The sequence below is a fragment of the Bradyrhizobium retamae genome (genome assembly GCF_001440415.1).
Classification (GTDB): domain Bacteria; phylum Pseudomonadota; class Alphaproteobacteria; order Rhizobiales; family Xanthobacteraceae; genus Bradyrhizobium; species Bradyrhizobium retamae.
The window spans coordinates 1-55,219 of record NZ_LLYA01000158.1 but is presented as its reverse complement, the minus strand read 5'-3'; the positions used below and the strand labels follow the sequence as shown (position 1 = coordinate 55,219).

At 60.7% G+C, this 55,219-nt stretch carries 63 protein-coding genes and 2 pseudogenes (1 of these 65 cut by a window edge); 19 read left to right on the top strand and 46 right to left on the bottom strand.

Annotation, left to right across the window (positions count from 1 at the left end; all coding sequences use genetic code 11):
* Both CQ13_RS20015 and CQ13_RS20010 read left to right on the top strand, forming a co-directional pair.
* A protein-coding gene (locus CQ13_RS20015; protein ID WP_057844558.1) for an FAD-binding and (Fe-S)-binding domain-containing protein crosses the window boundary here: on the top strand, window positions 1-2,032 show its 3' portion. It extends 911 nt beyond the left edge of the window; the window shows 2,032 of its 2,943 coding nt (coding positions 912-2,943); the start codon falls outside the window, past its left edge; the stop codon is at window positions 2,030-2,032.
* A gap of 28 nt (window positions 2,033-2,060) precedes the next feature.
* Window positions 2,061-2,489, top strand: a complete 429-nt coding sequence (locus CQ13_RS20010; RefSeq protein WP_057844557.1) for a GlcG/HbpS family heme-binding protein — start codon at window positions 2,061-2,063, stop codon at window positions 2,487-2,489.
* Here CQ13_RS20010 and CQ13_RS20005 read toward each other — a convergent pair whose 3' ends face one another.
* From CQ13_RS20005 to CQ13_RS45755, 8 genes and pseudogenes are all read right to left on the bottom strand, one after another.
* Complete coding sequence (locus CQ13_RS20005; RefSeq protein ID WP_057844556.1) at window positions 2,490-3,272, bottom strand: enoyl-CoA hydratase/isomerase family protein; 783 nt, start codon at window positions 3,270-3,272, stop codon at window positions 2,490-2,492.
* Window positions 3,273-3,343: 71 nt separating this feature from the next.
* The gene (locus CQ13_RS20000; RefSeq protein ID WP_057844555.1) at window positions 3,344-5,452 is read right to left on the bottom strand and encodes a molybdopterin oxidoreductase family protein; all 2,109 of its coding nucleotides are present in this window, start codon (window positions 5,450-5,452) and stop codon (window positions 3,344-3,346) included.
* A gap of 84 nt (window positions 5,453-5,536) precedes the next feature.
* Window positions 5,537-5,746 (bottom strand): SDR family oxidoreductase, encoded by a 210-nt coding sequence (locus tag CQ13_RS46470; protein ID WP_283807513.1) that lies wholly within the window; start codon window positions 5,744-5,746, stop codon window positions 5,537-5,539.
* Window positions 5,743-6,288: an SDR family NAD(P)-dependent oxidoreductase gene (locus tag CQ13_RS19990; RefSeq protein WP_057844553.1), complete on the bottom strand. Its 546-nt coding sequence runs from the start codon at window positions 6,286-6,288 to the stop codon at window positions 5,743-5,745. The genes CQ13_RS46470 and CQ13_RS19990 overlap by 4 nt, the downstream gene beginning before the upstream one ends.
* Window positions 6,289-6,294: 6 nt before the next feature.
* A complete protein-coding gene (locus CQ13_RS19985) occupies window positions 6,295-7,254 on the bottom strand; it encodes an MmgE/PrpD family protein (protein ID WP_197427374.1) in 960 nt (319 codons plus the stop codon).
* Window positions 7,255-7,289: 35 nt separating this feature from the next.
* Window positions 7,290-7,667 (bottom strand): annotated as a pseudogene (locus CQ13_RS47175) (MmgE/PrpD family protein); the annotation flags it as partial.
* A gap of 79 nt (window positions 7,668-7,746) precedes the next feature.
* Complete coding sequence (locus CQ13_RS45760) at window positions 7,747-8,175, bottom strand: type 2 periplasmic-binding domain-containing protein (RefSeq protein WP_245309245.1); 429 nt, start codon at window positions 8,173-8,175, stop codon at window positions 7,747-7,749.
* The gene (locus CQ13_RS45755) at window positions 8,136-8,723 is read right to left on the bottom strand and encodes a type 2 periplasmic-binding domain-containing protein (RefSeq protein ID WP_245309239.1); all 588 of its coding nucleotides are present in this window, start codon (window positions 8,721-8,723) and stop codon (window positions 8,136-8,138) included. The genes CQ13_RS45760 and CQ13_RS45755 overlap by 40 nt, the downstream gene beginning before the upstream one ends.
* Before the next feature lie 192 nt (window positions 8,724-8,915).
* Here CQ13_RS45755 and CQ13_RS19975 point away from each other — a divergent pair, with 192 nt between their 5' ends.
* The 9 genes from CQ13_RS19975 to CQ13_RS19935 all read left to right on the top strand — a co-directional run bounded on the left by CQ13_RS19975 (window position 8,916) and on the right by CQ13_RS19935 (window position 17,787).
* Window positions 8,916-9,893, top strand: a complete 978-nt coding sequence (locus tag CQ13_RS19975) for a Bug family tripartite tricarboxylate transporter substrate binding protein (RefSeq protein ID WP_057844552.1) — start codon at window positions 8,916-8,918, stop codon at window positions 9,891-9,893.
* A gap of 28 nt (window positions 9,894-9,921) precedes the next feature.
* Complete coding sequence (locus CQ13_RS19970) at window positions 9,922-10,392, top strand: (2Fe-2S)-binding protein (RefSeq protein WP_057844591.1); 471 nt, start codon at window positions 9,922-9,924, stop codon at window positions 10,390-10,392.
* Window positions 10,389-12,530, top strand: coding sequence for a xanthine dehydrogenase family protein molybdopterin-binding subunit (locus CQ13_RS19965; RefSeq protein WP_057844551.1), 2,142 nt, complete (start codon window positions 10,389-10,391; stop codon window positions 12,528-12,530). Before CQ13_RS19970 ends, CQ13_RS19965 begins: the two co-directional genes overlap by 4 nt.
* Window positions 12,527-13,234 (top strand): molybdate ABC transporter substrate-binding protein, encoded by a 708-nt coding sequence (locus CQ13_RS19960; protein ID WP_057844550.1) that lies wholly within the window; start codon window positions 12,527-12,529, stop codon window positions 13,232-13,234. Before CQ13_RS19965 ends, CQ13_RS19960 begins: the two co-directional genes overlap by 4 nt.
* Window positions 13,235-13,359: 125 nt before the next feature.
* Window positions 13,360-14,103 carry a GntR family transcriptional regulator gene (locus tag CQ13_RS19955; RefSeq protein ID WP_057844549.1) on the top strand — a complete coding sequence of 248 codons (744 nt, stop codon included), beginning with the start codon at window positions 13,360-13,362 and terminating at the stop codon, window positions 14,101-14,103.
* A gap of 47 nt (window positions 14,104-14,150) precedes the next feature.
* Complete coding sequence (gene dctP, locus CQ13_RS19950) at window positions 14,151-15,152, top strand: TRAP transporter substrate-binding protein DctP (RefSeq protein WP_057844548.1); 1,002 nt, start codon at window positions 14,151-14,153, stop codon at window positions 15,150-15,152.
* 99 nt (window positions 15,153-15,251) lie between these two features.
* Entirely contained in the window at window positions 15,252-15,773 is a 522-nt protein-coding gene (locus CQ13_RS19945) for a TRAP transporter small permease (protein WP_057844547.1), read from the top strand.
* Between the two features lie 5 nt (window positions 15,774-15,778).
* Window positions 15,779-17,068 carry a TRAP transporter large permease gene (locus CQ13_RS19940; RefSeq protein WP_057844546.1) on the top strand — a complete coding sequence of 430 codons (1,290 nt, stop codon included), beginning with the start codon at window positions 15,779-15,781 and terminating at the stop codon, window positions 17,066-17,068.
* A gap of 32 nt (window positions 17,069-17,100) precedes the next feature.
* A complete protein-coding gene (locus CQ13_RS19935) occupies window positions 17,101-17,787 on the top strand; it encodes a cyclase family protein (protein WP_057844545.1) in 687 nt (228 codons plus the stop codon).
* Between the two features lie 15 nt (window positions 17,788-17,802).
* Here the strand turns inward: CQ13_RS19935 and CQ13_RS19930 are convergent, their stop codons facing one another.
* The 9 genes from CQ13_RS19930 to CQ13_RS19885 all read right to left on the bottom strand — a co-directional run bounded on the left by CQ13_RS19930 (window position 17,803) and on the right by CQ13_RS19885 (window position 27,340).
* On the bottom strand, window positions 17,803-18,537 hold the full coding sequence (locus tag CQ13_RS19930; protein ID WP_057844544.1) for a Crp/Fnr family transcriptional regulator: 735 nt from the start codon (window positions 18,535-18,537) through the stop codon (window positions 17,803-17,805).
* Between the two features lie 321 nt (window positions 18,538-18,858).
* On the bottom strand, window positions 18,859-19,689 hold the full coding sequence (locus tag CQ13_RS19920; protein WP_430649700.1) for a phosphodiesterase: 831 nt from the start codon (window positions 19,687-19,689) through the stop codon (window positions 18,859-18,861).
* A gap of 17 nt (window positions 19,690-19,706) precedes the next feature.
* Window positions 19,707-20,768: an ABC transporter ATP-binding protein gene (locus CQ13_RS19915; protein WP_057844541.1), complete on the bottom strand. Its 1,062-nt coding sequence runs from the start codon at window positions 20,766-20,768 to the stop codon at window positions 19,707-19,709.
* Window positions 20,765-21,550, bottom strand: a complete 786-nt coding sequence (locus tag CQ13_RS19910) for an ABC transporter permease (protein ID WP_057844590.1) — start codon at window positions 21,548-21,550, stop codon at window positions 20,765-20,767. Before CQ13_RS19910 ends, CQ13_RS19915 begins: the two co-directional genes overlap by 4 nt.
* 4 nt (window positions 21,551-21,554) lie before the next feature.
* A complete protein-coding gene (locus CQ13_RS19905) occupies window positions 21,555-22,370 on the bottom strand; it encodes an ABC transporter permease (RefSeq protein WP_057844540.1) in 816 nt (271 codons plus the stop codon).
* Window positions 22,371-22,407: 37 nt separating this feature from the next.
* A complete protein-coding gene (locus CQ13_RS19900; protein WP_057844539.1) occupies window positions 22,408-23,415 on the bottom strand; it encodes an ABC transporter substrate-binding protein in 1,008 nt (335 codons plus the stop codon).
* A gap of 171 nt (window positions 23,416-23,586) precedes the next feature.
* Complete coding sequence (locus CQ13_RS19895) at window positions 23,587-25,980, bottom strand: xanthine dehydrogenase family protein molybdopterin-binding subunit (protein ID WP_057844589.1); 2,394 nt, start codon at window positions 25,978-25,980, stop codon at window positions 23,587-23,589.
* Window positions 25,977-26,462, bottom strand: a complete 486-nt coding sequence (locus CQ13_RS19890; RefSeq protein ID WP_057844538.1) for a (2Fe-2S)-binding protein — start codon at window positions 26,460-26,462, stop codon at window positions 25,977-25,979. The genes CQ13_RS19895 and CQ13_RS19890 overlap by 4 nt, the downstream gene beginning before the upstream one ends.
* Window positions 26,459-27,340, bottom strand: coding sequence for an FAD binding domain-containing protein (locus CQ13_RS19885; protein ID WP_057844537.1), 882 nt, complete (start codon window positions 27,338-27,340; stop codon window positions 26,459-26,461). Before CQ13_RS19885 ends, CQ13_RS19890 begins: the two co-directional genes overlap by 4 nt.
* Window positions 27,341-27,509: 169 nt before the next feature.
* Between CQ13_RS19885 and CQ13_RS45750 the strand changes: the two genes are divergently transcribed.
* From CQ13_RS45750 to CQ13_RS19875, 3 genes are all read left to right on the top strand, one after another.
* Window positions 27,510-27,947, top strand: coding sequence for an LLM class flavin-dependent oxidoreductase (locus CQ13_RS45750; RefSeq protein WP_245309238.1), 438 nt, complete (start codon window positions 27,510-27,512; stop codon window positions 27,945-27,947).
* 368 nt (window positions 27,948-28,315) lie between these two features.
* A complete protein-coding gene (locus CQ13_RS45745) occupies window positions 28,316-28,618 on the top strand; it encodes a hypothetical protein (protein ID WP_245309237.1) in 303 nt (100 codons plus the stop codon).
* Window positions 28,619-28,636: 18 nt separating this feature from the next.
* Window positions 28,637-29,512 (top strand): polysaccharide deacetylase family protein, encoded by an 876-nt coding sequence (locus CQ13_RS19875; RefSeq protein ID WP_057844536.1) that lies wholly within the window; start codon window positions 28,637-28,639, stop codon window positions 29,510-29,512.
* 52 nt (window positions 29,513-29,564) lie between these two features.
* Here the strand turns inward: CQ13_RS19875 and CQ13_RS19870 are convergent, their stop codons facing one another.
* The 19 genes and pseudogenes from CQ13_RS19870 to CQ13_RS19785 all read right to left on the bottom strand — a co-directional run bounded on the left by CQ13_RS19870 (window position 29,565) and on the right by CQ13_RS19785 (window position 41,415).
* Window positions 29,565-30,119, bottom strand: coding sequence for a flavin reductase family protein (locus CQ13_RS19870; protein ID WP_057844535.1), 555 nt, complete (start codon window positions 30,117-30,119; stop codon window positions 29,565-29,567).
* 10 nt (window positions 30,120-30,129) lie between these two features.
* Window positions 30,130-31,356: an acyl-CoA dehydrogenase family protein gene (locus CQ13_RS19865; RefSeq protein ID WP_057844534.1), complete on the bottom strand. Its 1,227-nt coding sequence runs from the start codon at window positions 31,354-31,356 to the stop codon at window positions 30,130-30,132.
* A 190-nt stretch (window positions 31,357-31,546) separates the two neighbouring features.
* The gene (locus CQ13_RS19860; RefSeq protein ID WP_057844533.1) at window positions 31,547-31,975 is read right to left on the bottom strand and encodes a GNAT family N-acetyltransferase; all 429 of its coding nucleotides are present in this window, start codon (window positions 31,973-31,975) and stop codon (window positions 31,547-31,549) included.
* A gap of 47 nt (window positions 31,976-32,022) precedes the next feature.
* Window positions 32,023-32,325: a hypothetical protein gene (locus CQ13_RS19855; protein ID WP_430649699.1), complete on the bottom strand. Its 303-nt coding sequence runs from the start codon at window positions 32,323-32,325 to the stop codon at window positions 32,023-32,025.
* Complete coding sequence (locus CQ13_RS43170; protein WP_156433770.1) at window positions 32,322-32,705, bottom strand: hypothetical protein; 384 nt, start codon at window positions 32,703-32,705, stop codon at window positions 32,322-32,324. Before CQ13_RS43170 ends, CQ13_RS19855 begins: the two co-directional genes overlap by 4 nt.
* Window positions 32,696-32,863 carry a hypothetical protein gene (locus tag CQ13_RS43165; RefSeq protein WP_156433769.1) on the bottom strand — a complete coding sequence of 56 codons (168 nt, stop codon included), beginning with the start codon at window positions 32,861-32,863 and terminating at the stop codon, window positions 32,696-32,698. Before CQ13_RS43165 ends, CQ13_RS43170 begins: the two co-directional genes overlap by 10 nt.
* Before the next feature lies 1 nt (window position 32,864).
* Complete coding sequence (locus CQ13_RS19845; protein ID WP_057844532.1) at window positions 32,865-33,095, bottom strand: hypothetical protein; 231 nt, start codon at window positions 33,093-33,095, stop codon at window positions 32,865-32,867.
* Window positions 33,092-33,796: a hypothetical protein gene (locus CQ13_RS19840; RefSeq protein ID WP_057844531.1), complete on the bottom strand. Its 705-nt coding sequence runs from the start codon at window positions 33,794-33,796 to the stop codon at window positions 33,092-33,094. The genes CQ13_RS19845 and CQ13_RS19840 overlap by 4 nt, the downstream gene beginning before the upstream one ends.
* 388 nt (window positions 33,797-34,184) lie before the next feature.
* Window positions 34,185-35,048: a tail fiber protein gene (locus tag CQ13_RS19830; RefSeq protein ID WP_245309236.1), complete on the bottom strand. Its 864-nt coding sequence runs from the start codon at window positions 35,046-35,048 to the stop codon at window positions 34,185-34,187.
* 141 nt (window positions 35,049-35,189) lie between these two features.
* On the bottom strand, window positions 35,190-35,390 hold the full coding sequence (locus CQ13_RS19825; protein WP_057844528.1) for a hypothetical protein: 201 nt from the start codon (window positions 35,388-35,390) through the stop codon (window positions 35,190-35,192).
* Window positions 35,362-35,865, bottom strand: coding sequence for a hypothetical protein (locus CQ13_RS19820; protein ID WP_057844527.1), 504 nt, complete (start codon window positions 35,863-35,865; stop codon window positions 35,362-35,364). The genes CQ13_RS19825 and CQ13_RS19820 overlap by 29 nt, the downstream gene beginning before the upstream one ends.
* 7 nt (window positions 35,866-35,872) lie before the next feature.
* Complete coding sequence (locus CQ13_RS19815; protein ID WP_057844526.1) at window positions 35,873-36,139, bottom strand: hypothetical protein; 267 nt, start codon at window positions 36,137-36,139, stop codon at window positions 35,873-35,875.
* Window positions 36,140-36,393: 254 nt separating this feature from the next.
* Entirely contained in the window at window positions 36,394-36,990 is a 597-nt protein-coding gene (locus CQ13_RS19810) for a hypothetical protein (RefSeq protein ID WP_156433768.1), read from the bottom strand.
* Window positions 36,991-37,311: 321 nt separating this feature from the next.
* Window positions 37,312-37,758: a hypothetical protein gene (locus CQ13_RS44495; RefSeq protein WP_057844524.1), complete on the bottom strand. Its 447-nt coding sequence runs from the start codon at window positions 37,756-37,758 to the stop codon at window positions 37,312-37,314.
* Between the two features lie 206 nt (window positions 37,759-37,964).
* Window positions 37,965-38,405, bottom strand: coding sequence for a hypothetical protein (locus tag CQ13_RS19800; protein ID WP_156433767.1), 441 nt, complete (start codon window positions 38,403-38,405; stop codon window positions 37,965-37,967).
* Between the two features lie 891 nt (window positions 38,406-39,296).
* Window positions 39,297-39,608 (bottom strand): annotated as a pseudogene (locus CQ13_RS47170) (phage terminase large subunit); the annotation flags it as partial.
* A 164-nt stretch (window positions 39,609-39,772) separates the two neighbouring features.
* Entirely contained in the window at window positions 39,773-40,144 is a 372-nt protein-coding gene (locus CQ13_RS47165; RefSeq protein ID WP_430649698.1) for a hypothetical protein, read from the bottom strand.
* The gene (locus CQ13_RS43160; protein WP_156433766.1) at window positions 40,145-40,306 is read right to left on the bottom strand and encodes a hypothetical protein; all 162 of its coding nucleotides are present in this window, start codon (window positions 40,304-40,306) and stop codon (window positions 40,145-40,147) included.
* A gap of 761 nt (window positions 40,307-41,067) precedes the next feature.
* Window positions 41,068-41,415 (bottom strand): hypothetical protein, encoded by a 348-nt coding sequence (locus CQ13_RS19785; protein WP_430649697.1) that lies wholly within the window; start codon window positions 41,413-41,415, stop codon window positions 41,068-41,070.
* A 140-nt stretch (window positions 41,416-41,555) separates the two neighbouring features.
* On the opposite strand from CQ13_RS19785, the gene CQ13_RS19780 reads away from it, so the two are divergent.
* Complete coding sequence (locus CQ13_RS19780; RefSeq protein ID WP_245309234.1) at window positions 41,556-41,777, top strand: hypothetical protein; 222 nt, start codon at window positions 41,556-41,558, stop codon at window positions 41,775-41,777.
* A gap of 6 nt (window positions 41,778-41,783) precedes the next feature.
* Here the strand turns inward: CQ13_RS19780 and CQ13_RS19775 are convergent, their stop codons facing one another.
* The 6 genes from CQ13_RS19775 to CQ13_RS19750 form a co-directional block, all read right to left on the bottom strand.
* A complete protein-coding gene (locus tag CQ13_RS19775) occupies window positions 41,784-42,137 on the bottom strand; it encodes a phasin (protein WP_057844519.1) in 354 nt (117 codons plus the stop codon).
* A gap of 465 nt (window positions 42,138-42,602) precedes the next feature.
* On the bottom strand, window positions 42,603-42,809 hold the full coding sequence (locus tag CQ13_RS19770) for a hypothetical protein (protein ID WP_057844518.1): 207 nt from the start codon (window positions 42,807-42,809) through the stop codon (window positions 42,603-42,605).
* Window positions 42,810-42,968: 159 nt separating this feature from the next.
* On the bottom strand, window positions 42,969-44,102 hold the full coding sequence (locus tag CQ13_RS19765) for an alpha-hydroxy acid oxidase (RefSeq protein WP_057844517.1): 1,134 nt from the start codon (window positions 44,100-44,102) through the stop codon (window positions 42,969-42,971).
* Between the two features lie 142 nt (window positions 44,103-44,244).
* Entirely contained in the window at window positions 44,245-45,507 is a 1,263-nt protein-coding gene (locus CQ13_RS19760) for a CaiB/BaiF CoA transferase family protein (RefSeq protein WP_057844586.1), read from the bottom strand.
* A gap of 316 nt (window positions 45,508-45,823) precedes the next feature.
* Entirely contained in the window at window positions 45,824-46,246 is a 423-nt protein-coding gene (locus CQ13_RS19755; RefSeq protein ID WP_057844585.1) for a GFA family protein, read from the bottom strand.
* 140 nt (window positions 46,247-46,386) lie between these two features.
* Window positions 46,387-47,439, bottom strand: coding sequence for a hypothetical protein (locus tag CQ13_RS19750; RefSeq protein WP_057844516.1), 1,053 nt, complete (start codon window positions 47,437-47,439; stop codon window positions 46,387-46,389).
* 237 nt (window positions 47,440-47,676) lie between these two features.
* On the opposite strand from CQ13_RS19750, the gene bamA reads away from it, so the two are divergent.
* A complete protein-coding gene (gene bamA, locus CQ13_RS19745; protein ID WP_347337046.1) occupies window positions 47,677-50,022 on the top strand; it encodes an outer membrane protein assembly factor BamA in 2,346 nt (781 codons plus the stop codon).
* Here bamA and CQ13_RS19740 read toward each other — a convergent pair.
* The 3 genes from CQ13_RS19740 to CQ13_RS19735 are packed head-to-tail and all read right to left on the bottom strand — an operon-like array spanning window position 50,003 to window position 51,327.
* A complete protein-coding gene (locus tag CQ13_RS19740) occupies window positions 50,003-50,578 on the bottom strand; it encodes a DUF6456 domain-containing protein (RefSeq protein ID WP_057844515.1) in 576 nt (191 codons plus the stop codon). The two genes, bamA and CQ13_RS19740, sit on opposite strands and share 20 nt — an antisense overlap.
* 48 nt (window positions 50,579-50,626) lie before the next feature.
* On the bottom strand, window positions 50,627-50,797 hold the full coding sequence (locus tag CQ13_RS43155; RefSeq protein ID WP_156433765.1) for a hypothetical protein: 171 nt from the start codon (window positions 50,795-50,797) through the stop codon (window positions 50,627-50,629).
* Window positions 50,794-51,327 (bottom strand): GcrA family cell cycle regulator, encoded by a 534-nt coding sequence (locus CQ13_RS19735; protein ID WP_063800112.1) that lies wholly within the window; start codon window positions 51,325-51,327, stop codon window positions 50,794-50,796. Before CQ13_RS19735 ends, CQ13_RS43155 begins: the two co-directional genes overlap by 4 nt.
* A gap of 130 nt (window positions 51,328-51,457) precedes the next feature.
* Here CQ13_RS19735 and CQ13_RS19730 point away from each other — a divergent pair, with 130 nt between their 5' ends.
* From CQ13_RS19730 to CQ13_RS19720, 3 genes are all read left to right on the top strand, one after another.
* The gene (locus tag CQ13_RS19730; protein ID WP_057844513.1) at window positions 51,458-52,096 is read left to right on the top strand and encodes a S24 family peptidase; all 639 of its coding nucleotides are present in this window, start codon (window positions 51,458-51,460) and stop codon (window positions 52,094-52,096) included.
* A gap of 168 nt (window positions 52,097-52,264) precedes the next feature.
* On the top strand, window positions 52,265-52,540 hold the full coding sequence (locus tag CQ13_RS19725; RefSeq protein WP_057844512.1) for a hypothetical protein: 276 nt from the start codon (window positions 52,265-52,267) through the stop codon (window positions 52,538-52,540).
* A gap of 165 nt (window positions 52,541-52,705) precedes the next feature.
* Window positions 52,706-53,893, top strand: coding sequence for an OpgC domain-containing protein (locus tag CQ13_RS19720; protein ID WP_057844511.1), 1,188 nt, complete (start codon window positions 52,706-52,708; stop codon window positions 53,891-53,893).
* Here CQ13_RS19720 and CQ13_RS19715 read toward each other — a convergent pair.
* Entirely contained in the window at window positions 53,781-54,953 is a 1,173-nt protein-coding gene (locus CQ13_RS19715; RefSeq protein ID WP_057844510.1) for a glycoside hydrolase family 3 N-terminal domain-containing protein, read from the bottom strand. The genes CQ13_RS19720 and CQ13_RS19715 overlap by 113 nt on opposite strands.
* Window positions 54,954-55,219 lie beyond the last annotated feature (266 nt).

Below are 55,219 nucleotides of genomic sequence, written 5' to 3'. Positions count from 1 at the left end.
GCTCGGCCGCGAGATCGCGATGTTCCAGCCGATCATCGCCACGGCGGTGCGCGGCGATCCCGATGCGGTGCTGGTCGTCGAATTCGCCGAGGAAGATCAGGCCGAGAATTTGCATCGCCTGAAACAGCTCGGCGAATTGATGGCCGATCTCGGCTTTGGCTGGGACAGGCCGCAGCGCAAATGGGGCGGCGTGGTCGAGATCACGGAGCCAAGCTTGCAGACTGGCATCGCCGATTTCCGCGCCGCCGGCCTTAACGTGATGATGTCGATGAAGCAGGAGGGCAAGCCTGTCTCCTTCGTCGAGGATTGCGCCGTGCCACTGCCGCACCTCGCCGACTACACCGAGCGGCTCAACGCCATCTTCGCCAAGCACGGCACGCGCGGCACCATGTATGCGCATGCCTCCGAAGGCTGCCTGCATGTGCGGCCCGTCCTCAATTTGAAGCTTGAGAAGGACGTCAAGGCGATGCGCGCCATCGCCGAAGAGACATTCGAGATGGTGCGCGAGTACAAGGGCTCGCACTCCGGCGAGCATGGCGACGGACTGGTTCGCTCCGAATTTCACGAAGCGATGTTCGGCTCGCGCATTGTTGCCGATTTCAGGGAGGTCAAGCAGCGCTTCGACCCGGACAATTTGCTCAATCCCGGCAAGATCGTCGATCCGCCGAAGATGGACGACCGTTCGCTGTTCCGTTATCGGCCGGACTATCGCGTCGCCGAACTAAAGACCGCGCTCGACTGGTCGGCTTATCCCGGCGCCGGCGGCGGCTTTCAGGGCGCAGTCGAGATGTGCAACAACAACGGCGCCTGCCGGAAGCTCGAGGGTGGTGTGATGTGCCCGTCCTATCGCGCGACCCGCAATGAGAAGGACGTCACGCGAGGCCGCGCCAATACGCTGCGGCTGGCGATCTCGGGACAGTTGGGTCCTGACGCGCTGGCTTCGGATGAAATGATGGAGACGCTGAAACTCTGCGTGTCCTGCAAGGCTTGTCGTCATGAATGCCCGACGGGCGTCGACATGGCCAAGATGAAGATCGAGGTGCTGGCTGCACGCGCGGCAAAACATGGTCTTTCGTTGCGCGACCGGCTGGTCGGCTATCTGCCGCGCTACGCGGACCTGGCGTCCCGCTTCGCTTCGATCGCCAACTGCCGCAACAGCAGTCCGCTATTGCGCAAATTGTTCGAGAAATTTGCCGGCATCAGCGCGAAGCGCGCCCTGCCCGCGTTCCGCCGCGACGTATTCAAGCCGGAAGCCGAGGTCTTCGGTCCGGCAGATGGCCGCGAGGTCGTGCTGTTCGCCGACACGTTTAATCGCATCTATGAGCGCGAGAATCTCGATGCCGCCTTGCGTGTGCTGGTTGAGGGCGGATACCGCGTGCACATTCCAGGGCCCACGGAGGGCGACCGCCCGCTGTGCTGCGGGCGAACCTTCCTTTCGGCGGGTCTGGTCGATCAGGCGCGCAGCGAATTGAACCGGCTGGTCGTCACCTATGCGCCATTCGCTGCACGCGGCGTGCCAATCGTCGGACTGGAGCCGAGCTGTCTCCTGACGCTGCGCGACGAATTGCTCTCGCTGCGATCGGACAATGATGCCAAGAGCGTCAGCGCGCACGCATTGCTGTTCGAGGAATTCCTGGTACGCGAGGCCGAAGCCGGCCGCCTCAAGCTGCCGCTTGGCGCCATGCCGACGAAAGCGTTGGTGCATGGGCACTGCCACCAAAAATCATTCGGCGCACTCAAGCCTGTCGAGAAGGTGCTGCGTCTCATTCCCGAGCTCGGTGTCGAAACTATCGAGTCGAGCTGCTGCGGCATGGCTGGCGCCTTCGGCTACGGCGCCGACACCTATCAGGCCTCGATGGGGATGGCTGAACTGTCGCTGCTACCGGCGGTGCGCCGCGCCGATACCGCCACGCTGATCGTTGCCGACGGCACCTCATGCCGCCATCAGATCAAGGATGGCACGAACCGTGCACCGCTTCACGTCTCCCGCGTACTGGCGATGAGCCTCGACAGCGCGCAATCCAACCGTTAATCCCGCCTAATCGCAAAGGAATTCATTTATGGCTGAGCTCACTCTCGACGTCGCCCGCAAGATTCTCGATGCCGCGCTTGCCAAAGGCGTCGAGAAGAAGCTGAAGCCGCTGGTCATCACCATTCTGGACGCCCGCGGCTGCGTGAAGGTCACGGCGGCGCAGGACGGCACCAGCCTGATGCGGGCCGAGATTGCACACGGCAAGGCCTATGGCGCACTTGCGATGGGCATGGGATCGCGGGCGTTGTTCCAGCGCGCGCAAGAACAGGCCTACTTTGTCAGCGCGGTGAACGCGCTGGCGCAAGGTCGCCTGGTGCCAGTGCCGGGCGGCGTGCTGATCCAGGGTGACGGCGGCCTGCTCGGCGCCGTCGGCGTCAGCGGCGACACCTCCGACAATGACGAAATCTGCGCCGTCGCCGGCATCGAGGCTGCCGGACTGAAGGCCAGCGTGGGCTGATTACCGGCCCGGCCAGGACGGCTTGCGCTTCTCACTGAACGCTTTGAGGCCTTCCTTGGCGTCCTCCGTCATCGCCAACAGCGCGATCTGGCTTTCGGTATAGGCGATGCTTTCGTCGAACGACATCGAGGCGATGGCGCGCATCGCATATTTGCCGCGGCGGATCGCCGTCGGCGACTTGTCGACGATGCGGCTGACCAGCCAGTCGACCTTGGCGTCGAGCTCGGCCGCCGGTACCACGTAGTTCAGGAGCCCGGCAGCCTGTGCCGCGCCCGCATCAAACGGCTCACCGGTCAGTGACCACTCGCTGACCAGCCGCTTCGGCGCGATCGACTGCAGCAGGCTCAGCACCTGCATCGGGAACACGCCCACCTTCACCTCGGGCAAACCGAAGATGACGTGATCGGCGGCGACCGCCATGTCGGTCATGCACAACAGCCCCATACCGCCGGCCATGCAGACGCCCCCCACCCGCGCAATCGCCGGCTTGGTGGCGTTTTGCGACAGCCGCAGCAGATCGGCGTAGTCGACATTCGGTCGCGAATAATCCATCGCGAAGGCGGCACCGCTGTTCTGCAGATCGGCGCCGGCGCAAAACGCCTTGTCGCCTGCCCCCGTCAGCACGATGACGCGCACGTCCTTGTCGTCATGCGCGTCGCGATAGCCGCGGGCGATGCCGGCGACCACATCGGCATTGATGGCGTTACGCTTGTCCGGGCGGTTGATGGTGATCCAGAACGCCTGCCCGCGCTTTTCGCAGATTACGCTTTTGTGGTCGGTCATGGTCCCGCTCGCCTTTTCGTCAAATGCTGGCAAGCATTTGCGGCAGGATGACGATGGACTGCAAGAGCGATCTAACTCTTGCGCCCACTGGCTGACGTCGCCTTTTTCACCCAGACCTTGTTGTCATGAAACGCCGCGCCGCCGACCGGCGCGACGGCTTCGGCTCCGGTCAGCATGTTGATGCCGTGACCACCGATATGAGCCTTGTTGGGATGAATGGATTCCGCGACCAGCACGCCACGGCGCAGGCCGTCGAATAGCCGCGCGGTCAACGTCGTTTCGCCGCGCGTGTTGCCAAGCGTGACGGAATCGCCGTCAGCAATCCCGAGTGACACCGCATCCTCGGGATGGATCATGACGGTCGGACTGCCCTCGCGCGCGATCGACGACGGGGTTTCGTTGAAGCTGGTATTGAGGAAGCTGCGCGACGGACTGGTGGCGAGCCGGAACGGATGAGCCTCATCGGCTTCCTCGATGACCGTCCAGTGGTCCGGCAGCGACGGCATCTGCTCCCACGGACCGAGGCCAGGCTTACCGGACGGAGGATTCGCCCAATCGGCCTTGAAGTGGAACTTCTTGTCCTGGTGCGCAAAACCGTCGAGATAATGGGAGGTTCGAAAATCCGGCTGGATATCGCGCCAAATATCCGCCTCCAGCGTCTCGATATCGCCGTGACCGCTCCTCTTCAGCGTCGTGTCGATCAGTTCGCGCGGCGTCATCTCAAATCCGGGATGCACGGCATTGAGGCGGCGGCCGAGGCCCTGCAGCACCTCATGGTTGGAACGGCACTCGCCGGGCGGATCGATCAGCTTCGCGCCCACCGAAATATGCTGGTGGCCGCCGCCGTAATAGAGGTCATCATGTTCCATGAACATTGTGGCTGGAAGCACGATGTCGGCCATGACCGCCGTCTCGGTCATGAACTGCTCATGCACCGCGACGAACAGGTCCTCGCGCGCAAAGCCCCGGCGCACCAGCGCCTGTTCGGGGGCGACCGTCACGGGATTGGTGTTCTGAATCAACATTGCCTTGACGGGACCGCCGCCTTTCAAGGCGTCGGCATCGCCGGTCAGAATGCGTCCGATTTTTGATTGGTCGAGCCAGCGGGTCGTCGGATCGATCGCATCGTGGCCCTCGATGATGGATTCGTTGAACTGCCAGATCGAAGCATTGTTGAAGAATGCGCCGCCGCCTTCGTATTGCCAGGCACCCGTCACCGCCGGGATGCACAGCGCCGCATGCATCTGCGTGGCACCGTTGCGGCTGCGAGTGAAGCCATAGCCGAGGCGGAAGAACGCACGCTTGGTCTGGCCGACAATGCGCGCAAACGCCTCGATCTCCTCGACCGGTACGCCCGAGATGTTCGAAGCCCATTCCGGCGTGCGCGTCGCCAGATGCGCCTCGAGTTCGTCAGGGCAGTCAGTATAACGATCCATATAGGCGCGATCCGCGTACCCTTCGCGGAACAGCACGTGCATGACGCCGCAGGCGAACGCGCCGTCGGTCCCCGGCCGAAGCAATATCTTGATATCGGCCTGCTTCATGGTGTCGTTGTTGTAGACGTCGATCGCCGCGATTTTCGCGCCGCGCTCCTTGCGGGCGCGCGAGGCATGCGTCATCACGTTGACCTGCGTATTCACCGGATTGGTGCCCCAGATCACGACGAGATCGGAGACGCCCATCTCGCGCGGATCGACGCCGGCGATTTTGCCAGTGCCGATGGCGAAACCGACACGCGCGATGTTGGCGCAGATCGTCGAGTAGAAGCGCGAATACTTCTTTACATGCGCCAGGCGATTGATGCCGTCGCGCATGACGAGCCCCATGGTACCGGCATAGTAATAGGGCCAGACCGACTCAGCACCGAATTCACGCTCGGCCTGATCGAACCGCGCCGCGACTTCGTCCAGCGCCTCATCCCAGGAAATCCGCGCAAACTGACCGGAGCCTTTCGGTCCGGTGCGGCGCATCGGGTAGAGCAGCCGGTCGGGATGATGAATGCGCTCGGCGTAGCGCGCCACCTTGGCGCAGACCACGCCCGCCGTATAGGTCTGCTGCTTGGAGCCGCGGACCCGGCCGATCGAGCGCCCGTCGATCACTTCGATATCGAGCGCACAGGCCGACGGGCAATCGTGCGGACAGGTGGAGTGGCGGATATCGATCTTGGCATGCTGGTTCATGCGTTTCTAGGTAACATCAAACACCGCGGTCGCCGAGAGGGTTTGTCCGACAGTACGTCTGCAAAAACGGCCTTTAGCCATGCATCAGGCGCCCAAATAGGCGCCGCCATTGGTATGGATCGCCTGCCCGTTGATGTAGCGCGTGCTAGGCCCGCACAGGAAATGCACGGTTGCGGCGACGTCTTCCGGCACTCCCCGATTGCCACTGATGGCCGGACGGGTCAAGTGATGCGCCGGCTCCGGCTTATCCTTCGGCCGCGGCGTACCGATCAGGCCGGGAACCACGCAGTTCACGGTGATGCCGTCATCAGGACGTCGTGCGCCAGCGCGCGGGTCAAGCCGATGATGCCGGCCTTCGCCGTCACCACATGCGCGCGATTTTTTGCCCCCGTGTGCGCGCTGAGGCCGCCGATATTGACGATGGTCCCCGCGCCGGATTTTCGCACCGCCGGCAGGCAGGCCTTCACGCAGTGAAAAGCGCCATCGAGGGTCACGTCGAGGATTTCGCGCCACGCCGCATAGTCCATCTCGGCGAACGGCTTTTCGCGCCGCAGCGCGGCGTTGTTGATGAGGATATCGATACGGCCGAATTGCTGCACGGCGGCATCCACCATGGCCTGCACTGCGTTAGCATCAGCGACGTCGCCGATATGAACCACCGCGTTACTGCCGGTGGCCTCGATCTCCTGGGCGACTGCCTCCGCTTCGGCGCGGTTGCTGCGCGCGTTCACCACGACGAACGCGCCGCCTTCCGCCACGGTCAGCGCGATCGCGCGGCCGATATTGCGGCCTGCGCCGGTGACAATAGCGACTTTGCCGGCGAGTTCTTTGGTCATGAGCCGCTATCCGCGCAATGAGGAAAGATCGATCTGGCCATCATACAGCCCCGCTATCAGCTTCAACGCCGCGTCGCTTTGCGCGGCGCTCCAGCCGCCATGCTCGGCGTTGAGCAGGAACTTGTCGGTCACGTCCTGCCGCGTCAACGGCTCCTGCGCACCGCCGCGCAGATACGGCTGCCGCTCTTCCACCACGCTGCCGTCGCGGAGCGTGGCGCGGATGTGGCCGGTGTAATTATTCGGATAGGGATTGTCCGGGTCGATCACGAATTTCACCTTGGCGGCGAGCGCCAGCACTTGCGGATCGCGGATCGCGCTTTCGGTGAACGCGGCAAGCCCCACCCCGCCATGCACGAAGCCGGTGGCCAACAGATAAGGCACGGCGAATTTTGCCGCATAGCCGTTGCGCGGATGCTGCTTGTCGGCCAGCGGCTCGCATAGCCGATGCACCGTTCCCTCTGCCACCTCGCAGACGATCTCGGCGACATCCTCCAGTCTTACGCCACGTGCGGCCAATCGGCGCGCGCAATCGATATAGGGCTGCGCCATCGTTCCGCATGGATAGGGCTTGAACGCCAGTGTGTCCGTGACCCAGCGCGTACCGAAATCGCCGGTCAGCGCGCCATAGTCGCCATCGGTGGTGTGTGCGAAGGCATGAAACAAGCCGTGCACACCCTCGAATACGGTGCGCGGCCCGACGAACCCTCCCCGCGCCAACAGCGCCGCTCGGATGCCGGATTGCGCCGCCCATCCAGCGTGCAGCCGCTTGGTCCAGGCGCCTTCGGCGAGGTATTCGATGATGCCGCCGGCCATGCTGCCGGCGATACCGAGCGCATCGACGATCTGCCTGGCGTTGAGGCCAAGCGCTGCACCGACTCCGGCGGCAGCGCCCATCGCGCCGAAGACCGCAGTCGGGTGAAAGCCCGCCTCGTGAACCGCTTGGGTAACACGAGACTCAACCGACACAGCACTTCGGTGTCGACCGCAATCCCGATCAGCGCCATGCGGCAATCCGGGTTGTGTCGCTCGCAGGCGGCAAGCACTGCCGGGACAATCACGGCGCCGGCATGCACCGGACCACCCTCAAAAGTGTCGTCGGAGTCCTCGCCATGCGTGGCGGTGCCGTTGACGAAGGCGGCGCCGGCCGCGCTCAGCGTGCGCTCGTGCCCGATCGCCGTGCAGGGACCATCATCGTCGCAACCGGCCAGCGCACTTCCGATGTAGTCCTCGTTGCGCGCGGTAACGCACAGGCCGACCACGTCGATCAGCAGGTCCTCGCATTTGCGGACGGTTTCAGCCGGTAACGCGCCGGACCTCAGTGCGGCGATCCTTTCGGCAAGCGTTTCGGCGACCGAAATCCTGGGCAGTCCGGAGGCCATCCCGGTCAAATGCGGAAGATCTTGGTGTAGCGCGCCTTGATGGCCTCGCTTTCCTTTTCTACTGCCGCGGCGTCGTCCTTCATGGTCTTGATGTCCTTGAGCGGCTTGCGCCCTGCCTTCTCGACGGTTTGAGAATGCACCCGACATCGATGATCAATTGCTGGGCCTCCCTGCTGAGACTGAACGACTGGAACAGTCTTGCCGCGTTGGGATTGGGTGCATCCTTGAAGACGCCGTTCGGCCCGATAATCAGCGGCGAGCCCTCCGTGGCATAAATCGGCTCGACCGGACGACCTGCCTCCCTCATCTGGAAGATGTTGTATTCATTGCCGTCGGCCATCACCGCGCGCTCGCCGAGATCGAGTTTTTTCGGCGGATCGGCCGACGACTGCACCTGCATGATGTTCTGCCTGGCGAGCTTCTCGAAAAAGCTCCAGCCGAGATCGCGCAGCATCTGGTAGGTCGCGGTCATGATGGTGCCGCTGTAGCCCGGGTGCGCCTTGACGATCTTGCCCTTCCATTTGGGATCGAGCAGATCGGCAAACTCTTCGGCGCGTCCCCCGCTTTCACCAGATTAATGTTGTAGGCAATGATGCTGAGCCAGATGCGGAAGCTCGCAAACTGACCGTCCGGATCCTTGTGCTCCGCCGGATAGAATTTTGCGACGTCTTCCGGCACGTAAGGCGCCAGAATGCCGTCACGCTTCCAGACGATGAAATGCGCGGCGTCGGATGAATTCACGATGTCGACGGCGTGGATGTTGCTGGAATATTCCTGGCCGATACGCTGGAACAAGCGCTCCGCGCCGGTGCGCTCGACACGCACCGCAATGCCCAGATATTTCGCCTCGAACGCCTTGGCCAGCTTCTCCGCGACCGGCAAGTCGGTCGAGGTGTAATAGATGACCTTGCCTTCCTTCTTCGCCGCCTCGATCAGCGCGGGCGTGACCGCTTCCGGCGGCGGCGCGGCTGCCATGACGCGCGTGGAAAATGCTGCGCCTGCGAGAACGGCGCCCGTGCCGGCTAGCAGTTTGCGCCGAGAAATCGAATTCCTCATTGGCGTTTCCATTTGCGTTCTTGTCAGGCCCATTCTGCGGGGCCTTCTCCCGGTGGCTTCGTGCTTGCTGGTCCGGTACCCGGACATTGCCCTTTATTCCGAAGGCGCGCAGCGACTCTTTCGTCGACAGCCCATTCGCGTTGCAGCTAGACTAGCGGCAAGCAACAAACACTGAATTCAGGGGACGGAGAGATGACGAGCCCAAGGATTGCATTGGCGCTGGCTGCAACTCTGCTCGCAATATCGTCCCCAAGCGCGCCAGCGCAATCGCAGGATTATCCGTCGCGGCCGGTGAAGGTGATCGTGCCCTTCGGCGCCGGAGGGCCGGCCGACGTCACCGCCCGGCAGATCGGCAGCATCCTGCAGGAAAGCTTTGGGCAGGCCTTCGTGATCGAGAACCGCACCGGCGCCGGCGGCGTGATCGGCACGCAGGACGTCGTCAAGTCGCCGCCGGATGGCTACACGCTGCTGATGATGTCGAACACCCAAACGGCGAATGAATCGCTGGTGCCGCAACGCAAATACGAACTGATGCGCGACCTCGCGCCGATCGCGCCGGTCAACTATTCCGACCTCGTCATCGTGGTTCACCCGTCCGTGCAGGCGAAGACACTGCAGGAATTCATCGCGCTCGCCAAATCGCAGCCCGGTAAACTGAACTACGCTTCGTCCGGCCAGGGCACGCCATACCACATGGCAGGCGAGCTGATTAAAGCCATGGCCGGCATTGACCTCGTGCACGTGCCTTATCGTAACAGCGGCGAGGCGCGCAGCGGCGTGATCGGCGGCCAGGTTCAGATGATGATCGACGCGGTCCCGGCGATGGCCCCGAACGTCGCGGAAAACCAAGTGCGTGCACTGGCGACGACCGGCAAGACGCGTTCGACCGTTCTGCCCAACGCGCCGACGGTGATCGAGGCCGGCATTCCTAGCTACGAGGCCACGATCTGGCTCGGCTTGATGGCGCCGACGGGTACGCCAAAGCCGATCATCGACAAACTCAATGCGGCCGTGAACGACATTGTGAAGCGACCTGACATCATAAAACTATGGATGCAGCAGGGCGTCGTCCCTATGTCAATGACTGCAGCCGAATTCGACAAATTCCTCCGCGGCGATATCGTGAAATGGGCGGAGGTGGTCAAGAAGTTCGACAAGCCGCCGCAATAAGATGCCACCAGAGAAGGCCTGCCCTTCGATGCCAAGCGTTCGTTTTCGCCTCAACGGTGTCGAGCTGGAAATTGACGCCGATCCCGACCGCTCACTGCTGGATATCCTGCGCGGGCATCTCGGTATGACCGGACCGCATTTCGGCTGCGGCGCCGGCGAATGCGGCGCCTGCAACGTCATCGTCGGCGATCGCGCGATATCGGCCTGCGATACGCCGCTCTGGTCGGTGGCGGACAAGGATGTCACGACGATCGAAGGGCTGGGAACGAGCGAGCGGCCACATCCGCTGCAGCGTGCCTTCATCGCTGAGCAGGCGCTGCAATGCGGCTATTGCGTTTCCGGCATCCTGATAAGCGCGGCGGCGCTGCTAAAGCGGAATCCGTCGCCGACCAGCCGGGAGGTAAAGGAAGCACTCGACCGAAATCTCTGCCGCTGCGGCTCGCATAATCGCATGGTACGGGCGGTGCTGCGCGCGGCCGAAGAAATGGCGGCAGGATGAACCAGCCAGCGCCCGCTCCCTCCGCGCCCACCTTGCCGGCAAGCCTTGCGGCGAACCCGAAATTATCGTCGTGGCTGAAGTTGCCGAGCAGCGGAAAGGTGACGGTCTCGCCGGGCAAGGTTGAGATCGGACAAGGCATCGTGACAGCGCTGGCGCAGATCGCCGCCGACGAACTCGATATCGATCTATCTCGCGTGCAGATGATCCGGGCGTCGACCGCCGTCAGCCCCAACGAGGGCGTCACATCGGGGAGCCTTTCCATCCAGCAATCGGGCCGTGCGCTGCGGCATGCCTGCGCCGAGGTTCGCCAAATCTTTCTTCGGCAGGCAGCCGAACGGTTCGGCGTCGGCATCGACGCCCTCCATATCGAGGATGGTATCATTTCGGGCCCCGGCAATGTGAGGACCAGTTATTGGGAACTTGCCGACGAGGTCTCGCTCGATCGCGACGCCACACCCGGCGTAACGCCCAAGATCGCAACGAGCCGGACGCTGGCCGGGCATTCGGTCCAACGGATCGACATTCCGGACAAGGTTCTTGGCCGGCCGCGGTTCATCCACGACCGTGCGTTGGCCGGAATGCTGCACGGACGCGTGCTGCGTCCGCAGCATGCGCGAGCAAAACTCAGGGAGTTGAACGAGGATGGCGCCCGTGCGGTGGCCGGTCTCGTTGCCATTGTGCGCGACGGCAGCTTTGCAGGCGTCGTCAGCGAGACCGAGCATGGCGCGGAGGCAGCCCTCAATGCGTTGCGCAAGGGCGCAACCTGGTCCGATGGCGAGCTGCTGCCAGACGAAAACGATCTCGCAAGCTTCCTCAAGGCGCAACCGTCCGAGTCCACCGTCATCGGCAAGAAAACTGCAGCATCACCCGGCACGGTGGCCCGGACCATCCGGCGGCAATATACCCGCCCCTATATTGCGCACGCATCGATCGCACCGTCCTGTGCGATCGCGCAGTGGGACGGCGATCGCGTTCATGTCTGGACGCACAGCCAGGGCGTCTATCTCCTGAGTGCCGATCTGGCGCTGGTTCTCAACCTCCCGGTCGAGAATATCACCGTTGAGCATCTGGAAGGCGCGGGCTGCTACGGCCACAACGCCGCCGACGACGTCGCGCTCGATGCCGTACTGCTCGCCAAATCCGCCGGCGGCCGGCCGGTCCGGGTCCAATGGTCGCGCCAGGGCGAAATGTCGGATGCGCCGTTTGGCGCAGCGATGGCGATCGAGATCGAGGCCGATCTTGATGCGCAGGGTGAAATTATCGACTGGCGACATTCCATCTGGAGCAACGGGCATGCGGCGCGGCCGGGGCGCGCGGCTCAGCCCGCCTTGCTGGCGGCGTTCGAACTGGAGAACCCGTTTCCACGCATGGTCTCGACCAATCCGCCGCAGGTCAACGGCGGGGGTGGCGATCGCAATTCGGTCCCGCTCTACGATTTTCCATCCTGGCACATCGAAAGCCACCGCCTGACAACCATGCCGATACGCACCTCCGCGCTCCGGACGCTCGGTGGACAGGGCAATGTGTTTGCGATTGAATCCATCCTCGATGAAATCGCAGCCGAGTGCGGCGAAGACCCGGTCGCATTCCGGCTGCGCCACTTGCGGGATGAGCGGGCCAAGGACGTCATCCGCGCCGCGGCCGCGCGCGCGGGGTGGAAGCCCGAGAAGCAGCCCGGCATTGGGCACGGCATAGGCTTTGGCCGCTACAAAAACACCGGCGCCTATTGCGCTGCGATCGCCGAGATCGAGGGCGCCGAGTGGATCAGCGTCAGGAAGCTGACGCTGGCAATCGATGTCGGCGAAGCGATCAATCCGGATGGCGTCATCAACCAGATCGAAGGCGGCGCCATTCAAGCCACGAGCTGGGTGTTGAAAGAGCGCGTGCGCTTTGACGGAGAACGCATCACCAGCACGAGCTGGACGGAATATCCGATCCTGCGCTTCAGCGAAGTACCCGATGTCGAGGTAGAGGTCATTCAGCGGCCTGACATGGATCCGGTCGGTGCCGGCGAGGCCGCCCACGGCCCGGTTACAGCGGCCATTGCCAACGCCGTCTTCGACGCACTCGGCGTGCGGGTGCGCGATTTGCCCATCACGCGTGACAGGATTATCGCCGCGATGGACTTAAGCTCATGAGCAGCCTGAGCCTCCTGAGCGGCGGCGCGGCACAGGGCCTGGTCGGAAGCCTGGCGCCAACCTTCAAGGCTAACACCGGATTCGATATCGCGGGCGAGTTCGGCGCGGTCGGCGTCATGGCCGACAAATTGCGCAAGGGCACACCGGCTGACATCGTCATCCTGACCGCAGCACTCCTCGCCAAACTGGCGCATGAAAAGCTGGTTGTTGTCACGTTGATAGCCGATGTCGGTCTGGTCGAAACCGCGCTCGCCGTTCGCGCCGGCGATTCCCCGGCCGTAGCCAAGGATGCCGCAGGCTTGCGCGAGGTTTTCCTCGCCTCCGATGCGATCTTCGTACCGGATACCAAAGCCTCGACGGCCGGAATTCATGTTGCAAATGTCCTTCGGCAGCTCGACATCGCCGATCAGCTCGCCGCCCGACTCAGGATTTTCCCGAATGGGGCGACGGCGATGCGCGAACTGGCGGCGTCCAAGGCACGGCGCCCGATCGGATGCACGCAATCGACCGAGATCATCAGCACCGAAGGCGTAACCTTGTCCGGTTCGCTGCCGGCAGGTTGCGAACTTGCAACGATGTACACGGCAGGCATCACCACAGCCGCCACCCACCCGCAACAGTCCCAGCACCTGATCGACTTGTTGATCGGCAACGGACAACGTGAACTGCGGAAGCGCGCGGGCTTCATCAGCGGGCCCAACTAGGCCGCCACTGCTCTGACCTCCAGATAAGCCTCAGAGGATCACACCCAACGCGAAATAGATGCGCGGCACCATTTTTGGTTGTCGAAGCCAATTCATATACTAATATATCAATCGAGAAAGTAGCCATGCCCGCCCGTGCGTCGAAAAAGACTGATCGAAAGGTTCGCCGAATTGCTGCCGGCACGCGCCGCAGCGGCAGACCGCGCGCGGCGACGGCAGCATCCAGGATCTATTCCGATCTTCGAGGCGAACTGGTGTCGCTGCAGCGGCGGCCCGGCGAAGCGGTCTCGGAGGCGCAGATCGCGCTCTCCTACGGGGTGAGCCGCACGCCCGTTCGCGAAGCGATCCTCAAATTATCGGATGAAGGCCTGCTGGAGATCTATCCCCAGTCCGGCATCTTCGTTTCGCGCATTCCGGTCGCAGCACTCCCCGAGGCCATCATCATCCGCAAGGCGCTGGAGGAGACGACCGCCAGGCTCGCGGCGGAACGTGCGACGTCGAGCCAGAAACTGGCGCTGCGGTCGATCCTGGAGCGCCAGCGCGAGGCCAGCGCGGCCGGAGACAGCGAGACGTTTCATCGGGCCGATGAAACGTTTCATGCTACAGTCGCCGATGTCGCCGGCTATCCCGGAATCTGGAAGTATATCCAGCAGGTGAAGGTTCACGTCGATCGCTATCGTCGGCTAACCCTGCCCCAGCGCGGGAGGATCGCAACGGTCATCGTCGAACACGAGGCCATCCTGACCGCGATCGAGGCGCATGACGCGGAGGGCGCAAGGCGGGCAATGGAAATTCACCTCGAAAGCCTTCTCGAGAACATCTCGGCTACTCAACATATCAATCCGGAGTACTTCGACGAGCGACCTTAGAGTCCGAAAAGTCCATAAAACGATAAACAAACATCAGGAGGAACAACATGAAACGACGCGACTTCATCAAGTTGAGCGCAGGTCTCGGGGCTACCATGGCGACCGCGACGCCGCTTTCATCGGCATTTGCGCAAACGAAAATGGTGCTGAAAGCATCGGACGTTCACCCGCTGGGCTATCCGACTGTCGAAGCCGTGGTCCGGATGGGGAAGAAGCTGGAAGCAGCCACCAATGGCCGACTGACAATCCAGATGTTCCCGTCGATGCAGCTCGGTGGCGAAAAGGAAATGATCGAGCAGGCCCAACTCGGCGCGCTGCAGTTCGCCCGTATTTCGGTCGGCGCCGTCGGCCCTGTCGTGGACGACGTCAACGTCTTTAACATGCCGTTCGTCTTCCGTAACTCCAAGCACATGGAGAAAGTGATCGACGGCGAGATCGGCGACGAACTGCTGGCGAAGATTTCCGCGAACGAAAAGACCGGCCTGATCGCGCTGTGCTGGATGAATGCCGGCTCGCGCAACGTCTATAACAACAAGCGGCCGATCCGGAACATGGCCGACCTCAAGGGCCTCAAGGTCCGCATGATGGGCAATCCGCTGTTCGTCGACACCATGAATGCGCTGGGCGGCAACGGCGTCGCGCTGGGCTTCGATCAGGTTTTCAGCTCGATGCAGACAGGCGTGGTAGACGGCGCGGAGAACAATCCGCCATCGTTCATAGCGCAGAACCATTATCAGGTGGCCAAGTACTTCACGATGACCGAGCACCTGATCATTCCGGAGCTACTGGTGTTCTCGCGCATCTCCTGGCAGAAGCTTTCGCCCGAAGATCAGGCGCTGATCAAGAAACTTGCGAAGGAAGCGCAGCAAGAGCAGCGCGTGCTCTGGTATGAAGCGGAGAATGCCGCCATCGAAAAAATGAAAGCGGCCGGCACCGAGATCATCACCGATATCGACAAGAAACCGTTCCAGGATGCGGTCAAGCCGGTCTGGGACAAGTACGGCGCGAAGTACGCCGCGATGGTCAAGCGTATCGAAGCGGTCCAATAGGTACGGCTCGCGAGCGGCGGGTGGCCGGGCGACGTCCGTTCCGGCCACTCCTCCGAGCTACAGAGGCGATTTGAAGCGCCGCTACTCTCCGAGGTCAAAATGTCCAATTCTGCGGCCGGAATTTTCCGACGTGTGAACGATACGGTTTACTGGACCGGCGCCGTGATCGCGTGCGTGGCGCTCGTGCTGGTCTCGGCTGTCATCCCCTGGGCCGTCTACACCCGATATATCCTCAACAGCGCCTCGTCATGGCCCGAGCCGATGGCCGTGCTGCTCACCGTCGGCATCACCTTCATCGGCTCGGCGAACTGCTACCGCCAGCGCATCCACATGAACATGACGGTTGGTACCAACCTGCTTCCGCCACTGCTGCGCCGCGCCTCACTTTTCCTCAGCGAAATATTGATGGGCGTGATTGCAATCTTCATGGTCATTTGGGGACTGCGGCTGGTCCGGACCACCTGGGATAATTCGGTGGATGAGTTTCCATGGCTCTCGGTCGGGATCACCTATCTTCCGATCGTGGTCAGCGGCGCCATGATGCTCCTGTTCGTCATCGAACGCCTGACAATTGGCCCGCCGCCGCGCGACGGCGCTGACGCCCACGTACCAGCCGAGTAATTGCCATGGATATCGCGGTTCTGCTTCTCAGCATGTGCTTGTTCTTCGCGATCGGCATGCCGATCGCCTACGCGCTGGCACTATCTTCGCTCGTCGGTGCGCTCTGGATCGATTTGCCGATCGGCGCAGTCATGCAGCAATTTGCCAGCGGCGTCGGAAAGGTCTCGATGCTGACCATCCCCTTCTTCGTGCTGGCGGGCGCCATCATGGCCGAGGGCGGCATGGCCAAGCGGTTGGTCGACTTTGCAGCCGTGCTCGTCGGATTCACCCGAATTCGGGGCGGCCTCTCGCAGGTCAATATCCTTGCGACCACGATCATGAGCGGCATCTCCGGATCGTCGGTCGCCGACACCTCCGCGATCGGCTCGGTGATGATTCCCCAGATGGCCGACAAAGGTTATCCGCGAGTCTTCGCAACCAACGTGACCATCAGCGCCTCGCTGCAAGCCATTATCGTCCCGCCGAGCCACAATTCGGTGATTTATTCGCTGGCGACCGGCGGCGTGGTGTCGATCACCAGCCTGTTCCTGGCCGGCGTGCTCCCTGGCCTACTGCTCGGCTTCTCACTGATGGTGCTCTGTCTGTTTTACGCTTATCGCGACAAACACCCGAAGGGTGAGCCCGTACCGATCCGCCAAGCCGCCAAGATGCTCGGCGACGCCATGTGGGGGATCATAACGTTGGCCATCGTGCTGGGCGGCATCCTCACCGGCGTCTTCACACCGATAGAGGCAGGCGCGGTTGCCTGCGTCTGGGCGTTCTTCGTCACGATGTTCATCTACCGCGACTACAAATGGTCCGAGCTGCCGCTATTGGTCTACAAGACGCTGCAAACCGTCGCCATGGTGCTGACGCTGGTCGCAACCGCCTCATGCTTCGGCTATGTCGCCGCGCTGATGCAGATGCCGGCCAAGATGACCGAATTCTTCGTCGCCATATCGAGCAACAAATACGTGCTGCTGATGTGGTTGAACATCATGCTGCTGGTTCTGGGGACGGCACTCGATCTCGCGCCTCTGCTGCTGATCTGCACCCCGATTCTGCTGCCAGTCGTGAAAAGCTTCGGCATCGATCCCGTGCATTTCGGAATCGTCATGCTGCTCAATCTCGGCATCGGTCTGCTGACCCCGCCGGTAGGGACGACGCTGTTCGTCGGGTGCGCCATCGGCAAGGTTTCGGTCGACGAGGTGATGCGCGGCATCTGGCCGTTCTACTACGTGATGTTTACGGTACTGATGATCGTAACCTATATTCCCTGGCTGTCGCTGGCGCTGCCGAGGGCATTCGGGTTCTAGAACAGGCGCAGTTCGCGTCACGGAGACTCCGCGTGAAGATCGTCGACCTCAGCCGAGAGCTCTATCACCGCACGCCGAGCTATCCCGGCCATCCTCCCGTCATTCATGGCGTCTGGAAAACCCACGAAGAATCCTTCGTCGAATCGGGCAAAGTGCACGGGCTAGCTTCGATGTTCATCTCCATGGTGGACCACGCCGGCACCCACATCGACGCGCCCCGACATTTCGGCAAGAGCGGCGTGTCAATCGATGAGTATCCGCTGGAAAAGTGTATCGTGCCGGGTATCTGCGTCGACCTGCGCCACATTGCACCGCGCGCCGAAATTACGCCTGCCGATCTCGAAGCGGCGGTGGCGAAGGCCGGCTTGCCGGTGCCGAGGGGTGGCACCGTCCTGCTCTGCACCGGTCACCACGAACGGACATTCCCCCGCAAGGAATATTCGACTGACAATTCCGGCGTGAACGTGGCCGCCACCGAATGGCTGGCGCAGCAGGGCGTCGTGCATTTCGGCATCGATTCGATGCGGCCGGGGCCGGAAGGCAAGATCAATGCCCTCGTCCACAAGGCCTGCCTCGACCTCGACATCACCCACATCGAGAGCCTGTGCAATCTCGAAGCGCTGTTGGGGCGCGGCCAGTTCACGTTTATCGGCCTGCCGATGAAGTGGCGCGGCGGGACGGCGTCGCCGATCCGCGCGGTTGCGGTGTTCGACCTGTGAAGGAAACCGAGAGGCCTATTCGCCTTCGCTTCCGGATCCCGCTTCGGCCAGATCACGGAGCGCCTCTGCATTCAGGACAACGATGGCGCCGTGCTCAAGGCGCACCCAATCGCGGGTTGCCCAGGCGCGCAACTGCTTGTTGATGCTCTCCCGGGTCATGCCAACCATCTCGCTGATCTCCTGCTGGGTGATCGCGATCGTTCGACCCTGCTGTGCAGGTTTGTGTTTTTCGGACAGGCGCAGCAACGCGCTCGCCAGCCGCGCGGGCAAATTCTGCAAGATAATCTGCTCGACCTGATCGCTGGTCCACCGCAACCGGCCGCAGAGCAATTCGATGAACTTCATCGCCAGCCCCGGCTGCTCCTTCACGAAGGGGATGAACTCCCGCCTATCGATGACGAATAGCTCGCAATTGGAGTTTGCGATGGCGTCGGCCGAGCGAGCCCCGCCGTCGAGCAGTGCGATTTCGCCGAAAATTTCTCCAGGCTCGATGATGTTCAGGATCGCGCTGCGGCCATCGGGCGAGGAAATACTCATCTTCACCGTACCCGAAATCACCGCGTACAGGCTGTTGCCGGGGTCCCCCTTCGAGAACAGCGTGGCTCCCCGCTTCAACGTGGAATGTTTGGCATAGCGGCAGAGTTGCTCGAACGCCGTGGGCTCGAGGTCGGCAAAAAACGGGTGCTTGCGCAGCACCGACAGTTTGCCGTTCGAAAATTCGTGAGCTTCACCCGTCCTTCGTTGAGGCACGACAGTCGAACTCCAGGGAACACGGGATTGCAGCCCTTCCGTAATCAACGTGGGCCGGCTTTTCAACCGGAAAGCGTCAAAACGCGTCGATTTGGCGGCCGGAAGGCGAAAATGGTGCCCAGCGTTACCGCTCCAATAACCGTGGAACTTGCTACAAGATAGTACAGGAAGTCTAGCCGAGGCGCGTGCTGCTGCAGCATCCATCCGCCGGCCCAATACAATATGAGCGGCAGAAATCTTAGGATTTCGGCCGCCATTTTGGGAAAGATTGCGCCCTATGTTCGGCTTATGCAATCGATCCGGCCGGGGAATGCCGCACAGCTACAGCAGCTTCCCATCTGGCCCAAAAAACGGGTGTGGGCCGTCGAACGTGCCTATCGGGACTTGATGGGTAACGACCGTGCCGAACCCCTCACCCGGAAACCAGCTATGGAGATGGAAGGCCGGCGGCTCCACCTTGAACGTAGGCTCGCGCAGTTCGGCCAGATCGAGATCGACGGCATGGTTGGGGGCGGGACAGATCGTGGTCGGCACGCCCGCAAACGTGGTCAGTGCCGCGCGGTGCACATGTCCAGTTGCGATCAATTGCACGCGGGGATGACGACGCACGATAGGCGCGAGTTCGCTTGCATTGAGGAGATTCTGACGGTCCATGTGCCAAATGCCAGCCTTGAACGGCGGATGGTGCATAAACAGCAGCGCCGGCCGGTCGAGCGACGAAGCCAGCGTCCCATCAAGCCAGTGCAACGTAGACCCATCGAGTTCGCCATGCGGCTTCCGATGTACGCTTGAATCCAGCAACAGCAGATCGAGCCCGGCAACCTCGATCCTCTGATTGAGCGGCCCTGATACGAAGGCATAGGACGCGGAAGGGAACGCGGCACGCATCAATTCGCGCGAGTCGTGATTGCCGGGAATGCCGGCGAACGGAAGCTTGAGCGGCGCCAGCAGCCGATTGAGATATTGATACTCCTCGGCCGTCGGCGTGTCCGCCAGATCGCCGGAGACCACTACAAAATCGGGCGCAGGCCTGAATTCGTTCAGGGCGGCAACGCAACGTTCGAGCGCCTTTGCAGTATCCACCTTGCCATAGGCAAGTGCTCCCGGCGGCTTGATGTGCAGATCAGAAATCTGGGCAATATGGACCGACATTGGCGATATCGACTTTCTCAGCTTCCGGGCGGCAACAGACGGACGGCGCCCGGCGAAATCGATAATCCGATCCGTTCGCCGGACTTGGCCCGGACCGTATTCGGCGCATCGACGGTGAGCGACCTGTTGGACACGCCGCTGACCACCAGCCGTTGCCTGTCACCAATGAAGCTGACGCTGTCGATTATACCTGAAAGCGGCGCGCTTTCGGCTGCCATCACGCGTATGGTCTCGGGGCGAATCATCGCCACTGCGGCCGGTATATTTGCATCGCCGTCAATCGGCTGACATCCGCCCGGCAATACCAAGTGACCATTCTCGATGGCCGCCTCGACGATATTCGCCGCGCCGATGAATTCGGCGACAAAGCGACTGTTCGGCGTGAAGTAGATCTCGCGCGGCGTGCCGATCTGGACAATCTTCCCCTTCTGCATGACCACGACACGGTCGCCGAGCTCCATGGCCTCGGACTGATCATGCGTCACGTAGATCGTGGTGATGCCGAGCGCGCGCAGCAGGCGGTTCAGCTCGCCGCGCAGCCGGTCACGCAGGGCGGCATCGAGCGCCGTCAGCGGTTCGTCGAGCAACAGGAGGCCCGGCCGGATCGCTACCGCGCGCGCCAGCGCCACCCGCTGCCGCTGGCCGCCTGAAAGCTGGTCGATCCGGCGGTTCTCCAGCCCGGAGATATTGGTCAGCGCCACCAGTTCGGCAATGCGAGCCGCCCGCTCCTTTTTCGATACGCCGCGGATCTTCAATCCATAACCGATGTTATCGGATACGCTCATATTGGGGAAAAGCGCATAGGACTGAAATACCATGCCGACGTTGCGCCGCTCGATCGGCACCGCCGTCATGTCTTTGCCGTCGAACAGTACTCTGCCGCCAGCATCGGGCAGTTCGAGGCCAGCGATAATGCGCAGCATGGTGGTCTTGCCGCAACCGGAGGGACCGAGCAGCACCAGCGTTTCACCACGGGCGATCTCGAGCGTTGCAGGCTCAAGCGCGCGCGTTCCGTCGGCGAAGGTCTTGCCGCAGGCCTCGATGCGCACCGAGGCGCCGTGTCCGGCCTGCGCACTCATCTCTTCTGTTCCTTCTCGGCAAACAATTGCATGGCGACCAGCAGCGGAATGATCATCACGAAGAAGATCAGCGTATAGGCCGAGGCCACCTCCAGCCGCATCGAGGCATAGCTGTCGGCGAGCCCGATCGGCAATGTCTTGGTCAATGGCGTGTGCAGCATCCAGGTCAGGTTGAATTCACCGAGTGACAGTGTCACCACCATCAGGCTGCCCGCTAATATACCGGGCAGAGCATTGGGGACGATCACGTCGCGAAAGCGCCGCCACGGCGATGCGCCGAGCGATGCCGCACCCTCATCCAGCGTTTTGATGTCGACGGTCGCGAACACAGCCATCACGGATCGCACCATGAAGGGCATCGTGAAGATGACATGGCCTGCGAGAATGAACAGCCAGGAGCGGCGAAAGTCGCCGAAACCTCCATAGGTCAAGAGCAGTGCCAGTGCGATGGCCAGGCCAGGGATCGCCAACGGCAGGGTGATGATCTCCTCGACGATCCGCGACAGGCGCCCTCCCCGCACATGCAAGGCATAGGCGCCTGGAACGCCGGCGACGAGCGTCACTGCAAGAGTTGCAAATGCAACCACGAATGAAAGCAGGATGGTGCCCGCATAAAGCTCCCATACCTGCACAACCCATTGCAAGGTTACGCCGGATTGGATGCCGCGGAAGTAGTTCACGGTGACGCCGGCGGAGATCGACAGAATCGCGGGCACCACGAGGAATCCGGCTACCAGCAGGGTGAAGATGAACTGGCCGATGAAGATCAGGCGATCACGCATGGTCTCATCCAGCCGCCGCAACGGCACTTCCGCTGAAGGAGCGGGCGAGCGCAAGAATAAGCCAGGTAATGATGCCGAGCCCGACCGATAGCGCGGCCGAGATCGAGAAATTCGCAGCCAGCGTGAATTCGGTATAGATCAGCATCGGCAGCACATCGATGTTCGTCGCCAGCGTAAACGCCGTTCCGAACGCTCCCATCGCGGTCGCAAACGCAATTGCGCCGGAGGCGACGAAGGCCGGCGCCAGGGCCGGCAGGACGACATCACGCTGCACTGCCCAAGGGCTCGCGCCAAGCGAGCGCGCGGCTTCTTCCAGGCCTGTGTCAAGCTTCTGCACCGCGGCCATGATGGTGAGGATAACGCGCGGGATGGAGAAATACAGATATCCAAGAAACAACCCGTAGATCGAATAGGCAAAGACAAGCTTCTCGCCAAGCACGCGGTTCGAGAAATCGCCGATCAAGCCTTGTCGACCGGCGAGAAGAATGATCATGAAGCCGACCACCACGCCAGGAAACGCCAGAGGAAAGGTCAGCATCGCAATCAGAATGGCGCGGCCGGGGAAACGATGCCGCTGCAGGAACATCCCGGTGACCGTCGCCACGATCAGGGTCACAATGGTGGTCGCGGTGGCTAGCAAGACCGTATTGAGGAGTGTCGCACGGTAACGCGGCTCGGTCAGGATCGCGAGATACCCCGCGAGCCCCTGCGGTCCCGCTGCTCCCGTTACAACAAGCCGCGCCATCGGCAACAGGAAAAATGCCGCCGTCACTACCGCAAGCGGCAGCAGGCATAACCAGACAAAAGACCTATGCGACATCAGAAAACGGTGCCCCGGCGAGAGGCGCCATATTGCCTCAGCGAACCTCGGCGAGATAGCGATCAACAAAGCCTTTTTGCACGTTTTCCATCTGGCCCCAGTCGACGTTCTTCGCACGCGCATATTCGCTGTCAGGCAGGAATTTCTTTTTCACCGCCTCGGGTAGATCGATCGGCCGCGCCGGCCGAAGGTAGGCGTTGGTCCAGATCGCCTGTCCCTTGTCCGACAAAAGGTAGTTCAGCACCTTCTTGGCCTTGTCCTTGTTGGGCGCGTTCTTGACGAGGCCGGCGACGTAAGGAAACACCACCGATCCCTCGCAGGGGATTACGAATTCAAAGCTGCCCTTCTCTGAGTATTTCGCGCGATAGGCGTTGAAATCATAATCGAACAGGATCGGCATCTCTCCGGAGACGACGCGGGCGTAGGAAGTCTGCTTCGGGACAATCGGGTCGTTCTTCCGCAGGTCCTTGAAGAAGTTAATCGCGGGATCGAAGTTCGCCTCAGAGCCGCCGAGCGCCAGATTGATCGCGACCGCGCCGACATACCCGACGGCGGCCGATGACGGATCGAGATAACCGACCATCCCTTTATAGTCGGGCTTCAGGAGATCCTTCCAGCAGGCCGGCACCGGCTTGCCGCCAAGCGCGTCCTTGTTCACGAACAGGCCAAGCGTGCCGGAATGAATCGTGGTCCAGTAACCGTCGGCATCCTTCAGGCCGGCGGGGACCTGGTCCCATTTCGCCGGCTTGTAAGGCTCAAGCGCATCCTGCGTCTTGGCCTTCATACCAAAGGTGACACCAAAATAGCCGATATCACCCACCGGGTTGTTTTTCTCGGCAAGTATCTGAGCAAGCGCTTGGCCGGAATTCTTGTTGTCATGCGGGATATCGAAGTTGAGGTCGGCTTTGAGGGCCTTGAGCATGGAAGCCCAGTCCGCCCATTCCGGCGGGCAATTGTAGCAGATGACGTCGGCCGCTTTGGCGGATTGCCAAGGCGCGACTAGCAACAGCGCCAGCAAGGCAACAACAAAACGGGCGGTCTTCATGGGGCACTCCGGGTTAGGACAGCAATCGACGATCTCGTCACCAATCGGTGTGACGTATAGGCCGCGTATGAAGGTTTTGCGACACAGCACTTTGCGGGGAAGGCCGCAGCACCGCCCGGCGCGCCATCAACGTCCGCCCTGCCCCTCCTGATCAAACTTATCGCGGTCGCATTAGATGCGTCGTAAGGCGGTCAGAATGACCTGAGGCGTGAGCGGGATTTCCGTAATGATTGTCCCAAAGGGCCTGAGCGCGTCGTTGACCGCATTGGTCACGGCGGCCGCCGCACCTGCCGTGCCGGCTTCCCCTGCGCCCTTCGCGCCCAGTTCCGATTCGAGGGTCGGTGAAACCACATGTCCGACGTCGATGTCCGGCATTTCACCGGACATCGGAACCAGATAGTCGGCCATATTTGCATTGGTGAGTTGGCCACGTTCGTCATACACGCATTTCTCGAATAGCGCGGCGCCAAGCCCCTGCACCACGCCGCCTCTGATCTGCTCATCAACCAGTTGCGGGTTGATGATCGTGCCGCAATCCTCGACCACCCAGTGCTTCAGCAGCTTCACAAAGCCCGTATCGAGATCAAGCTCCAGCCATGAGGCCTGAACGCCATTGGTGAAGGCGAAAGGATATTCGCGCGGGACAAAGTGTCTGGTCGCCATCAATTCGGGCTGAACACCCGGCGGCAGCGTGTCGGGGCGGAAATAGACAATTCGCGCGAGCTCGCTCAGATCGATCCGCGGCGCGCCATCGACGACATTCACTACCGCGTTGTTGACGATGTCGAGCTCGCCCGGCACAGACTGGAGGATGGCGGATGCGACGTCGAGTACGTTTTTCCGCAGAACCTTGGTGGCCTGCAGTGCGGCCTCGCCGCCAATGCCGGCACCACGCGAGGCCCAAGTTCCCCCGCCATACGGCGTGTTATCCGTATCGCCCAGCATCACGCGGACGCGATCCATCGAGACGCCAAGCACGCTTCCAACGATCTGCGCGGTAAGCGATTCCGATCCCTGTCCCTGCTCGGTGATACTTGTTTGGCAGATCACTGACCCCTGCGCATCGAGCCGCACCGCGACACCGTCCTGCGAGGATATCTTCGCACCGCCCACGCCATAAAATGCCGCGCTCGGGTTGGTAACCTCGATGAAGCTGGCGATGCCGATGCCACGATGGATGTTCTTCACTCGCAAGGCAGCCTGCTCAGCGCGCAACGCATCGTAGTCCATCATTTGGACGAGCTTGGCGAGCGCCGCATGGTGCGACAACCGCTCGAAGCGCAGACCTGATGGCGAGGCGCAGGGGTAGGCATCGTCGGCAATCAGATTGCGGCGACGGATTTCAACCGGATCCATGGCAATCTTCATCGCGGCCAGATCGACCAGGCCCTCCGTCACCGAGCAGGCGATCGGATGGCCAACGGCACGGTACTGGCACATCACGTTCTTGTTCTGGAATACGACGCGGGCACGGGCCCGGTAATTTCCGGTCACATAGGGCCCGCCGACCAGATTGACGACCTGATTGGCCTCGATCGCGCTGGTGCGCGGGTACATCGAATAAGGCCCGATGCCCGTAAGATCGTCGATCTCGAATGCCATGATGGTACCATCGCGCTTGACGCCGATCTTTCCCTTGCAGCGATGGTCGCGGGCATGAATATCGGTGTTGAAGCTCTCGACCCGGTCGGCGACGAACTTGACCGGACGCCGCAGGAGTTTGGATAGTGCGTAGGTCGCCATCTCGTCGGCATAGATATGGACCTTGATACCGAAGGAGCCGCCGACGTCCTTGCAGACGACGCGGACCTGTGATTCCTTCAAGCAAAGATGGAGCGCCGCGATATTCTGCACCATATGCGGCGCCTGCGTGCCTTGATAGATGGTCAGCCTAGCTTCCGCAGCGTTCCAGTCTGCCACTACCGCGCGCGGCTCCAGCGTCACGCCGGTGTGCCGTCCGAAAACGAATTCTGCTTCGACCACCTCGTCGGACTCGGCAAAGGCCAGATCGACGGCGCCCGCGTCGTGAATGCGCTCGAACGCCAGATTGTCCCCGAGGGAGGCGTGGATCACAGGCGTTGCCGGATCGAGCGCGGTACGCATATCCGTTACGGCGTGCAGCTCCTCATATTTAACCAAGACATGTTCTGCGGCGTCCTCGGCCTGTGCGCGGCTGGCCGCTACCACGGCAGCGACCGCTTCACCCTGCCAGCACACTCGGTCGACAGCGATCGCACTTTGCGGGGCGGATTTGAGTCCCTTCAGATGCGAAAGCACGCCGACCCACGGCGTGACGACGGTCGATAGCTCCCTGCCTGAAACGACGGCGATGACTCCGGGCATCTGCTTGGCCGCTGAGGTCTCGATGCCAACGATCCTCGCGTGCGCATGCGGCGACCGTAGGAACACGGCATGCGCCATACGTGGCAGCTCGATGTCGCTGACATAGAGCCCGCGTCCTTGCATCAGCCTATCGAGGTTCGGCCGCGGCACTGTCTTGCCGATATACGAGTTCGGGCGGTCCAGCGCAGAAAGTGTTTGCGGATTTTCCCGCTCCGATGTCATGGCCGGCGTCCCCTGCGCGCCCACGCTGTGCTCTCGATGGCGTCGACGATGGCCTGGTAGCCCGTACAGCGACAATAATTTCCGGAAAGATGTTCGCGTATCCGTTCTCGATCCGGACACGGTGATTGCTTCAGCAGATCCTGCGCCGCCATCAGCATTCCCGGCGTGCAGAAACCGCACTGCAGTGCGTTACGCTCCCGGAATGCTGACTGCAAATCGGCAATTTCGCCGCTATCGGACAGTCCCTCGATCGTCTCGATCGCTGCATTCTGCGTCTGAACCGCGAGCATCAGGCAGGAGCGGACGATGTCGCCGTTGACGCGGACCGTGCATGCCCCGCACACGCCATGTTCGCATCCGACATGCGTGCCGGTCAGCTTGAGATGCTCGCGAAGAAAATCTGCCAGATTCAGGCGCGGCAGTACATTCGCTTCGACGAGCTCGCCATTGACACTCAACGCAATCGCAACCGTAGCCGTCACGCTGGCGCTCCGGCACCAAGATCAGGCCGGGCAAGCAGTAACGACACGCAGCGCGCCAACAGAACCTTCGCCAGATGCCGACGCATGGCGGGTGTCGCTTGTTGATCCTCCAGCGGATCGAGTTCATCGTCCAATGCAGAAGCTGCCTCAATCAACACCGCAGGTGTGATGGCGACATCGACCAGCTTGCTGGCAGACTCGGCCAGCAACGGGCGATCGCCGACGGCAAAGAAGCCAAGTCGAAGATCGGCGAAGCGCCCATCCCTGATGGAAGCCTGCGCTGCGAGGCCAACAATGGCGTAATCGCCATGCCGACGGGCGAACTCATGAAAGAAATGCGTCGAGTTCTTTGGAGTCACCGGCAGCTCGACGGCAACCAGCAGTTCCTGCGGAGTAAGCGCGGTTTCGTAGATCCCAACGAAGAACTCGTTTGCCGCAATCCGCCGCTCGCCGCCCGGTCCGCGGGCAATGATGGTAGCGCCAAGCGTGAGCATGCAGGCCGGCAGCTCCGAAGCTGGATCAGCGTGCGCAAGGCTCCCCCCAATCGTGCCGCGATTGCGGATCGCGGGATGGGCGATATGGGCGACCGCATCCTTCAGCAGGGGAGCATGGGCTGCTACTTCCCGCGACTTCAACAGATCAGCGTGACGTGTCAGCGCGCCGATGGTGAGGACCTCTCCCTTCACCGCTACCCCGCGCAACTCGGTCAGCTCGCCAATATCGACAATGAGTTCCGGCGCGACCAGGCGCAGATTCATCGCCGGCAGCAAGCTCTGGCCGCCCGACAACACCTTGGCCCTTTCGCCATACGTGGTCAGCATTTCCAGCGCATTGGCGACGCTGGTTGCGCGGGCATAAGCGAAAGCCGAGGCTTTCATTTTTGGCGTGACCTCCCCGGCCAACTATCGACATTTTCGCGGGATTAGACGGCTGAGACCGCCAAAGGTCAAGTTTGTTAGATGACTATTTCGACTTTGAGCTTGTTTTCGAGGGACGAACGACGCACGTTTTGTGCAAACAATAGGTTGCCTTTGGGGAGAGCGAACCATGAAGCTTGGGTTCTTTACGATGCCGATCCATCCTGTCGACAAGGATTGGCGGCTTTCGCTCAAGGAAGATCGCGAGGCTTTCCTGCTGGCCGATGAGCTCGGGTTCACCGAGGGCTATGTCGGCGAGCACACCACGGACAGAGCCGAGAACATCACGTCTTGCATCGCATTCATTGCATGGCTCGCTGCGGCAACCAGCAAGATCAAACTTGGCACCGGCACCGTCAACATGCCGAACGCCCATCCAGCAGCGATTGCAGCCTCGATAGCGATGCTCGATCACATGCTCGAGGGGCGATTGATCTTCGGCATCAGCCCGGGCGGCCTGCTGTCGGATGCGGAAGTATTTGGCAATCTCGAAGGCGGACAGGAATGCCATGTTCCTGGAGGCTATCAATCAGGTGCTTCAGATCTGGGCCAGCGAGCCGCCCTATAATCTGCAAGGTCAATTCTGGAATATATCGGTGCAGAAGACTCTGATCGAAGAGATCGGCCAGGGCTTCATTCCGCGCCCACTGCAGCGGCCGCACCCGCCGATCGTGGTCACTGCCGTGGCGCCGTTTTCAAAGGGCGTGACCGAAGCCGCCGCTCGCGGTTGGGAACCAATCTCGGCCAACTTCCTGATGCCGGCCTGGGTGAAGAGCCATTGGCCGAAATACGTAGAGGGATGCGAACGCGTTGGCCGTCCTGCGGATCCAGCGAATTGGCGCGTTGCCAAGAGCGTGTTCGTAGCCAAGAACGCAGGCTACCGCAAAGGCTTACGCCACCGATCCAAACGGACCTTATGTCTACTACTATCGCTCGTTGCTTACCAAGCTGAAGCGGAGCGGTCGCATCGAGCTGTTCAAGACCCGCCGCGATCAGCCGGACGACGAGGTGACGCTGGAGTCGATCTGCGACAAGCTGATCATTCATGGCACCCCGGACAGCGTGGCGGATCAACTGCTGGCTTTTCAGGAAGAGACCGGGCCCTTCGGTACCTTGCTGTATGCCGGCAAGGACTGGAAAGACCGCGAACTGGGCCGACAGTCGATGGTCCTGATGGCCGAACAGGTCATGCCGAGGATCAATGCCAGCGCGTCCGGCGATTCCAAAGCCGCCGAATAATCCGCGGAGGAGCTTGCCGTGGCGCTGAGCGATCGCATTCCCTATCAAGCACAAGTCGACAGGCCGAAGCTCACCCTTCCCGGCGGCAAGAAACTCGCGGTATGGGTCATCCTCAATGTCGAGGAGTGGCGGATCGAGAACGCGATGCCTCGCACCGTGCTGAGCCCGCCGATGGGCCAGCCGCTATTGCCCGACGTGCCGAACTGGTCCTGGCATGAATACGGGATGCGCGCCGGCTTCTGGCGACAGCTCAAGGCGCTGACGGATCGCAAAATACCGGTTACGTTGGCGCTCAATGCCAATGTCTGCAACGCCTACCCGCGTGTCGCCTCCGCTGCGCTCGACGCCGGCTTTGAATTCATGGGCCACGGTTTCGTGCAGGGGCCGATGCACAAGGTCGAGAATCAGGCGGATGCCATCAAACGATCGGTCGAGACAATTTCGAAATTTGCAGGCAGGCCGCCGCGATCATGGGAAAGCCCCGGCCTCACCGAGACCGAGGAAACCCTCGATCTGCTGCGCCTCAACGGCATCGAATACGTCGCGGATTGGGTGATCGACGATCTGCCGCAGGACATCGCTACGCCTCACGGCACCATCACGACGATCCCCTACTCGGTCGAAACCAACGACATCGTCATCCACGCACTACAGCATCTTTCTTCCGAGCAATTCCTGAAACGCTGCACCGACCAGTTCGATCGGCTATATCTCGAAGGCGCCTCGAACGCGCGGATCATGGCGATCTCAGTTCACCCGTACATCACGGGCGTGCCGCATCGTATCAAATATCTGGAGGCGTTGCTCGACTATGTCCTGGGTCACGACGGCGTGGCCCTGATGACAGCCAGCGAGATTGGCGACTGGTATCGCGCAGAGATGGCAAATATCTAGATTTGCGGTCTGCCGCATGATCGTCGAAGGTCCAACGAGCTTCGGCGATGGCTCACGAGGTGTTACTGTCATCTCCAGCAATGAACCTTCCGAAACTACCGCGCGCAAACAGCAGGGGTTCCTGCCGATTATAGGCATAAGCCTCGACGGCGCCGAGGAAGATGATGTGGTCGCCGCCGTAATATCGATTGGCCGCGCGGCATTGGAAATTGGCGACGCAATCGGTCAACACCGGCGCGTCGCCAAGCCCCGGCGTCCAGTTCACGCCGGCGAACTTGTCATCCGACGACTTTGCGAACTGCGACGCCAGCGCCTGCTGGGAAGCTCCGAGAACGTTGACCGCAAAATGGCTGGCGTTCTGGAAGATCGTAAGCCCCTGCGAAAACATCCCGAGACTCCATAACACCAGCGGCGGATTGAGCGATACCGAAGCAAAGGAGTTGCAAGTAACGCCGTACGGCCTCCCGTCCGCGGCCATTGCCGTGACAATGGTGACGCCGGTGGCGAATGTGCCGAGCGCATTGCGAAAATCGCGCGGGTCAATCGCCGAGTTGTCGCTGGCAAGTTCATTGGCCGGATCGGCCGGATGTTTGGGGGCATCAGACATCCGCCGGGCCTCAGAGCGTCAGATTTTCGGACGGCAGGCCAAGCGCCACGCGTCCATAGTTTGTTCCTGCCGCATCAAAATTGAATGCGAGGTGCGAATTCACGGCGTGAGCGTCACGAAACTGCCGCTGCAGCGCGCCTGACGTGAACAGGCTGCGTGCGCCACTAGCCGCGAACAACAGCGAGACCGCTTCGGTGCAGAGGTTCACTGCGAAGGCGCCATCCCGCCGTAACCTCGTCTTGACCGCAAGGTCTGGAATATGGCCCCGCCTCGCCTCGGACATCGCATCGATGCAGTTCGTACGCATCACGAGGCGCGCCGCATCGATCTTGGCGGACGCCTCCGCGATCTTGATTTGGGTCGTCTGCAGATCGCTGAGTTTGGCCCGATTGTAGGTCGAGGCCCGATGCCGCGCGAACTCGACGTAATCATTGAGACAGGCTTGCGCATTGCCTAAACCCACGCCCGACAAGACGTAAGGAAACAGTGAGAATACCGGTAGCGCATAGAGCGCGTTTGGATTGACGGCGCTTCCGGGCGTCGGTCCGCCGGTCAGATCACTGACTGCGATGGTCATGTTCTCCGCAATGAAGCGGTCCTCGACCCATACATCGTTCGACCCGGTACCGCACAGGCCCGTCGCATTCCAGGTGTCGTTGATCCTGTATTCGCTCCGGTTGAGCAGGAATATCCGGTATTCGATACCCTCGGCCTCATCGTCCGAGGACACCACGCCTGCAAGCATGTTCCAGTCGCAGGATTCCACACCCGAGGAGAACGGCCAATGACCGCGCAAGACGTATCCCCCTTCCGCCTTTCCCGCGCGCCCGGCTGGAAAGATGAAGGACGAGGCAATCAACGCATCGGCATTCCTGCTCCAAACGGCGTCCTGCGCATGCTTGTCGAACATGCCCAACATCCAGTGGTGGCTGGCAAGGTTGGCGAAGTTCCATGCTACGGAAGCATCCGCCTGTGCCAATGCGTCGGAGCAATCGACCAGAGCCACATAGTCAAGCTCGGCACCTCCGACGCGCCTGGGCTGCACGACCCGGAACAAGCCGGCGTCATGCAAATCACGTTCGGTCTCGGGCGGCAGGCGGCGGAGCTCCTCCGTCTTTGAAGCGCGACCGCGCAACTCCGGAATCAAGGCCTTTGCACGTGCAACCATGGCGGCATAGCTGTCCGAGCCCGGCCCCGCGGGTGAACCAGCATCCGGCTTGCGGCCGTGCTCCGCCATGTGTTTCCTCGCCTGCTCCGTTGCTTTACGCCGCCCGCACTTTGCCAGTCTATCGGCTGATGGCCAATGATCAAGGCGGGGCGGAACATGGCTATCCTCCGCAAGAGGTTGCTCAAAACGCAAAAAAGCCCGGCGGCCGATGGGCCACCGGGCGAGTAGAGGCATTTTGAGGCATGGAAATGCCAAGCAGCTATTTCATGTCTTTGCGCCAATAAAGTGTGTTCGGCCAGGCCCAGGGATGGGTTGGGCTGAACAGGCGGTAACCTGCGCGAATGAAATTGTTGGCTGACGAAATATTATCCGTAGTGTCAGATACGATCGAACACCACCCAATCAGACGTGCACGCGCCTCCATGGCTCGCATCAGGCGCAACTGAAGCCGACGTCCGCAATGCTTGCCCAGCACGCCCACGCGGCAAAAATAGCCGGCTTTGAAAACGTGCGTCGACGGAATGACACCGGCGAAAGCAACAGGCATGGTTCCGCAAAGCGCAAGCCACCAGTGCCCCTGATCGAATTGCGGAACGGGCGCGGTGTCAAGAAACGTCAACTGATGAAGTTCTGCAAGTGTGTCCGCAATATCGTCCTCGCTCGCGTCAACCTCACGAATTTGATACATGTCGCGCCTGCATCCGAGTTCGTCTATGTGTGCGGCAAGTCAACCTATCATTTGCCGAGCGTCGCCTTGATGCCGAGCCATACGGCACCGACGAATCCTGTTACGATCATCGTGACGACCGCCTTGAAGGTATAGCTCTGTGCCTGCTCGACGCTTCTTCGCCAGCGCCGCAGGTGCTGAAAATCAGCGCGAAGCTCTCTTCGATCGTCCTCGTCGATCCCAAACGAAGTCAGTGTCGTTGCGACGGCTTTGAGAACCACTGCGTCGATATCGTCGTGACGAATCCTTTGCTGTTCGGCCAGCGTCTCGATGACGATGGCCCTGACATCCGCCGCCTGCATCGCGGTCATCGCTTGATAATCCGCGCCACGTTCTCGAAACCTCGCTTGGCGAAATAGAACGATACCACGAGATTCGAGGTAATCGCCGCAAAGCCAGCGAGCGGATCGGTCGTGCCAAGGCCGAGAACCTTGTCCCAGATCAAGAGTTTTCCAAAATAGACCGCGACGAAATATCCCATCAACTTGTCGGGCTCGTACCAGTGCCCGATTTCGGCCGTGCGATATCGCATGATGGCGTTGGTTTCGGAGACCTGCGCGGCGATCTCTGTCGATGCGGTCTCACTCGCGATCTTCTCCGAGGTGTTACCGGCAGCAAGCTTCGCTTTGTAACCTTCGATCAGACCCTTGATGACCGGGCCGCCGATGAAACTGATGATGGTCATCCACATTTACGCGCCTCCAGCGTCATCCATACCGCGAACACGATCGCCAACCCTTCAGCGCCGAACACGCCAGGACGGACCTGATAGAGCTGGCTTGCCATCCAGAGCACCCATCCGCCGGCCAGCACGGCCGTCCAAGCCAGCACGGCGAGCACGATTTTCATGTCAGAGCGTCCGGCGGCGGCAGGCTTCGGTGATCACGCCGGCCAGCGCTGCGAAGGCCAGCATCTTGAATGCCGACCTAGCGTCCAGGCTCGATAGCTGCGTGAAGTCGTATCCCGAGAAGGTCGCGATGAGGCCTGCGCCAACGATGCCGACGACGTATTGGATACGCGCCCAAAGGATCGTCACGGAATCCTTGCACCATGCCTTGACCGCGTTCCATGTGCTGATCATGCTTTCCTCCTGAAAACCACGTTGAAAATGTTGGCGATGAACGCCCCGATAGAGCCTTTCGACGGATTGGCGATGGATGGCGTGGCGGGCTTTTCAGCCGGGATCGGTTTGACGGAAGCCGCGGGCGTAATCGTCGCACCCGTGAACGTGATGGTGGGATCAAGCGCCATCATCGTCTTCAGCAGGCCGGCGCAACCAGGCTGGCTATCGACGACGTTCGGATCGTAGACGCCATCACGGACATACTTGCCGGATCGATACTGGTCGGTGCCGGCCCAGATGTAGGGCGACGGCCTCCCTCGCGCGGCGTAACCAAGCCCGTTATATTGCTCGAGCTTGGCCAGCGTCCGGCCAATACTCCAGTCCTTGTTGCGCGCGGCATAAGGGGCGCAGTTGACGAGCGCGTCGATCGCCGCCTCTTCCCACGACCTGAAGGGGCCGCGGCCGGCAGGCACATGGACCGAAACCCTATTCCAGGGATCGCCCTGCGCCAGCGATCCGGTCCAATCCTGTGAGCACTCGCGCTCATGGATGACGGCAATAGCCGGCCAAGGGACGCCGGTTCTGGCGGATACGGTTTGGTATCTCGCCTTGGCACCCGGCGCCACTAGCCGCCGGGCAACAGTCGTGAAATTGCGGGTCAGCCTGGCGGCGGCCCAGCGCTTGGCGTTCGATTCGGTGAGAGCGATCAGATTTGTCATGTGCTCAGGTTGACCATGCGTCGGTTGTGAATTTGTTTGGCGGGCGGGAGCTTTGGTTTGTTTTCCCCGGATTGCGGCCTCCTGGCGCAATTCCGTCCGCTAATTGTCCATTCCCCATGAAAAAGCCGCCCGACAATGAGGGGCGGCGGTTGGTGATTTCCCCCGGATTGCTGTTCCCGGCGGGGGTGTGATACTGACGAGCAATGCGTTACGCGATTTCCGCCTTTCTCAAGGTTCGATATTGGATCAGGCCCGACGTTCGGGCGTGGCTTGACGGTTTCGGGGCTCTATTTGCGATCACGCTTTTCTTTTGCTTGATCCAGTCGGCTCACGACGGCATTGCGAACCGCAACCGCGACTTCGACGCGCAGCGATGGTGGTTCCCGATCTACAAAATCCTTATGATGTAGCTGCAAATAATCGTCGGTTGCACGATGTTGTGCGCTGAAGCGGAACCTGCGTTGTTCGTAGTAAACGGATGGACGTGTCGCGTACTCGCCCCACCGGTCTGGACACTTTGGGTCGAGCCGTTGAGGCCCGCGCCCGATCCGCTCGCCCCAAATGCCAAAGGTGCTTGTTCCGAGTGCGTGTGGTCCGGAGTATCGTTTCCAGTCGTACCTGTATGATTGTGCGTCAGGATGACGTTGTTGGATTCCAACCCTCCCACCGCGCCCATATTCGCCGAATTCCCGCCGAAATAGGTTGCCGTCAGCCGCGACGCCGCAGCCTCTTTCATTGCGGAGACGCGTCCGCGCTTGTCCGGAACATTGAACGTGGTCGAGCCGTCGCCGATGCCGTAAGTCGTTCCCCACCGCGCGAAGGCCCGCGCGTAGACGGTTCGTGAAATCGCCTGACCGGCCGGAAAAATGAACGCGCTGTTCGGCGCCATCGTGTCCCAATAGTCCATACCGGCCAGGAACGGCACGTTGAATGGGCTGGTAAAGTAGCCCCGCAGATAGAACGCGCCATCCGCGTTGCTATAGAGCGCCGTGTAAGGCGTGCCCTGCACCAGCGTTCCGGCAACTAGCTCGGCATTTGGTGCGCTGCGCAGAGGCCTCGCTCCGAGCCCGTCAACGTTCAGCGTTACCGTGTCGCCGTTCGTAGTGTGCGGCGTGAACGCGATCATCTGGCCGTTGAGTCGCGCCAGCGTGTCGAAAACCTGATAGCTCGAAATCGTGTACGCCGTCGCTGTCCCGCCCGTGACAATCGCGCCTGCAATATCATCGCGATGTTTGGCGACCGACGCCATCATCGCGCGCGCCGAGTCGTTCACGCTGGAGGGCGATTGCCCTTCCTGCCAGTTGATCGAAGGATCGGCAGTCGCGTTGTTTGCCGCCGTCTGCGACCATCTATGGAGAGTCATCTTAATTCCTCCGTTCCGGTCAGCCGCCGGCTATGCCTTGCTGTTCAACTCGAGATATTGCGCGCAGGGGCACGCGGGCACCCGTGCCGTCACGAGATTGCGGATCACGCCGAGCGGAACGCCGGGGCTTTGCTTAGCCACGGCGTCTACGTGCGCGTCTACGATTTCCTCAATTTCGGCCCTGACCTGTTTGATGCGCTCTTCAAGCGTTGGGGTGTGTGTCGTTTTCATTGGATTTGCTTTCCTCATTCGTGCGGGTCTCGTTCTTCTGGTATGCCGCCAGCTTGTGCCTCGCGGTGGCTGCCTCGTTCTGCGCCCTCCGCAGCGCCTTTTCGCGTTGGGCTTCGTGGGCTGCCACGTAGACCTGCAGGTCATACGGCAGCGATTTGAAGCGCTGCTTGCGGTCGTTCGGCCACGAGCGCGGCGGGTCGATTCCGGCGAGATTGCTGATCGCCGCCGCTGCCGCGCCCCCGAGCGTCGGGTCTGCCAAGCCGGCCGAGACATGCAGCCGCGATATGTCCTGGACCGCAAGCCAAAGCCGCTCGATGCCGAGCGGAGCGCAATCCACGACGAAACGTGCGACATGTGCCGGCGCTGCGGGACAAGGCGACAGGCCGTGCAGCTCGCACCATTTCGCGAACATCGGCGCAGCCTGCATCCGGGCTCGCGCCAGGGCGGCGAGCACCGGGTTGATGGTAGGACGCATCGGCCGTTTAGCGCCTGGCCTTGCGCAGCGCTTCGTGAACGGTGCCCATCTTCTTGCGCAGCGCCATCAACTGGACCCGCCGGCGCAGACTGTGCGGACTGGAGTCGATCTCGCCACACAGCTCGGTGTCAAAATTATCCAGCGTCGCGGCGCGCTTCTTCAATCCGTAGAGCGCAAAATTTTCTGCGATCTGATCCGTTGAGGCTGGCTTGCCATAGAGCTTGCTGGTTATGGAGTCTGCTCGGTCGATGAAGTCTCGATCGTCGTCTGCCATTAGATTTTCCCTTTCTTAGTACGCACGACAGCCGCACGGCTGCGAAGTGCGCGATGGAAGCGAAGGTCCACGTTGGGTGCGATGTGGGGACCGAATCGGCAGGAGACGCTAGCTAGCACGTGTTGAAGATAGGCGGCGGTACCGGCCAATCCGGGGTCGGCTCGTTAGTCACAATTCCGAGCGGCCTAGCGGTCTGCGGCGCGACCGGCCGCGTCGGATCCGTGGGATCGGTGCCGTAGAGAGAAGATACCCAGTTAGCGATGCTCTTGCCTTCTCCGATCCGTCCCCGGGGGCGCCTGGCCCTGCGACCCAAGGCCAAAATCATTCGTCAGCCAGGCGGGTTTGCGCACAGCGGTCGCGTCGGAGTGGCCTCTTGCAAAATTCGCTTGCTGCGAAAGAAAGCGGGGACCAGTCGTATCTATCTCTGTTGACTTTCGACCTAGCAATCTCCTCACAGGTTGCTCAACATAGCCGTTGAGCATATTGGCGGCCCCGCCGCCGATCTCGGATAGTACCGGCGGTAAACCGGCCCTACCCGTCACCGACCCCAGATGGTAAGAAGCGCTACCGACAAACGCTGGAGTCGCAAATTCTTTTGGAATCCCCCACTTCGGGTGACGCTGTAGATCCTGCTCACCGCCTTGCTTGAAAGCGGCATACATCTTGCGCAGGCCGTCAACCATACCACTGCTCGCAATATCAGCCGCGAAAGCGTTGGCCTGAGCTTCGTTGAAGTTCGCGGGAACGGCGAGATAGTTGTTTGGATTGGCGAAAGCCCCACGCGTTTTCGTGCGACCTTGATCGTCCGAATAGATGTAAGCATTCTGAGATCCCGCTGGCATCGGATCCACGACAGGCTGGCCATCAACGATAAGGAATTTGGCTGGAACATAGCCCCATTAGGTTTCCTGTATCGTCCATGGCTCCTCTCCTTCTCGACCTAAAGGCCGAGTTCAATATCGTGCGAGTTTTGGGGTGCTTGGTTAAGAATGCCAGGGATCGCAGCCGGTCCCATCTTCGGCCTACTATCTACCGTCGTTTTCGTCCTCTGCACTCAGGGGAACCAAAGCAGCGTAGAGGTTCCGACTAGGTGGGACCGCCCGTCGTTGTTTCTGGCAAGAAACATCCCCGCGGATAGATGCCACGATACGGTCGACTGCCAGGCAGAAGTCCTACGCTCCGGCGGTAGGACAAACTGTCCCGTTGGTATCGTATATGACGGCGATACGATCATCGAACATCAGTCGAAAGCTGTGGCATTGGCCGACTCTCTGTTTGGTACCATCATCATCAATGAAGTCATACAGCCTGCATTTGGAAAGATACGACTCAAGCGGCGATGCGTAGATGCGAAATCCGACTACCTGAAGCCAATCGGCCGGCATCGTCACGCCGAATACGGGGAGCGCCATCACGACTAGTGGGAGAGAAACGACCATAAGTTCGCGCCACCTGCATCGTATCAAAGCGGACAGAGAAAGAAACAGGAGTGCAAGCGCGCATGCCCCCGATATGAACAGAAGTGGCCAATCCGCATAGCTCGAAACATAGGCTAACAATTGGCTCGCCAGCCAACCTACCAACGCAACTACGATCAAAATGTATTTCCACCAGGTCATGAAAGCCTTGAATAGGAATCGAGAAAGTCGAGAATCGAATTCTCGCGCCGTCCAGCGCTGTCCATTCGTTAGCCTGACTTCATTTTCCGGACGTAATCTGCCTGCCTCCTAATCAGCGGGTTGTGACAGTGATCGAGAAATTGCTGCCACGCCCAACGATCGCCATTTGTCAGCTTAACTTCATTCCCAGACATGCGCTCTTCCCCTTAGTAGTCCGCGTCTTTGTCGGAATCCGAAGTGGAAATCACGCCGCAGTTCGACATCGCAACAAGGGCCGTATGGCTCTGCGCACTTCGCGATGCTCGCCAGTAGATGCCTGTGTTTGGTGTCGTGGAAATGCTTGCGCCCAGATAGACATCCCAGAAGATCAAGCCGAGCATGTTGCGGGACCGAATGGCATTGCAGCAATTTTCTGTTCGCTCGAGCGCGTCGACAAAATCTGGTGCACTACCGAAGCGCTCGGAACTAAAGAAGGGATTCTTGGCCATTTTCGTGTTCGCGACGGCAATCGCATCTGCCTCTGACTGAATGGGATGATCTCCCGGCTCGCAGAAATTATTCGTGCGATAGACGAACTGAGCTATCCACACGACCAGAGAAACGGTCAGGGCAAGAAACACATTTCTGGCACGAAAGATTTTCTTCACGTTGGCCCTCGGTCATATGAAGAGCTAGTTCTGCGGCTGAAGCGCGGCTTAAGCTGACGTCTGACTCCGCAGCTCTATTCCTGCCAAGGCTCCAGGGCGGTATCCGCACTTGTTGCCTTAGGCGATCCGCATCAACTGGTTGCGCATATATGAACGAGTCTTCGGTGAACACAGCGCCGCAGTTTGAAAGCGACATTTCCGCGTTAACGCGCCGTTCTGCCGCTTCTCCTTCTGTGCTTTCTTTAACAACAACGTTCCAGATGATGACCTTGAGGATATTTCTGGTTCTGGTAGCTTCGCAGCAATTATCCTCCTGATCCCAGGCAACGAGTTCGGGCATCACATCAACATATCCATAGATCTCGTGGCGCACGTAGTTGGCTCGACTAATTCGTATTCTTGCTTGCTTAATCGCGTCAGCCTCTGACTGAATAGGGTGATCTCCAGGCGCGCAACGATTGTTCTTGCGATAGGCAAATTCAGCCATCGGACGACGAAGCCACCAGAGCAAGCAACACGTTTCTGGTCCGAAAGATCTTCTTCATGCCGGCTTCGGCCTCCGCGGGAGGGGCCAACTTTAAGGCCCGTCGATGGGATTATTCGTGAACCGCGCCTGGACCTTGCGCGCATAATTTCAGGATTTTTTGTGCAGATCCCTGGCCACTCCTGTCTGCGCACTTCTCAGCGCCTGCCGGATTTCCGCGCGTGATACAGCGCCACCGCATCTTTGATGTCGCCGGAGCTTGAGAGTTTAGCGCTAAGCGTCCGCAGATCTGCCTGCTGCCGTTCCGAAGGTGTACGCGACGTGCCGGGCCGCACGACCGGCGGCAGCGGTCTTGCCGCGGCGGCATCCCTCGCCTTCATCATCAGGCGGTATTTTCCGGCGTCATACTGCATCCCACGGAAGATTACAAGACCGTCACCGGGCGTCTCGATCTTGTCGCTGTAGAGCTTGAAGCCGTTACCAACGCCGAGGGACGCAATCTTGCTCTCGATCAGCCGCTTGCTCGATTGCGCCAACGTCCGCTGCGCCTCGCGAATGCTGACCGCAAGCGTCCCACGCTCGGCCTGGCATATCTCGACCAGCAGTTCGCCGAAGAAATGCGATTTACCCGAGCCGCGACCGCCGTAAACCCCTTTGTAGCGTGCAGGTTCCAGAAGCGGCTCGAAGACCTTCGCTGTCGGGATTTTCAAGATGGACAATGGCGGGCCTACCTTAGTGGATGGAGAGGCGCGCGACAGGTTGTGGCAGCGCAAGGACGGTGGCGAACGCGACACTGGGCATGCATAAAATACGCTTTGCTGCCGCTGTTCTTTACCGAAGACAGCCGGTCAGCGCACGATTCCAGTCAGTCTCGCTGATGATTTCAGGATTTTTCGTGCAGAGAGACTCCTCGATCTGCATCAGCGGCGTTCTTCAGGCTGGCCGAAATCTGGGCACATCTATTGCCTGCGACTGTCCGCGGACCGCAATAGCGCGAATTTTGCTCGTCTCCCTTTTCAGGATGAACTATAACACGCTCGATCCTGTGTATGAGTTCGAGCGCGCTGTCACCGCCGTTCTCCAGCGGCTGTGTGGCCTTGCCCCAGCCGCGGTCGAGAATGGCATTGGCGGCCGAGACGCGAGCGGCGGGAGTGGCATCCTTGCTTCGCATGATGCCGACGAGAACGCGGATCGCGGTTCTGGTGTGGCTCCGTGCCAGAGAACGAATTTCAACAAGAGCCTTTGCTTTGCCCATTTAGGCTTCTCGGCTGTGCGGTCCGCCATGCTTGCCTGAACTTGCATCGATACGACCGATGGAGGGCTCTCGCAGAGTGGTGCGAAAGGCAATTGTTGGAAAATCCGTCTTCGCGTCGTCGCGTTTGAGATGCGGGATGAACTGAATGACGTCGATGCTCACGAGAACTCCTCCGATACGGCGATGACAATGAGGCCGACAAGCGCAAGCGAGATCCGGCAGGCGGTCATCGGCGTCGCTCCAAAAAAATGTGCGGCATGATCGCGGTGTGCAGGCGCAGATCATTTGGGGCGCGAACCTTATCCCGACGGGGGCCGCGTGCGGCGCGTGACGATCCGCGCCGCGGGTCGGCATGTTCGCGCATGCCGGCCAATTGGGTGTGATGGAAAGTTCGGACGGCGGCGCGCTCGTGACGCCCGGGCGGGGGGCGTTGGGAGTTGCGGCGTCGATGTGCGGCCGCCGTCCGATTCGAGAATTCCAAACAAAAAGCCCGCGACGGATTTCTCCGTGCGGGCTTGGCAATTTTCGCGATGATGACGTTATGCCGGTGATTTGCCCGACATGTCAAACCGTTTTCGAGTGGTCAACGAATTGCGGAAAACTCGACGAAACGGCTACGACAATTTGAAACCGGCTGGTTGAAACTCTTATGAAGTGAAAAGCCCGTCACCGTTTTGCGGCGCGGGCTCTACTGTATCGGCGATGGTGTCATCGTGCACCTGATTTGCCCGACACGTCAAGTACCGGTGCAGCCTCAAATCGAACGCAGCGATATCGAAACGAAATCGTTGGCCGTGGATGGCGCAATCCGCGGTTCAACTGAGCGCAAGGAGGCCATCCTAATGAGCTCTTTCGGAGCCCTGCGAATTTCCGTGATGATACAGCTATGCCGGCGATTTGCCCGGCGGGTCAAACGGCACGCTTTATTGCGGCGCGCGATTAGCCGGGTGAACCGGCTTTGGTACGGGCGGTTCAGGCTCCACCTCAAGCTTCGGCTCGGTTGGCATGACCTGCGCACCGGCTGCCCGTGCAGCTTCGCCGGTGGTGCTGTAATTAGCGATCGTTGGGTGCTGTACTTTCGGCTTGTTCCACGGCCCATGATCAACGATCAGCATGCCGAGCACGCCGAGAATGGCGACCCCAATCGCGACCTTCAATGGCACGCCACCGCTTCTGATCAACTGATCTTCAGTCAATTCTTTCGCCATCGGAAAACCCGCGTTGCTTCCTCTTGCCAGATCAAATCCGGACGATGCCGAAAGTTCCCTCATCGACCTGCAGAGGTGGGACCTATTGGGAACAAATGTATTGGCCACGCATTGTCGGAACATCAGCCGTCGCTCGGCGAATGCCAAAGCGATCGAGTGAGTTGCAAATTGTGAATGAAACCTCAGGACCATCCCAGCCCGGCATGGCGGAACGCGCGATTGATACCGCGACCGATGTGTCACGCACGCTGACAGAAGTGTCCGCCGCGCTGCAGGCCGCGGTGGCCCGGCTAAGCGATGCAGTCACGGCGGCACGGAAACCGGGAATGCCGCTCTCGACCATCAGCGCGATCACTCGCGAAGCGCCGCTGGCCAGTCTGTTCGTCGCCTTTTTGTTCGGTGTCGCGATCGGACGTCGCCGCTAGCAGCCCTCAGAACTTGCCCTTCGTCGAATCCTTTGCGGCGGACATGACGCCGCCGGTTATCTGTCGCATATGTTCGCCCGCGTTGGTGAACTGGCTGCGCAGGAATTCAGACTGGATCTGCATCGCTTCCTGGAGATCGGTTGCATGGACCAGTTTGCGGGCATGCTCGAACGCAGCCTTCATATTCTGTTCGGTAAACGACAGCGCCTGTTTGGAAATTTCCGTACCCGCCCCCGGCATCGACGTCATGGACTTTCCGGCGGCATCGAAGAACATGCCGAACGCTTTTTCTGCCTGATCGATAGTTCTCTCGGCCAACTCGCGCAGCTCAGCCGGGACTTCGAGTTTCGGTTCAGTCATGGTCGCTTCTCCAATGTCGACATTGGCAGGTTAGCACAATTCCCGGCTGCGTCCTGCGCCGTATTGGACCGAGCTCCGAGATAGACCTCGGCGGCCGGCATGCGGCCGACCCTCCAGAATGCCCAAGGAATGATTTCCTTCCCTCATGGCCCGTAGCCGTACGGGTGCGGTGCCCGATTACAATGGTGGCAACAGTATGGCATAGTGACTCAGGCTTAGGGATCGGCTGTCGGTGGCGTTGCGTCTCTGCTTTAAGTCTCTCTGGGGACATGGAGATAAGATGCTGCAAACATTTCGACCAACGCCGACCTGCACGCGCTTTCAAACCGGCATAGAATGCCGTGCATGAAATGCGGCGCACAGATGCGGCTCGCCGCGATCGAGCCACGCGACCAGAATTACGACGTGCTGACCTACCGCTGCATGCCTTGCGACTCCGGCGAGAGTTTCCTGAAGGCGCGCTGATTACGAGCCGTTCAGCACGGCGATTCCCGCCTGTGTCAGCACGATCCCCTCGTCGCGCACTTCGACCAGGCCGAGACCGGTCAGTATTCTCAAGTCTTCGTCGCTGACCGGCGACAGTTTCAGTCGGCGAGCTTGGATGTCCCGCAACGTCCAGCGGAGATCGATAGTCTTCTCGAGGCTGAATTCAGCGAAAGGATTTTCTGCCATTCGCGTTCACTTATTGGGCCATTTGAATCAGATCTATCGTGGCTGCGGCGGCCCTGGACGCGCCTGATAATGCGGCAATCGATGTCAGGTTCCCGACGACGCGAAGACAGCACCGACCAGAGGTATCCGCGCTCCGGACCGGCCGCAGCTTTCGGCTCCTCAATAGCGGTAGGGCTCGATATCCAGCAACGGAAAAGCGCTGAACACGCTGGGTGGATTGGTCGCCGTAGCTGCATGCAGATAGGACTTGTCGAGCTCGCCCAAGCGGGTGACGCCGAGCAGCCCGAGGCAGCGGATCACTTCGTCTTCCAGCAATTCAAGCATCCGCACGATGCCGGCCTCGCCTGCGGCCGCGAGTGCCCAGCACTGCAGACGGCCGATGCCGACCAGATCGGCGCCGGAGGCAATCGCCTTTACGATGTCGGTACCGCGGCAGAACGACCCGTCAACCATGATCCTGGCGCGACCGGCAACCGCGTTGACGATTTCCGGCAAGACGTGCATTGCGCCGCGTCCGTGGTCGAGCTGGCGGCCACCATGGTTCGACACATAGATCCAGTCCACGCCATGATCGAGCGCGATGGCCGCGTCTTCCGCCGTGGCGATGCCCTTGATCACCAGCGGAATATCATACTTGTCCTTGATCAGCTTCACCGTGCGCCATTCCAGCCCTTTCTGGAAGTCGCCGCCGGTGGCCCGAATACGGCTTTCGCGGACATACCGCTTGGCGATATCGCGCTCGCGCCGGCTGTAATGCGCGGTGTCGACCGTCAGGCAAAAGGCGGCATAGCCATTCTCGATAGAGCGGCTGACAACGTCTTCAACAAAGACGTCGTCGCCGCGGACATAGAGCTGATAGATGCGCAATGCGCCGGGTGCAGCTTTGGCCGTCGCTTCCAGTCCCGGTTCGGACACCGAACTCAACATGTGTACGGCGCCGAACTGCCCGGCTCCGCGCGCGACCGCGGCGCCTGAATTGGGATCGAAAATCTCCAGCGCACCGACCGGCGCAATCATGACAGGCAAACGCAGGCGGCGGCCGAAAACCTCGGTCGAGGGGTCAACTTCCACGACATTGCGCAATACCCGAGGCCGGAATGCAATCTCGTCGAGCGCCATGCGGTTGCGACGCATCGTGGTCTCCGTTTCGGAGGCCCCGACGATATAGTCCCATGCGTTCTGGTTGAGCCGGGCGCGTGCCTTCCGAATGAATTCGTGGAGATTCTGGAATTCTTCGCCGCTGGCGCCGAGCTCGACATTTCTCGCCGACCGTATGGAGGTCCCGTCGTTCATGATGTTTCTCTCCCGCTTTGGCGGCACATTAGCCGTAGAAGAACGGAAAAAGCTACCGCTTTGAACGGGTTAGGCGTAGTGCAAACGCAGAGATGTCATTCGTTTGCGAGATACATCGGGATAGAACGAAGATCAGCTTCGCTCAAGCCGCGTTACCCGTTTTCCCGAAAGCCCCCGCCTTGGTCAGAGCCGCAATACGCCGCTCATCGTATCCGAGCGTCTTTTGGAGCACCTCCCTGGTATGCTCACCCAGCAGCGGCGCCGCCACGGGATCGACGGTTGGCGTCAAGCTCATCTGCAGCGGCGTTTCAATATTGGGGACGGCGCCCGCGGTCGGATGCGGGATCCGGCTGAGACGATGGCGGTCGCGCACTTCCGGCGCGTTGAACCCCTCCTCTACCGTGCGCAGATAGCCAACCGGTATGTTGGCCTTCTTCATCTTCGCCATCCAATTCTCAAGACTGTCGGTCGCAAAGACGCCGGCGATGATGGCACGCAACTTTTCTCTGTTGGCAGTTCGGTTTTTCCTGTGCGCGAACTCGGGATCCGTGACGAGATCCGGCCGTTCAAGCACGTCCACCACAAGCCGGCGGTAGAGCCGGTCATTGGCGCAGGCCATGTAAAGCGGTCCATCGGATGCCTGATAGACGCCGACGGTGGGTGAGCCGTTCGGCGAATTTCCGAAACGGCCCGGGTTCGCGCCACTGATGAGATAGGCCATGCCATAGAAACCGGTCATCGACACGGCGGTGTCAATCAGCGCGATCTCGACCTGCTGGCCGCAGCCGAGCCGGTCGCGGGCTATCAGCGCCAGCAGGATTGCGTTGCATGCCGACATGCCTGTCGCCATATCGACGATCGGCGGACCGGTCCGCACCGGCTCGCCATCCGGAAAGCCGTTCAGCGACATGAAGCCGCTCTCGGCCTGCGTGATCGGATCGAAGCCCGGACGCAACGCGAACTCACCCTTGCGGCCATAGGCCGAGATCGAGCAATAGATCAGCCGCGGATTGGTCGGCGCCACGGAAGCATAATCGAGACCGAACTTCTTCATCACGCCGCCGGAGAAATTCTCCACCACGACGTCCGCCTTCGCGATCAGTTCGCGGGCGACTTCGAGCGCCGCAGGATTGTTGAAATCGAGCGTGATGCCGCGCTTGTTGCGATTGAGGCTGAGGAAGGCCGCGCTCTCGCCGCCGATTTCCGCATGCTCATAGTGCCGGGTATCGTCGCCCCCATCGGGGTTTTCGATCTTGATCACCTCAGCACCGAAATCGGCCAACGTTTGCGTGCAGGCCGGACCGGCAACGACCCTGGTGAAGTCGACGACCAGTAGACCGTCCAGTGCGGTCGGTTCGCCCTTTGCGCGCGGCGTTCGCTCTGGCAACTGCGGTCTGGCAGTCATTTCCGGCATTTCCTCTTGTTTATTTTTGCTTGGCAGAATGAAGGTTTTCGCCGCGCCCTCAAGGCTTTCTTACCGGAACCGGATGGGCAACGCCAAACCCCGATTTTGCAGGGCGGGACCTGCCGCTGACATAGCTCTTACAGTATGTGAGACGCCCTCGCATCCAAGCTGCAGGCCCCAGACACGACGTGACGGGCCCAAAAAAGACGCTGCCCACTCCCGGGTCGGGTCCGGAAGTCGAGCAGCGCCTTATTGATGTGCCCGACGCCGCACACAATGTTCGCTGCGGCGCCACTTCTCCAGAAGCCCGTTCCCTTTACTCGGGAATCATTTCACCGGACCCGCCAAACTCAGCCGGGAAATCTTTCAGTTTGGGCAACCCATCCCGCATCGGCAGCACCGTCTCGGCGTAGTTGATGTGCACGCCGGGCGTGAAAGGTAGGGTCGGAAGAGTTGCGGCAAAGACATCGACCAGCCCAAGCGTCGGGTGGTTTGTCATCAGGTGACCGCCGCACTCCTCACAGTACTTGCGCTGGCTCATCGGCGTCTTCTCGAACGTCGAAACATGTTGCGCACCTGCCGTGATCCGTACTGCATCCGGCTTCCACAGCGTGAAGGCATTCACCGGTCCCCCGGACCACGAGCGACAAGAACGGCAATGACAATAGCCCATTCCTTCCGGCGCCCCCGTGACCTGGATTTCAACCACACCGCAAAAACAGCTTCCAGTATGCTTCATCATTCTCCTCCAGCCACTTGAAAAGTGGTTAGGTTAGTATCTCGCTCGCCTGGATCGCGGAAGCTCGACGCCGATCGCGAGCACTATCTCGAGGGCTTTCGCCGCGCCGGATTGGAATGAGCTTCCGCGACCGGCCTCGATTACTGCTGCTTTTCCCAGAACGACAGCAATCCCTGCGAGGCCGAACCTCCGATCACGCAGGGAATGCCGACTGCGACCTGCCCTAACGCAGCCGCAGAGACGCAGCCGAGCGCAACCGCGCCGACGCCGACCTGACCCCAGAAGCTGAGATCCCGGCGACTATCGGAGCCCTTGGTCTTGAGTTCATCCACGGCGGCCAGCGCATCCTTGCGGAGAGCAGCGATCTGCACCGTGTCCGCCGCCTCAACTACTTCGGCCAACGGTGCCTTGACTGCCGCCGGTTGCCTTGCAAGTTCGCTGCGGAGGTACTCGCGCAAGCTGGCATCACGAATCGCGTAGCTTGCCAACGTATAGCGCGCCATGCTTCCGACCGTCAGCTTGTCGACCGTGTCGCGGCTCTTGCTCCATGGCAGCATCTGGATAATGCGCTGGATCGGGGCATGCGAGCCGGTCGCAAAATAGTAGCCCCACAGCGTATCCAGCAAATCCTGGTTGCTCGCCAACGTGAGCGTCGTGTTCAGCTTCCGCTCGTCCTTGGCAAACGGATTCTTGGTGAAGGCGCCGCGCAACCTGTCCATCATGCCGGGCTTTACTTCTTCCAGCGGGATGTCGGCCAAAGTCGGCAGCTTGCCCGCCAGATAGCTGTCGATCATGACCCGCCGGCCCGGCATTCGTGGCGCGACCCGGCGCAGAACGTTTCTCCAGTCAGGCAGCCCCGAATAGGCGATGGCGCGGACGACTACCCATTCGTCTTCCGGCCGAACGGGGAAGAAACTGGCAACGAGTTGTTCGGCCTTGGCGGGGTTGGAGCCAATCGCACCGGCGATAAAGCCCAGGTAGATGCCGGCGTTCTCCGGCTCCTTGAAGGTTTGCGAGTGAAACAGCACCCGCACGGCTGCGGGAACATGTGCATAGTCTGGCTTGGCGCGGTAGTTATAGATCCACTGCTGGACTACCCCGAGCGAGGCGCGCGGATCGACCTCCGGCGCCTTCTCTGCGTGCGCGGGCTGAATCAGCATAAGCGCAGCGGCAATGAAGGCGGCATATCGCATGTGATGCTCCTGCGAGCGTCGACGCCTGCGCGGTTCCTGCGCGAGCGTCCGAGGCTCTCTCGATGGCGAAGCATGAAGCGTGCATTGCGACAATTGTGAGAAAATCGGCATTAACAGAAGACGTCTAAATTGTGGCGCGTCGCGAAAAACTCGCCTGCAACTCACCTTATCCCAGACATGTTTTCGCCCCGCGCGGGCAATTCGATCTCGGCCGATTAACTGGGAGTCCGGCGGGACGTGGAGATCAGACGCATCACGCAGCGCAACCGATCGTTCCGATCCGGGGCGGCCGTTTGCCGGCTTGCCGGCGCCCTCGGCTTGATTTTCGCGACGCCGGTCATCACCGAAGCCGCGCCGCCATCGCAAGATACGATCGTCGTCGAAGGCAACCGCCGCATCGACGCCGAGACCGTACGCTCATACTTTCACGCAAGCCCTGATGGGCATTTCGATGACGCTGCGCGTGATGCGGCGCTGAAAGCACTGATCGCAACCGGCCTGTTCGAGAAAGTTTCCATCGAACGCGCCGATGGTCGGCTTGTCGTGCAGCTGTCCGAAGCGCCTGTACTCGACCGCGTTGCATTCGAAGGCAACAGGAAAGTCAAGGACGTCGATCTCGCCGCCGCTATCGAGTCAAAGCCGCGCGGCCCGCTGCAACGCGCCATCGTGCAGTCCGATGTCGGCCGCATCATGGAGGCATACCGGCGCGTCGGCCGCGCCGCGGTCAGCGTCGATCCGCAAATCATCGATCGCGGCAACGGCCGGGTCGACCTCATCTATGCCGTAACGGAGGGTGCAAAGACTCCAGTGCGGCAGATCGATTTCACGGGCAACAAGGCCTTTGGCAAGCGACAGCTCAGCGCCGTGATCAAGACCTCCGCCACCCATATGCTGAGTTTTCTGACCGGTGGTAACGTCTACGATCCCGACCGCGTCGCGCAAGACCAGGAACAGCTACGGCTCTACTACCGCAGCAAGGGTTACGCCGATGTCCGCGTCTCATCGGCAAAGGCGGAGTATGATCCGGCGACGAAGGGGTTCATGCTGAGCTTCGCAATCGACGAAGGCCCACTTTATCACTTCCGGGAAGTCAGCGTCGCCTGCAACGTTCCGGGCATGGACTGCGACAAGCTTCGTGGCCTTCCCACCGCCCATCCAGGCGCGGTGTTCGACGGCAACACGCTGGACAAGGCCACCGAGCTTCTAGCAATCGAATTGGCAAAGCTCGGCTATCCCTTTGCCCAGGTGACGCCGCGACTCACCCGTGATGCCACAGCGCAACGCATCGATGTTGCCTTCGTGATCGAACAGGGGCCTCGAGCCTATGTCGAGCGGATCGAAATTCACGGCAACACGCGGACCCGCGATTACGTGATCCGGCGCGAATTCGATATCGCCGAAGGCGATCCCTACAACAAGACATTGATAGATCGGGCCGAACGGCGCTTAAAGAATTTGAACTACTTCAAGACGGTGAAAATATCGAATCGGCCTGGCTCGGCGCCGGATCATGTCATCCTCGATGTCGAGGCGGTTGACCAGGCAACCGGTGATTTCAACATCGCTGGCGGCTACTCGACAGTCGATGGTGCGCTCGTCGAGGTCAAAGTAGGCGAGCGCAATTTCTACGGCACGGGCAAGAATGTGCAGGCCATCTTCACGTACGGCCAATATGCGCGCGGCATCAACCTGGCGGCGTCCGAACCGTATTTTCTCGGCACCAAGGTCGCCGCGGGAATCGAACTTTTCGGTCGCCAGAACGACGCCAATAACTACCAATCCTACGGCAGCACCACCTACGGTGCGAGGCTGCAATTGGGCACGCCGATCAACGAGGATCTCGGTGTGCAGTGGCGCTACTCGATCTACAATCAGAACATCACTCTGTCGCCGAACAGCTCCGGCCTGACGCCCTCGTTGGCCGTCCGGCAGGCGGCCGCCGCCGGCCCGACGTGGGTGTCCGCCCCCGGCAGTACGACGACCTACAGCACGCTCGACAACACAAAGAGCCCGACCAGCGGAATCAGATCGCAGCTCAGCCAGGATCTGGCCGGACTGGGCGGCGACGTGAAATTCCTGAAGACCACGGAAGACGTGCGCTATTACAAATCGCTCAATAGCGATCTGGTCGGCATGGTGCGCGCCCAGGGCGGCTACGTTACCGGCTGGGGCGGTCAGCAGGTGCCGCTGATGAACAACTTCTTCGGCGGCCCGACCATGGTGCGTGGCTTTGCCCCGAACGGATTCGGCCCACGCGACCTGACGCCGGGCACCACGATGGATAATGTCGGCGGCAGCGCCTATTGGGCAACGACCGCCGAACTGCAGAGCGCGATCCCCGGCGTGCCCAACGAATACGGCCTCAGGGCCACAGCCTTCGTCGACGCCGGCAGTGTATTCCGCTACAGCGGATCGACGGCATCGCTTCAGGTCGCCAACAAGAATGTGGTGCGCTCGTCGGTCGGTGCCGGCCTGACCTGGGCCTCGCCATTCGGCGCCTTGACCGTCGACTATGCCGTACCGTTGACGAAGGCGGCCGATGACGTGGTGCAGCCTCTGCGCTTCAGCGCGGGAGGGTTTTGACCGGAACGGGATGCTCCGTCGCGAACCCGTACAACAGCGCCAACCGGTCGAGGCATTCGCGCAAGCGCCTCGAAAAATAGTCATGCCATCGCTTGGTACGCAGTCCCCTCCGCTCGCCGACCTGTTCCATGGTCATTCCCTGGACCAGGACGTCATGCACCAGCGCCGAGCCGTCCGCCCCAAGTTCGCGCTCGGCACGGTTCAACCGCAGCACGGCCTTGCGTTGACCCTCGGTGATCGGTTCGCGCCGCTGCCCGCCATCGACATATTCCCGGCTTGGATCGACCGCGCGCGGGCCGCGCTCAGCCTTCTCCCAGTCGCTCTGGAACGCCCTCCCCGCCTGGTACTGCGCCTCGTCGATCTGGCGGTGGGAATGTAGCCGAGCGAGGGGGTCGTTGCGGATCGAACGTAGCGCAACGATCTTATCGCCCGGCTCCAACGCCAAGGGATTATCAATCTCGACGGTTGCGACTTCGGCATTGCGTAACAAATCGCGCGACCTTCGGTCATGCGTCTTGGCGGGATTGTACGGCTTTCGGCGCTTGGCTCTCGGCATCTGATATGCTCCTTGAAAACAGTGAAATTTCGGTATCGACCCGGAGTTCTATTCGGTTGATGCGCTCGATATCTCGTCACGCAGCAATTCGGACAATTCATCCCGGCGGCAGCAGCCCTCCGGCTGAAGTCCGATCAGCGCACGCAGGTGAGCGATTCGATGGCAGCGCGGCAGCCGTTTCAGCCTGTCGGCCATGCATGTGACAGCAGCGTTCGTCATGCCGTCTCCAACATCCGCAGCAGAGCAGTGCTCACCGCGTGGTCGGACGGCACGACCGGGTTGCGACTCAAATGAAAATGCGGCGTGCAGTAAGCTGAACCCGGGCGGCGCGGATGACCGCAGAAAGTAATAACGTCACTCTCCTCATCGCCGCCATACGGATAGCGGCAGTCACCACTCTCCAGCTCGGTCAGGGAGATATGCCGTGGCTCGATCGCCGCGCAGCGCAGCTTGAGCGGCTTGATCGCCTTAAACAACGGTACCGGCCAGACAAGCGCAGACGCCCTGGATTCGCTGGCACGAGGCTCTCCGATGTCGTGCAGGTCCGCCGGCTTGGTGGGCATAGACGGTTGCAGGCGATCGTCAGCTCCTAGTCCGAGGCGCCGTGCCCGCCCGAGCGCTGCACTGCGAGTATAGAACGTATTGAATCGTGAATTGATCGCTCGCGCGGCCTCCGAATGGCTCATGCCTTTGGCAAGAAATTCCCGCAGCGCGTCCGAGTGCTCGGGCGCCCAGTTCGACAGTTCCATCTTGTTGTCCTTGCTCTTGTCAACGCCGCCCGACACCGACAATCAATTTCTGATATTCAGAAATGAAAGTCAAGCTTGATTTCTGATAATCGGAACTGCTATTGTTTCTGAAATTCGGAAAGGTGTGATCATGCTGGACATCAGGTTGATCGAGCGGGGCCTGGAGAAGCCGGGCAAGACCAAGGGCGGACTGGCCGCCGCGATGGGCGTTCGTCCCGGCGCGGTTTCCGAAATCCTGTCCGGGATACGGCTGATCAAGGCGTCTGAAATCGCACCGATCATCGAATATCTCGAACTGAATTCGGTGCCGATCATGGGCCGGGTCGGCGCCGGTGCCTCGATCGAGCCGGAACACGAGCAGGTGCCGCCGGAAGGCCTCGGCGAGGTTGAACTGCCCTTCCCGATCGCGGAAGAAACCATCGCCTTCGAGGTAGCCGGCGATTCCATGCTGCCAAAGTACGAAAATGGCGATGTTATCGTCGTCTATCGCCAGCAGCGCCACCCGCTGTCGAGCTTCTACGGCGAGGAAGCCGCGGTCCGCCTGAAGACCGGCGAGCGTTATCTGAAGACGATCGAGCGCGGAAAATCCCCGGCGTCGGTCAACCTGACGAGCTTCAATGCCAAGCCGATCACCGGCGTAAAGCTGGAATGGATCGGCGAGATCTGCGTCACCCTGCCGAGGGGCCAGATCGAACGATTGCGCAACAAGGCGGCGGCCCGCTCGCGCAAGGCAGCAAGGGCGACCGGCGGACGCACGCCGGAAAAGTAATCAAGGCAGGCTGCGCCTTTCCGAATCAACAAATCCTGCTGAGGCGTGACTGTTTCGCCGACCTCACCCGCAACTTCTGTTTTTCGGAATTCGCTTGACTAATTTCCGATTTTCAGAAATACTCTTCCTCGTGGATTCCGGCGCGCAGGATAAGGTCAGATCGCCAACATGCAATATTTCGTCGTGATGATCGACTACGGCCGCCGCGGTCGCGAGGCTATTGTCGATCCGGAAATCACAAGGCGCGAGGTTATCTCCCGGGTGGCGTCGGGCGAGTATAAGAATATCAGCTTCATCCACGAAATCGCGGATTGCTCGGTCGAGGACATCACGGCCGATATTCTGAGCGAGGCGGCCCTTCCCGACATCGGCGCGACGGGCGCCGATCTGCAGGCCAGCCATTTCGATCACATCCGCGATCTGCGCAAGCACGAGAGAGCGTGATCACGTTCGGTCACGCTATTCCCTCAAAACATTGTGATTACTGGGCGGGCTTTAATCGCCGACAACTTGCTTAATTATTCTTTACGCAAAGTCTATTCCGACGGTGCGGACAATCGCACTAGATTCGCGATTCGATTCCTCCGACATGTAAAGTCTTAGCCAGAAATGCATCCGTCAATGAAGGCCGAGCTCGCCGCGCGCGACTGCGATTTCCGCCTCTGTCTCCTGCTTGGTATCGCGGCCTGGTTTCTCTTTCTGGATCATGTCCCGCACAATGCAGTGAGCCTGCTGACCATGCGCAATTTCGGCTTCAGCGGCGCCACCGACCTGTTTGTATTCATCGGCGGCTACACGGCCGCGGTCCTCTATGGAAAGATGATGCTGGAGCGCGGTTTCGTCGTGTCGGCGACTCGCATTTTCAAGCGCCTGTGGCAGCTTTACGCCGCTTACGTCGTTTTGTTCGTGATCTATATCGAACTGATCGGATATGTCGCGCGCAGATCCCGTGCCCCCGAACTCATCGGCGAGTTCAATGTTACGGGGATCGTCGACCATGCGATCCGGACGCTGATTCACGGCCTGCTGCTTCAGGCCAAGCCGCTCAATCTCGACGTGCTGCAACTGTTCATCGTGCTAATGGCGTTCTTTCCGATCGTGCTGTTCGGCATGATGCGGCGGCCGAACCTTACGCTCGCCGGATCGATCGGTCTCTACTTCGCATCCCGCCTGCTCGACTGGAATCTGTCTTCGTTTCCAGACGGACGCTGGCATCTCAACCCGTTCTGCTGGCAGCTCCTGTTCGTGCTCGGCGCCTGGTTTGCGCTAGGCGGTGCCAGGCAGGTGCACGCCATACGCACCCTCCAGAGCCTCGCAATCCTGCGCGCCGCGGCATGGCTGTACCTGCTCTTTGCGCTGGTCGTCACAGTTGCAGGGAAGTTTCCACAAGCTGGCATTGTGCCAGATTTCCTGCGCGATGCCTTTCCTTCCAACGATGGGGAAAACCTTGCCCCCTACGGGGTGCTTCATTTCCTGGCGCTGGCCTTTCTCTTTACCTACATGGTGCCGCGGAGCTGGCGCGGATTCCGATGGCAGGCGCTACAGCCGATCATGAAGTGCGGCCAGGAATGGTTGGCAGTGTTGTGCGCCGGGGTATTTCTCTCGTTTGCCGCGCATCTCGTCCTGATCACGGGCCCGAATTCGCTTGCCCTGCATGTCCTGGTCAGCTTCGCCGGGATTTCGATCATGACAGCCATCGCCTACTATGTGTCGTGGTCCAAACAGCAGGATCACAAGCCCGCATTCCGGACCCGGGCAATGACGGAGCTGCCGAAGGAAGGCCGGTTCGCGAAGTAGTTCGCGCCGGCATCTTGATGCCGTCGACGACCGGTTTGGAATGAGACGCGGCGCGGTCCGGATCGACCGACGTCAGCGTCACATGCCCGATCATCAGTTGCGCTTTCGAGCCGGCCAGCACTTTCCTGAACGGAATCCAGTCCGACGCTTCGAGTTCATCGAGCGGCGTATTCAAGTTAGCGCTGAAATGATGAGTATCGGATCGCACGCGGCCGAGCCCCGGAAAATGCTTGACGGCCGCTCCAACGCCGGAGGCTACGAGGCCGTTCACATAAGCTCGTCCGATCTCAGCGACGACCGCCGGATCATCGGAAATCGAACGCTGGCCGATCAGCGTGTTGAAGTCGAACCGGTTGCGCTTCAGTTCACGTCGCAAATCTAGCACCGGTGCAAGATTCAGGGTAACACCGAGCGCAGCCAGCTCCTGCCCGTGAGTGCGCCCGAATGCCTCTGCTTTCTCGGCGCGCACATCCGGCGCCAGGCTCGCAAGCGTCGATAGCGCCGGCAGCTTGGTCAAGGGCGGCGCCAGATGCGATACGATGCCGCCCTCCTGGTCGGCCGCCACGATCATGGGCGGCAGGCCGGCAGCGCGCCGCTTGGCCTGCAGCGCCGAAATCTCCTCTTTCAGACGCGTCGCCGACGATCCCGCGACATTGTGTTTGGTGATGTAGACGCCGGAGATCAGGCCCTTCTCGGCAAGAACTGAAACCTCCGGGAATGACGAGTACCCAACGATAAAATGTTTTCCAAGGCTGCGCACCTGTGCAGCACCGGCCCGCAGAACCCGTTGCTTGAGCCATTCAAAAGCAGCATGCGCACCGAGCATCGACAGTAATGGCACACACCACAGCAGTATGAGCGCCCTTCCCGCAACGCCTCTTCTCCAATAGCCGCGGCGGATGAGCAAGACGGCGGCAGTCACGCTCGCGGTGGCCAGAGCAACGTTTCCCGTTCCCCGCAGCGAAATCAGATAGGGATCGTTTTTGTTCGCAGCAGCGACAACGAAGGCTATTCCAGCGAGCCAGACCAGGATCAGGCCGATACGTTTGAGACTTTGCATGAAGATGATGGGAGCCTTGGGGGATCAGACGAGACCATTGCCCGTATCAAACTTGTCTCGCCGGCGCGAGCGCATAACCGCACCTGCACGGAAACTGCAGAAAAATCCTGAACTCTTGCAGACGACGCTCCAACCAATTGCACAACTGCGCCAGATAGTCCGTCTTGCAACTCAGCGGCGGTTATCGAATGCCTGTTCCCACACGACTAGCTACTTTCCGGCGCAAAATTCGGCGGCCTTTTGAGGCAGCCAGAATCGCTTGGTGG

Excerpts from the sequence above, each read along its gene's own strand:
- CQ13_RS20010 (WP_057844557.1), top strand. The coding sequence starts at position 2,061 with ATGGCTGAGCTCACTCTCGACGTCGCCCGCAAGATTCTCGATGCCGCG.
- CQ13_RS20005 (WP_057844556.1), bottom strand. The coding sequence starts at position 3,272 with ATGACCGACCACAAAAGCGTAATCTGCGAAAAGCGCGGGCAGGCGTTC.
- CQ13_RS20000 (WP_057844555.1), bottom strand. The coding sequence starts at position 5,452 with ATGAACCAGCATGCCAAGATCGATATCCGCCACTCCACCTGTCCGCAC.
- CQ13_RS19990 (WP_057844553.1), bottom strand. The coding sequence starts at position 6,288 with ATGACCAAAGAACTCGCCGGCAAAGTCGCTATTGTCACCGGCGCAGGC.
- CQ13_RS45755 (WP_245309239.1), bottom strand. The coding sequence starts at position 8,723 with ATGAGGAATTCGATTTCTCGGCGCAAACTGCTAGCCGGCACGGGCGCC.
- CQ13_RS19975 (WP_057844552.1), top strand. The coding sequence starts at position 8,916 with ATGACGAGCCCAAGGATTGCATTGGCGCTGGCTGCAACTCTGCTCGCA.
- CQ13_RS19970 (WP_057844591.1), top strand. The coding sequence starts at position 9,922 with ATGCCAAGCGTTCGTTTTCGCCTCAACGGTGTCGAGCTGGAAATTGAC.
- CQ13_RS19965 (WP_057844551.1), top strand. The coding sequence starts at position 10,389 with ATGAACCAGCCAGCGCCCGCTCCCTCCGCGCCCACCTTGCCGGCAAGC.
- CQ13_RS19960 (WP_057844550.1), top strand. The coding sequence starts at position 12,527 with ATGAGCAGCCTGAGCCTCCTGAGCGGCGGCGCGGCACAGGGCCTGGTC.
- CQ13_RS19955 (WP_057844549.1), top strand. The coding sequence starts at position 13,360 with ATGCCCGCCCGTGCGTCGAAAAAGACTGATCGAAAGGTTCGCCGAATT.
- dctP (WP_057844548.1), top strand. The coding sequence starts at position 14,151 with ATGAAACGACGCGACTTCATCAAGTTGAGCGCAGGTCTCGGGGCTACC.
- CQ13_RS19945 (WP_057844547.1), top strand. The coding sequence starts at position 15,252 with ATGTCCAATTCTGCGGCCGGAATTTTCCGACGTGTGAACGATACGGTT.
- CQ13_RS19940 (WP_057844546.1), top strand. The coding sequence starts at position 15,779 with ATGGATATCGCGGTTCTGCTTCTCAGCATGTGCTTGTTCTTCGCGATC.
- CQ13_RS19920 (WP_430649700.1), bottom strand. The coding sequence starts at position 19,689 with ATGTCGGTCCATATTGCCCAGATTTCTGATCTGCACATCAAGCCGCCG.
- CQ13_RS19915 (WP_057844541.1), bottom strand. The coding sequence starts at position 20,768 with ATGAGTGCGCAGGCCGGACACGGCGCCTCGGTGCGCATCGAGGCCTGC.
- CQ13_RS19910 (WP_057844590.1), bottom strand. The coding sequence starts at position 21,550 with ATGCGTGATCGCCTGATCTTCATCGGCCAGTTCATCTTCACCCTGCTG.
- CQ13_RS19905 (WP_057844540.1), bottom strand. The coding sequence starts at position 22,370 with ATGTCGCATAGGTCTTTTGTCTGGTTATGCCTGCTGCCGCTTGCGGTA.
- CQ13_RS19900 (WP_057844539.1), bottom strand. The coding sequence starts at position 23,415 with ATGAAGACCGCCCGTTTTGTTGTTGCCTTGCTGGCGCTGTTGCTAGTC.
- CQ13_RS19895 (WP_057844589.1), bottom strand. The coding sequence starts at position 25,980 with ATGACATCGGAGCGGGAAAATCCGCAAACACTTTCTGCGCTGGACCGC.
- CQ13_RS19885 (WP_057844537.1), bottom strand. The coding sequence starts at position 27,340 with ATGAAAGCCTCGGCTTTCGCTTATGCCCGCGCAACCAGCGTCGCCAAT.
- CQ13_RS45750 (WP_245309238.1), top strand. The coding sequence starts at position 27,510 with ATGAAGCTTGGGTTCTTTACGATGCCGATCCATCCTGTCGACAAGGAT.
- CQ13_RS19870 (WP_057844535.1), bottom strand. The coding sequence starts at position 30,119 with ATGTCTGATGCCCCCAAACATCCGGCCGATCCGGCCAATGAACTTGCC.
- CQ13_RS19865 (WP_057844534.1), bottom strand. The coding sequence starts at position 31,356 with ATGGCGGAGCACGGCCGCAAGCCGGATGCTGGTTCACCCGCGGGGCCG.
- CQ13_RS19860 (WP_057844533.1), bottom strand. The coding sequence starts at position 31,975 with ATGTATCAAATTCGTGAGGTTGACGCGAGCGAGGACGATATTGCGGAC.
- CQ13_RS19855 (WP_430649699.1), bottom strand. The coding sequence starts at position 32,325 with ATGACCGCGATGCAGGCGGCGGATGTCAGGGCCATCGTCATCGAGACG.
- CQ13_RS43170 (WP_156433770.1), bottom strand. The coding sequence starts at position 32,705 with ATGTGGATGACCATCATCAGTTTCATCGGCGGCCCGGTCATCAAGGGT.
- CQ13_RS43165 (WP_156433769.1), bottom strand. The coding sequence starts at position 32,863 with ATGAAAATCGTGCTCGCCGTGCTGGCTTGGACGGCCGTGCTGGCCGGC.
- CQ13_RS19845 (WP_057844532.1), bottom strand. The coding sequence starts at position 33,095 with ATGATCAGCACATGGAACGCGGTCAAGGCATGGTGCAAGGATTCCGTG.
- CQ13_RS19840 (WP_057844531.1), bottom strand. The coding sequence starts at position 33,796 with ATGACAAATCTGATCGCTCTCACCGAATCGAACGCCAAGCGCTGGGCC.
- CQ13_RS19830 (WP_245309236.1), bottom strand. The coding sequence starts at position 35,048 with ATGATGGCGTCGGTCGCCAAACATCGCGATGATATTGCAGGCGCGATT.
- CQ13_RS19825 (WP_057844528.1), bottom strand. The coding sequence starts at position 35,390 with ATGAAAACGACACACACCCCAACGCTTGAAGAGCGCATCAAACAGGTC.
- CQ13_RS19820 (WP_057844527.1), bottom strand. The coding sequence starts at position 35,865 with ATGCGTCCTACCATCAACCCGGTGCTCGCCGCCCTGGCGCGAGCCCGG.
- CQ13_RS19815 (WP_057844526.1), bottom strand. The coding sequence starts at position 36,139 with ATGGCAGACGACGATCGAGACTTCATCGACCGAGCAGACTCCATAACC.
- CQ13_RS44495 (WP_057844524.1), bottom strand. The coding sequence starts at position 37,758 with ATGACCTGGTGGAAATACATTTTGATCGTAGTTGCGTTGGTAGGTTGG.
- CQ13_RS47165 (WP_430649698.1), bottom strand. The coding sequence starts at position 40,144 with ATGGGCAAAGCAAAGGCTCTTGTTGAAATTCGTTCTCTGGCACGGAGC.
- CQ13_RS19785 (WP_430649697.1), bottom strand. The coding sequence starts at position 41,415 with ATGAGGGAACTTTCGGCATCGTCCGGATTTGATCTGGCAAGAGGAAGC.
- CQ13_RS19780 (WP_245309234.1), top strand. The coding sequence starts at position 41,556 with ATGGCGGAACGCGCGATTGATACCGCGACCGATGTGTCACGCACGCTG.
- CQ13_RS19775 (WP_057844519.1), bottom strand. The coding sequence starts at position 42,137 with ATGACTGAACCGAAACTCGAAGTCCCGGCTGAGCTGCGCGAGTTGGCC.
- CQ13_RS19770 (WP_057844518.1), bottom strand. The coding sequence starts at position 42,809 with ATGGCAGAAAATCCTTTCGCTGAATTCAGCCTCGAGAAGACTATCGAT.
- CQ13_RS19765 (WP_057844517.1), bottom strand. The coding sequence starts at position 44,102 with ATGAACGACGGGACCTCCATACGGTCGGCGAGAAATGTCGAGCTCGGC.
- CQ13_RS19760 (WP_057844586.1), bottom strand. The coding sequence starts at position 45,507 with ATGACTGCCAGACCGCAGTTGCCAGAGCGAACGCCGCGCGCAAAGGGC.
- CQ13_RS19755 (WP_057844585.1), bottom strand. The coding sequence starts at position 46,246 with ATGAAGCATACTGGAAGCTGTTTTTGCGGTGTGGTTGAAATCCAGGTC.
- CQ13_RS19750 (WP_057844516.1), bottom strand. The coding sequence starts at position 47,439 with ATGCGATATGCCGCCTTCATTGCCGCTGCGCTTATGCTGATTCAGCCC.
- CQ13_RS19740 (WP_057844515.1), bottom strand. The coding sequence starts at position 50,578 with ATGCCGAGAGCCAAGCGCCGAAAGCCGTACAATCCCGCCAAGACGCAT.
- CQ13_RS43155 (WP_156433765.1), bottom strand. The coding sequence starts at position 50,797 with ATGACGAACGCTGCTGTCACATGCATGGCCGACAGGCTGAAACGGCTG.
- CQ13_RS19735 (WP_063800112.1), bottom strand. The coding sequence starts at position 51,327 with ATGGAACTGTCGAACTGGGCGCCCGAGCACTCGGACGCGCTGCGGGAA.
- CQ13_RS19730 (WP_057844513.1), top strand. The coding sequence starts at position 51,458 with ATGCTGGACATCAGGTTGATCGAGCGGGGCCTGGAGAAGCCGGGCAAG.
- CQ13_RS19725 (WP_057844512.1), top strand. The coding sequence starts at position 52,265 with ATGCAATATTTCGTCGTGATGATCGACTACGGCCGCCGCGGTCGCGAG.
- CQ13_RS19720 (WP_057844511.1), top strand. The coding sequence starts at position 52,706 with ATGCATCCGTCAATGAAGGCCGAGCTCGCCGCGCGCGACTGCGATTTC.
- CQ13_RS19715 (WP_057844510.1), bottom strand. The coding sequence starts at position 54,953 with ATGCAAAGTCTCAAACGTATCGGCCTGATCCTGGTCTGGCTCGCTGGA.